Raw genomic sequence first — 54918 nt, 5'->3', positions numbered from 1 at the left:
GACGATCTCCATCGGCACCTGGATCGCCGGGACCGGCGCGGCCTTCGCCTTCCTGTCGCCGATCCTCGGCTGGCTCGGCACCGCGGTCACCGGCTCGGACACCTCGGCCAACGCCCTGTTCGCGACGCTGCAGCAGACTGCGGCCGAGCGGGCCGGGCTCGACCCGCACCTGATGGTCGCGGCGAACACCTCCGGCGGCGTCGTCGGGAAGATGATCAGCCCGCAGAACCTGACCATCGCGGCGACGGCCGTGGGCATCGCCGGCCGGGAGTCCGAGCTGTTCCGGCGGACCGTCCTGTGGAGCGTCGGGCTGCTCGCGGTGCTGTGCGTGCTGGTGTTCCTGCAGTCGACCCCGGTGCTCGGATGGATGCTCCCGACCTTCTGAGGCACGGAGTGGGGCCCTGCGGAAGGATCGGCCGGGTGCGCCTGACCGTCCTGCCCACCGCCGATCTCGGGCGCGACGGGCTCCGGGGCCTGCGCGCCCTGCTCGACGCCGCGTTCCCCGCCGACGCCGACGGGACCGGCGGGTTCGACGACGCCTCGTTCGACCACGCACTCGGCGGGGTGCACGTGCTCGCCGGGCCGGTGCACGACCCGGTCGGGCACGCGGCCGTCGTGGGGCGGCGGCTGCTGCACGACGGCGTCGCGCTGCGCACCGGCTACGTCGAGGCCGTCGCCGTGCGGCCCGGGCTCCAGGGCGGCGGGCTCGGCGGGCTGCTGATGGCCGAGGTGGACCGGATCGTGCGCGGCGGGTACCGGCTCGGGGCCCTCGGCGCCGCCGCCCGTGCCGCGCGGCTCTACCGCAGGCTCGGGTGGGAACCGTGGCGCGGCCCGCTCGCGGCGCTCACCCCGGACGGCATCGTCGACACCCCCGACGAGCGCGGCAGCGTGCACGTCCTGCCCGTCGACGCGTCGCTCGACCCGACCCACGCGCTGGTCTGCGACTGGCGCGACGGCGAGCTGTGGTGACCGCCGCGACGCCCCGGAGGCCGCCGGCCCCGGAGTGACGCGGCCGGTTCACCCGGAAGTCGACCGGGAGACGGGTGATCGTCATCCGGCGCCGGTGGAGTTCACCCGTGCAACTGGCGGTGCTCGACCTGGCGGGTACGACGATGGCCGACGACGGGCTCGTGCTCGCCGGTCTGCGTGCCGGCCTGCGCGCCGCCGGGGGTCCGTGTCGACGGCCCGTGCTACCCGGCGCTGGACCGCCAGGCCCGCGCGACGATGGACCGCCCGGTCATGACGGTGCTCGGCGAGCTGCTCGACGGCGACATGTACCGGGCCCGCCGCGCGCACTCCGCGTTCGCCGACCACCTGCACGCCGCGTTGGACGCGGGCCGCGTGCGCCCGGTCCCCGGCGCCGCGCAGACCCTCGACGCACTCCGCGACGCCGGCCTGAGCGTGGCTCTGACCTGCGGGTTCGACCCCGAGCTGCGGGACCGCCTGGTGTCGGCGCTCGGGTTCACCGAGCGGGCGGACATGGTCCTGTCGCCCGCCGACGTCGACGGTCGCGGCCTGCCAGAGCCCGACCTGCTCCACGCCGCCGCCCGTCGGGCCGGGACCGAGCCCGCGCAGGTCGCCGTGACCGGTGACGCGACCGCCGACATCGACGCCGCCGTCCGGGCGGGGGCGGGCCTCGCCGTCGGGGTGCGGGGCGGGGCACACGGCGAGCCGCGGCTGCGCGCCGCGGGTGCCGACGCCGTCATCGACTCGGTCGCGGACCTGCCCGCGCTGCTCGGCCTGCCCAGCTGAGCCCCGCGGCGTAGCGTCCGTCCTGATCATGACCGGTCAGCGGTGACGACGGGGGTGGCGGCGTGGCCCGACGCACGGTGGCGGTGGCGTCGCTGGGTACGACGTTGGCCCTGGTCAGCTACACCGCGCCGCTGGCGACCTTGGCCCCGATCGCGGCCGACCTGGGCTCCTCGCCGTCGGGGCGCTCCTGGATCCTGAGCTCGATGAGCCTGGGGCTCACCGCGGTGCTGCTGACCGCGGGGACCCTGGCCGATCGGCTGGGGCGGCGCGCGGTGTTCACGACCGGCGCGGTGGTGCTGGCCCTGGCCTCGGCGGGCGGGGCGTTCGCCACCGGCACCGCCGGGTTCGTCGCCGGCCGGATCGGGCAGGGCGTCGGGGCGGCCGCGGTCGTCGCGTGCAGCCTCGCCCTGATCGGGCACGCGCTGCCGCCGGGCCCGCGCCGCTCGGCCGCGACCGGGCTGTGGGGCGCGGCGCTGGCCGCCGGGATCGCCGCCGGGCCGTTGCTCGCCGGGGTGCTGCCGTGGCGGGTGCTCTACCTGGCCGTCGGCGTCGCCGGGCTGGTGCTGGCCGTGGCCGCGTGGGTGCTGTTGACCGAGTCCACCGCCGGCGCCCCGCGGCCGGTCGACGTCAGCGGGATGGTGCTGCTCGCGGCCGGGCTGACGGTGCTGCTCGCGGGCCTCACCGAGGCGCGACGGCTGCCGGTCACCACCGCGACGGTCGTGCTGCTCGCGGTCGGGGCGGCGCTGCTGGCCGGGTTCGTCGTGGTCCAGTTCGTCGTGCCGCACCCGATGGCCGGCCCCCGGCTGTTCCGCCACCCCGGGCTGGTCGGGGCGACGGTCGCGAGCCTGGCCACCGGGCTCGGCATCATCTCGCTGAGCTCGTACCTGCCCGCCGTGCTCGCCCCGGTGCACGGCACCGCCCCCGCGACGGCGGCGCTGCTGCTGCTCGGCTGGTCGGGCACCAGCATCGTCACCGCGCTGCTGACCCGCCGGATCAGCGAGCGGGTCACCGGCGGGGTCCGTCTCGGTGTCGGCCTGCTGGTCATGACGGCCGGTCAGCTCGGACTGCTCGCCACCGGCTCCGGCACCGGGGTGGTCCTGGCCGCGCTGGTCGTCGTCGGTGTCGGCACCGGGGTCGTCAACGCGACGCTCGGCCGCGAGGCCGTGGCCTCGGTGCCGCCGGACCGCGCGGGCACCGGCAGCGGCATCAACAACACCGCCCGCTACCTGGGCGCCGCCGTCGGGGTCACGGTGACCTCGGTGCTGACCTCGCCGGCCGGGAACGAGCCGGTGGCTCAGCTGCTGGCGGGCTGGCAGGTGGCGGTGCTGGTCGCGACCGGGTTCACCCTGCTCGGCGCGCTCGTGGCGCTCGGCTGCGCCCGCGCCGCCGCCCCGGCCGGGCGGTGACGCGGGCACTGACGCGGGTGGCGCTCAGACGACCGGGGTGATCGCCCGCAGCGCCCCGGAGCCGCGCACCGCGGTGGTCAGGTCGGCCAGTGCCCGCCCGTGCGCCGCCGCGAGCTCCGCGGACTGCTCGGTGAGGGTGTTGCGGTCCAGGTATCCGGAGTGGTCGAGGTAGAGCCCGGGGGAGAGGACCTGCACGGCGAAGAACCCGGCCAGCACCGAGCGCAGCCCGTCGACGGCGAGGAAGTGGTGCCCGCTCGCCCCGGTCAGCACGACCGCGGCCGCCTTGCCCTGGAGCGGGGCGGTCTTCTCGCCCCACTTGCCGCGCTCGGTGGCCTCCAGCAGTGCCCGCAGCGACGCCGTGTGCCCGGCCCGGTAGACCGGGCTGCCGAACACGACGGCGTCGGCGTCGGCGAAGGCCGCGGTGACCTCGGCGACGGGGGTCTGCGACAGCTCGATCAGCGCGGTGTCGGCCCCGGTGCCGGCGAGGATCCCGGCGTCGGCGGCCGCTGTGCGCCCGCCCGGCTCCGGCCCGGCGACGACCCCGATGATGCGGCCCGCACCACCGCTCACGACACCGCTCACGACGCGGCCCGCGGGGTCAGGGAGTAGGTGCCGCGGTGGAACAGCAGCGGCAGCCGCTCCGGGTCCGCGCCGAGCGCGTCGACCCGGGCGGCGACGATCGTGTGGTCGCCGCCGTCGTACTCGTTCCACAGGGTGCAGTCGACCCAGGCGCCGACGCCCTCCAGGACCGGCGAGCCGGACGGCGCCGCCGTCCAGGACACCCCGGCGAACTTGTCGACCCCGGAGCGGGCGAAGCCGGCGCTGTGGTGCTCGTGGTCGGCGGCCAGCACGTTCACGCAGAACCGGCCCACCTGGCGGATGCGCGGCCAGGTGGAGGACCCGCGCGAGGGCGCGAAGCTCACCAGCGGCGGGTCCAGCGACAGCGAGGCGAAAGACTGACAGGTGAACCCCATCGGCCCGTCCGGTCCGACCGCGGTGACGACGACGACGCCGGACGCGAACGCGCCCAGTGCGTCGCGCATGGTCTCCGGGGTCACCGAGGGGGTCACCGGGGCGGAGTGCGCGCCCACGGCCGGTCCGGTGGAGGAGCGGGACATGACTCGACTGTAGGCGCGCCGACCCGGCAGCGACAACGATCTCGGCCGGGGGTGGCACGCGCCACCCCCGGCCCGTCGTCGTGTCGCGCCACCCGCCGCGGAATCGATCCGGTAGAACTCCCCGTGCCGTGCATCCCGAACTCGTGGGGAGCCCCGGGGTGCCCGAGACGGCAACGGCCGGCGGAGCGATCGCTCCGCCGGCCGTCCTTCACCGGAGCCGGGTGGGGGGACGCCCGGCCGATCCGGCTCAGCTCGCGTAGGCGCGCAGCTTGTCGGCGCGCTCCCCGACCCGCAGCTTCGACATGACCTCGCGCTCGATCTGGCGCACCCGCTCGCGGGAGAGCTTGAAGGCGCGCCCGATCTGGTCGAGCGTGTGCGGCTGCCCGTCGTCGAGGCCGAACCGCATCCGGATGACCTTCTGCTCGCGGTCCTCCAGGGTGGCCAGCACCCGGCGGAGGTCGTCGTGCAGCAGGCTCGAGATCACGGTGTTCTCGGCGTCGGTCGCCTCGGCGTCCTCGATGAAGTCACCGAGCGGCGCCTCCTCCTCGGACCCGACCGGCATGTCCAGGCTCACCGGGTCGCGGGCGTGGTCGAGCAGGTCCTGGATCTTGTGCTCCGGGATGCCCGACTCGGCCGCCAGCTCGGCCTCGGTGGGCTCGCGGCCCTGGCGCTGGTGCATGTCGCGCTTGATCCGGGCCAGCTTGTTGACCTGCTCCACCAGGTGCACGGGCAACCGGATGGTGCGGGCCTGGTCGGCCATGCCACGGGTGATGGCCTGCCGGATCCACCACGTCGCGTAGGTCGAGAACTTGAAGCCCTTGGTGTAGTCGAACTTCTCCACCGCGCGGATCAGGCCGAGGTTGCCCTCCTGGATCAGGTCCAGCAGCGGCATCCCGCGCCCGGTGTAGCGCTTGGCCAGGCTCACCACGAGGCGCAGGTTCGCCTCCAGGAGGTGGTTCTTGGCCAGCAGCCCGTCGCGGACGACCGCGCGCAGGTCGCGGCGGTACTGCGGGTCCAGCTCGTCGAGCGTGCCGTCGGCGGCGGCGGTGTCCAGCCGGTGCTGGGCGAACACGCCGGCCTCGATGCGCCGGGCCAGCTCGACCTCCTGCTCCGCGGTCAGCAGCGCGGTCTTGCCGATCCCGTTCAGGTAGACGCGCACCAGGTCCGCGGCGGGGCTCTGGGCGTCGAGATCCTCCGCCACGGCGGCCGCGGCACCGGGTACGGTGGTCTCCAGCGCGGTGCCTCCGTCGCCGTCGGTGCGACGGCGGGAGCTGCGGGCGACCGGCGGGGCGGTCCGCTTCGTGTCGGACGACGACACGGTGGCGCGAGCGGGGGCCTCGGTCGTGAGGCGCGGGCCGGGTACGGCCGGAGCGGTCGTGGTCACCGTCATGTGCAATTCCTCCCCTGCGCGGGCTGCGGCGGGCGATTGATGGGCCTCGCCGCTTGCCCTGTACGGAGTCAACGCATCCGTTCCGGGGATCGTTCCCACGACAAGGCCCCGCAGGCCGGTAAAAGTGGCTGCGGGGCCGTGTCGTCGGTCACATGCAGTTGCGGTTCTCTCAGGGTCCTCTTAGTGAGCGACCCGTCGGGGCGGGGCGGTCACGGTGCGGGCACCCGCGGGGTGTCCCGCGGGTCGGCCACCGCCCGGACACTGCTGCGCCGCCGCGACGCCTTGCCGGCGCCGGTGTTCTTCCGGCTCGGCGCCGAGTGGCCGTACACGGTCTCCATCAGCACCGGCCAGTCGTGGCGCAGCGCGTCGCGGCCCATGAACAGGCCCAGGTGACCGGCGCTCGCCGTCCGGTAGGTGACGTCCGTGGCCGGGGTCCCGACCTTCTCCGCCGCGGCGAACAGCTGCGGCGCCGGGGTGATGTGGTCCGACGAACCCGCCAGGAGCAGCAGCGGGCAGTCGATCGCCCCCATGTCGACGGTCCGGCCGTCGACGGTGAGCGTGCCCTTGATCAGCCGGTTCTTCCAGAACAGGTTCTCCACCAGCCACAGGTAGAACGCGCCGGGGATGTCCTGGGTGTACTTGAACCAGTCCTCGAACACCCGGTAGCGCTCGACGTGGGTGGGGTCGTCGATGTTCTCCAGCAGCTGCAGCTGGCGGGAGATCTCCGACTGCGGCTGGATCGAGATGAAGTTCGACAGCACCGCCGAACCCGGCATGTTGCCGCCGCCCGCGGCGACCAGTGCCTTGTACGGCGCCATCCCCATCGTGCCCGCCATCAGCCGGGTCGAGGCGGCGATGACCGACTCGCCGGCGTGGAAGTCGATCGGCGCCCCGGCCAGGGTCAGGGTGTTGACCCGGTCCGGGTGCAGCGCGGCGTAGATCGTCGCCAGCCAGCCGCCCTGGCAGTCGCCCACCAGGTTGGCCTTGCCGCCCATCCGCCGGATGGACCGGTCGATCACCGCGAGGTAGTCGGTGATCGTGACGTTCTTCGTCGCGGTCGTCGCGGGCCGCCAGTCCAGTGCGTAGACCTTCGTCAGGCCCGAGGCGCGGATCATGGCGATCTGGCTCTGCTGCGGCGAGTAGTCCACGACGGTCGAGGAGTGCCCGGCCTGGGGCGGCAGCACCAGGGTGGGGACCACGTCGTCGTCGCGGTGCTCGGCGGCGGTGAAGTCGCGCAACGACGCGAACGGCGTCGACAGCACCACCTCGTTGGCCAGGTGCCAGGTCGGCTCGCGCCGGTCGGCCATCGCCGAGAGCCACAGCAGCCCGCGCCGGGCGGCGTCGCCGGGCCGGGCCATCCGCTGGACCGCGTCGATCCAGTAGGCGCCGGTGGCGCGACCGACCTCGGTCACGACCTTCGTCAGGTTCCGGGTGTTGTACGACACGAGGTACCGGAGGGGGTCCGGCCGGTCGTCGCTCCCGGTGGCCGCGGCCACGGGGGTCTCGGGAAGGGCACGTGGTCCGTGCTCCCCGGAGGGTGCGGACCGTCGGGTGATCGCCGTGCTCATGGGCCTCTCCCATCAACTCTGATGACCGGGGGCTAACCGGGTTACCGAACGGTAAAGCGCGTTCGGTATCTCAAGCAAGCGCTGGCTACTCCGGAGTAGTGCTTGCTTCCCTTAGCGCAGGTGAGAGGCCTTACAAGACTCAGGGGCTGCCTACCGGTGAGTACCCGGTCACCATGTGTCCATCCCGTTGCGCGTCCCGACACCCGTGGGAGCCCGGGAACCCAGGCACGGAGACCGAACCGGCCGTCAGGAGTGACGAACAGTGACCACGCAGCCCCTGTCCCAGCCCGAGTCCGAGAACGGCAGCGCCGCCGCGTCGAACCAGGCCGCGGAGGTGCTGCGGCGGCAGGCGGCCGGCCTCGTCCGGGACCTGCGCGAGCTCGCCAGCCCGGAGGGCGTCGCGGCGAAGGTGGACCCGGTGGGCTTCGCCGGGGCCCTCGGCGAGGCCGCCCGCTCGCTCGCCACCCGCCCCGGCGCGCTGCTGCGAACCGGGCTCGGCTTCGGCGTCGACTCGGCCAAGGCGGTGACCGCCGCCGCCGCGCGCGCCGTCGGCGGGACGACCACCGGCCCGGCGTCGCTGCCCGAGAAGGACAAGCGCTACGCCGACCCGGCCTGGGAGGGCAACGCCTGGTACTACCTGGCCCGTCAGGAGCACGCCCTGCTCGCCGACCGGCTGACCGAGCTGTCGCAGGCGGCCCGCGTCTCGCCGACGGCACGCCGCAAGCTGGACTGGCTGGTCGGTCAGATCATCGAGGCGCTGGCCCCGCCGAACGCGATCGTCACCAACCCGGCCTGGCCGAAGAAGATCGTCGAGACCGGCGGGCTGAACATCGTGCGGGGCGCGCGCAACATGCTGCGCGACGCCGTGCAGAACCAGGGGATGCCGCGTCAGGTCACCCCCGGCGCCTTCCAGGTGGGCAAGGACCTCGCGGTCACCCCGGGGCACGTCGTGTTCCGCAACCGGCTGATCGAGCTCATCCAGTACGAGCCGCAGACCGCCGAGGTCCACGAGATCCCGCTGCTCATGAGCCCGCCGTGGATCAACAAGTACTACATCATGGACCTCGCGCCGCAGAAGTCGCTGGTGGAGTGGGCGGTGCAGCACGGCCACACCGTCTTCATGATCAGCTACCGCAACCCGGACTCGTCGCTGGCCGACGTGACGATGAGCGACTACCTGCAGGAGGGTCCGGTCACGGCCATGGAGGTCGTCCGGGAGATCACCGGGCAGGACAAGGTCAACGTCGCCGGGCTCTGCCTGGGCGGCGCACTGTCCGCGGCGATGACGGCGTGGCTGGAGGCCAAGGGCGACCAGCGCGTCAACTCGCTGACCCTGATGAACACGCTGCTCGACTACTCCGGCCCCGGCCAGCTGGGCGTGTTCACCGACGAGAAGACAGTGAACCGGCTCGAGCGGAACATGCGCAAGGACGGGTACCTGCCCGCCACCAGCATGAAGACGACCTTCGACCTGCTGCGGTCCACCGACCTGGTCTGGAACTACGTCGTCAACGACTGGATGCTCGGCGAGGACCCGAAGCCCTTCGACATGCTGACCTGGAACTCCGACTCCACCCGCATGCCGGCCGCGATGCAGACCGAGTACCTGCGGACGCTGTACCTGGAGAACCGCTTCGCCGAGGGCAAGCTGGAGCTGGCGGGGGAGCGGCTCGACGTGGCCGACATCCGGCCCGACAGCTACGTCGTCACCGCGGAGTCCGACCACATCGCGCCCTGGAAGTCGGTCTACACCGGGGCGTCGAAGATCGGGGGCACCGTGCGCTTCGTGCTGTCGAACTCCGGGCACATCGCCGGCGTGGTGAACCCGCCGTCGCCGAAGTCGCGGCACTGGTTCGGCGAGAGCGACGACCTCCCGGCCCGCGCCGAGGACTGGCGCGACGACGCCACCGAGCGCAAGGCCTCCTGGTGGGAGGACTGGACGCCGTGGATCGCCGAGCGTGCGGGCGCGGAGGTCGCGGCGCCGAAGAGGATCGGGTCCGACGCGCACCCGCCGCTGGAGCCCGCTCCCGGCCGTTACGTGCTGCGGGGCTGATCCGCCACCCCGGCCCCGTCGCCGCCCCGATGATCACCGCTGGTCACCCGGGCGGCGCGGTGTCCACGATGGCCGGCGATCAACGCCGTCCATCATGGACACAGCATCGGATGCGTGCACAACCGCCGTCCGGCGGGGAGAATGCGTCGCCATGGACCGCGTACGTTCTGTGCCCGCGCGCCGGCGACCGCCGCGCGGGTCCCTCCGGGCGGGGACGCCGTGAGCCGCGCGGGGGAGACCCGCGCCCGCGGCGGCCGCCGGACACCGAGCGCCGGGGGGACCACTGCCGACGAGCTGCACGAGAACGGCCGCAGGGCCGCCGAGGACGCCTGGAGCGCGCAGGTGAACGCCCTGGGCGGGTTCATCCGGGCGCAGCGGCAGATGGCGAAGCTCTCGCTGCGGGAGATGGCGGCGATGACCCAGGTGTCCAACGCCTACCTCAGCCAGGTCGAGAGGGGGCTGCACCAGCCGTCGCTGAAGGTGCTGCGCTCGATCGCCGACGCGCTGCACCTCAACACCGACCAGATGCTCAGCCGGGCCGGCTGGGCGGTCGGCGACCCGGACACCGCGGGCGACGCCGCCCCGCCCGAGGAGGCCGCGGCCGCGGCCACGTCCCCGCCGGGTGTCGAGGCGGCGATCGAGGCCGACGCACGGCTGTCCGACGAGCAGAAGGCGGCGCTGCTCGGGGTGTACCGGAGCTTCGTGCAGCGGGACTGAGCAGGCGTGCTTGACATACTTAACGGGCGTGCGTAGTTTTCTTGGCATGCCGGGGTGCTCGTCGTGCTCCCCGTCCGCACCCCAGACACGTCTCCCGGGAGGGAAGCACCGATGACCGCCTCCACCGAGCAGTTCGTCGACATCGCCAAGCGTGGCCAGGACCTGGTCACCGAGTCCGTCCGCGGGTGGACCGAGGCCGCGAGCGGCCTGGCCCGCCAGTTCGGCGCCGGGGACCGCCCGCAGCTGCCCGACGCGGGCGCCGCCGTCGAGCGCGTCTTCGACTTCTACGAGCAGGTGCTGGGCCACCAGCGCGAGTTCGCGCGGACCGTCGTCAGCGCCGGTACCTCGGTGTTCGACCAGGTCACCGAGCAGGCGACCAAGGCGGCCGAGGCCGTGACCGAGCACGCCGGGCGCGGCGCCGAGGCCGTCGCGGAGAAGACCGCGCGCGCCACCCGCAGCACCACCAAGTGAGTCCCCGACCCGGGACTCCCTGAACGACCTCGACGGCCCCCGCCCGGTCACCCGGGCGGGGGCCGTCGTCGTGTGACGGGACCGGGTGTCCCTACCGGCGGGTGGGGGAGAGGCTGGGCCCGCCGTCACCCCGAGGACGGTCAGAACGGGATCAGCGGCACCACGAGGACCCGGGCGAGCAGCACGACCACGAACACGATCAGGACCGACAGGTCCAGCCCGACCGCTCCCATCCGCACCGGCTGCACCCGGCGGCGGATCGGGGCGACGACCGGTTCGGTGAGCCCGTGGGTGATCCGCCGGGCGGTGTCGAGCACGGCGCCACCCCGCCCGGACCCGAGCACCTCGATCCAGTCCACGACGACCCGCGCGATCAGGACGAGCTGGAACAACCCCAGCAACGACGACAGCAGATACGCGACCATGCCCACATCGTCCCCTTTCCGGCTGAGAGTCCGGTGAGAGGACGCTGTGACGCGGTGACGAGCTCGGCGTTCAGACCTCGACGAGCACCGTGAACGGCCCGTCGTTGACCGACTCCACGGCCATCCGCGCCCCGAACTCGCCCGTCCGCACCGTCGCGCCGCGCCCGCGCAGCGCGGCCACCACGGCGTCGACGACCGGCTCGGCGTCCTGTGGGCGCGCGGCCGCCGACCAGGACGGCCGGCGGCCCTTCCGGGTCTCGCCGTACAGGGTGAACTGGCTGACGACCAGCAGCGGGGCGCCGGTGTCGGCGCAGGACAGCTCACCGCCGTCCGCCCCGGTGAGGATCCGCAGCTCGTGCAGCTTGCGGGCCATCGTGTCGACCTTCCGTGCGGTCGCGGCGGGGTCGGTGCCGACGTCGTCGACGTGCACACCGAGCAGCACCAGCAGCCCGGGCCCGATCTCCCCGGACACCCGCAGCGGTGTGCCGTCGGGCGCCTCGATGGTCACCGACGCCCGTCGCACCCGCGCGACGACGGCCCTCACCCGACCGGCCCCGACGGCGACGCGGCCGCGGTCCGCGCGGGCACCGGGTGCGGCCAGCCGTCCACCGGCTGCAGGAGCCCGTGCCGCACGAACTCGCGCACCGCGGGCAGGGTCGCCGCGACCAGGGCGTCGGTCGGCAGGTCGTGGGCGTAGGACAGCAGCGCCAGCAGCTCCGACAGCGGCAGCTCGCCGCGGCAGCCGGCCAGCAGCGCCGCGGCCGGGCCGTCGACGGGGTGCTCCCAGCCGGGGCCGCCCCAGCGGCGCACGGTGGTGGACAGCTCGGCCCAGCCGCCGTCGGGGTCGACCGACGACGCCGACTCCAGCACGGTCTCCGGGGCGAGCAGCAGCCGCGCGCCCAGCAGGTCCTCGTCGCGGGTGTGGGCGCGCAGCCAGTCGACCCGGTCCAGCCAGCCGGTCATCTCCCGGCCCAGGCCCTCGCCCAGCTCGCCGGGCAGGTCCTCGACCACGACGGTCGGCTCGGCCTCGGGGTCGGAGGTGCGGCGCAGCATCAGGAAGCCGAACCCGACCCCCTCCACCCGCTCGGCGGCCATCCAGTCCAGCCAGGCCCCGGCCTGCTCGCGCGCCGCCCGCGAGCTCGGGACCAGCCCGGCGTCGCGCTGCCAGGTGCCCACGTGCAGGCCCGGGTCGACGACCTCGCGCTGCAGCACCCAGGCGTCGACGCCGTCGGGCAGCCAGGAACGCACCCGGTCCGGCCAGTCCTCGCCGCGCACGTGCAGCCACGACCCCAGCAGCTGCGCGACCCCGCCCGGGTTGAGCAGGCCGGGCAGCTCGCCCAGCAGCGCGGCCAGCGCGGAGTCCCCGGCGGTGCCGGAGTCGCGGTAGACGTAGTCCACCCGCGGCGGGCCCGGCACGAACGGCGGATTGGACACCACCTGGTCGAAGCGCTCCCCGGCCACCGGGGCGAACCACGGACCCTCCCGCAGGTCGACCTCCACCCCGGACAGCCCCAGCGACAGCCGGGCCAGCGCCAGCGCCCGGGGCAGCACGTCGGTGGCGGTGACCCGCATCGCGTGCCGGGAGCCGTGCAGCGCCTGCACCCCGCAGCCGGTGCCCAGGTCGAGCAGGGTGCCGACCGGGCGGCGGACGGTCGCCGCGGCCAGCGTCAGCGCCGCCCCGCCGACTCCGGTGACGTGCTCGCGGTCCTGCCGCGCGGCGGGGGTGTCGATGTCGGACACCACCCACCAGTCGGTGCCCGGCTCGCCCTCGGCGCCGGCGCCCTCGCCGTAGGGGCGCACGTCCAGCGCGGCCCGGATGCCGTCGGGGGTGCGACGCAGGATCCGGCCCTCCAGCAGCGGGTCCAGGTCGCCCAGTGCCGCGGTCACCGCCGGCTCGGGCTCGGTGTCCTCGAGCAGGAACAGCCGCACCAGGGTGCCGAGCTCACCGCCGTCGCGGCTGGCACGGGCGGCGGGCTCCGGTTCGCCGCGGGTCAGCGCGTCGTGCGCGGAGCGGCCCAGCAGGGCGCGCACGCCGTCCGGGGTGTAGGCCGCGTCCAGCAGGCAGCCGCGGACGCGTTCGATGGCACCGGCGTCGAGATGGGGGAGCACCCCGCCATTGTCGCGTGCCATCCTGTGCGGCATGAGCGGGATCTGCATCGCCCAGGAACCGGAGGCCGACGCGCTGCTGGAACGCGAGCCCCTCGCGTTGCTGATCGGCATGCTGCTCGACCAGCAGATCCAGATGGAGGTTGCGTTCCGTGGCCCGCTGAAGCTCTACGAGCGCCTCGGTGGGCTCGACGTGCGCGTCATCGCCGACCACGACCCCGAGGCCTTCGCGACGCTCGCCACCACCCCGCCCGCCATCCACCGCTACGGCGGCTCGATGGCCAAGCGGGTGCAGGAGATGTGCCGCGCGATCGTGGAGGACTGGGACGGGGACCCGGCCGCGATCTGGACCCGGCCCGGGGCCGACGGCGCCGCGCCCGACGGACGTGAGGTGCTGCGCAGGCTCAAGGCGCTGCCCGGCTACGGCGAGCAGAAGGCGAAGATCTTCCTCGCGATCCTCGGCAAGCAGTACGGGGTCACCCCGGACGGCTGGCGGGAGGCCGCCGGGGACTACGGCGCCGACGGCACCCGGCTCTCCGCGGCCGACGTCGTCGACGGGCAGACCCTCCTCGAGGTGCGCGACACGAAGAAGGCGATCAAGGCCGCGGCACGCGAGAAGAAGGCCGCTGCGGCGAAGTGATCCGCCGACAGGGCTAGCATCACAGGCGTGCACAAGGTTCCGGAGGCGCTCGCCGGCGCACGCGTGATCGACCCGGACCAGGTCTGCGACGCCGTCGCGGTGCTCGCCGACTCGGAGAAGGTGGCCGAGGCGGCGACCGTCCTGGACGTCCTGGGCGAGGCCAACCGTCTGTCGCTGCTGCTCGCGCTGCAGCACGCCGGGGACCTCTGCGTCTCCGACCTCGCCGTCGCCGTCGGGATGAGCGACTCGGCCGTGTCGCACGCGCTGCGCCTGCTGCGCGCACACGGCATGGTCACCGCCCACCGCGAGGGACGGCTGGTCCGCTACCGGTTGACCGACGGGCTCGCCCGCCGCCTGCTGGAGATCGTGTCGGCGGTCGCCGTCGCCCCGGGCGCGCTGCACGCGCACGGCGCCGACGACGGGGAGGCGTCGTGACCCCCGCCATGATCGAGCAGGTCCGCCCACCGGTGCCGGCCGAGAAGCTCGACCACGAGATCGCCCGGCTGCTCGACGCCCTCCAGTCGGTCTACGACGACGGCTGGTACCCCGAGCTCGAGGTCGTGCGCCCCTGGTCGACGCACAACCCGCGGATCTCCGGCGAGTTCGCCCGGCCGTGCGCGATCCGCCGCTACCTGCACCGGGAGCTGCGCGGCCTGCTCGCCGCCGGGGCCACCGTCACCGCCCGCGCCGCCCGACCGGCCCGGGCGTTCACCGACCCGGAGTTCTTCGCCGCGCTCGACGAGGACCGTTTCGACCTGCGCGTGAAGAAGCTGTTCCTGTTCGGCCCGGAACGCATGGCGCTCTCGCTCGACCGGCTCTCGCACTACACCGGCACCCCGGCCGAGTCCTTCCAGCGGCACGTGCTGTTCACCAACTACGCCATGCACGTCGAGTCGTTCCTGGAGCGCTTCCCCGACGCCGAGCGGCCCGACCGCGCCGGTGTCCAGATGCCCGCCTACCACCACCCGGGCGCCGACGGCGACGGCGTGACCCTGGTGAACATCGGCGTCGGCCCGGCCAACGCCAAGACCGTCACCGACCACCTCGCGGTGCTCCGTCCGGACACCATGATCATGATCGGGCACTGCGGCGGCCTGCGGAACCGCCAGGAGCTGGGCGACTTCGTGCTGGCCACGGCCTACCAGCGGGCCGATCACGTGCTCGACGAGGTGCTCCCGGCGGACGTCCCGGTCATCCCGAGCATCCGGCTCAACGGCTACCTGATGGACGCGCTCGGCGCGGCCGAGGCGACCTGGCGGCCAGGTGTCGTGCACACCACCGACAACCGCAACTGGGAGTTCAACCAGGCCGCGACGCTGCACCGGATGCGGCTGGCCCGGGCCGTCGCGGTGGACATGGAGTCCGCGACGATCGCCGCCAACGGCTTCCGTTACCGGATCCCGAACGCGACCCTGCTGTGCGTGTCGGACAAGCCGCTGCACGCCGAGCCCAAGCTGGCCGGCGGCGCGCGGGCGTTCTACGAGACGAGCAAGCGCAAGCACCTCGGGATCGCGCTGGACGCGCTGGACCGGGTCCGCGCCGAGCACCCCGACGGGCTGCCCGGCTCCGAGGTCCGCTCCGCCGACGAGCCGCTGCTCGGCAACGGGCCCGACGGGGCCTGAGCCGCCCCGCCGGCCGGCAGGGTCAGAGCGGCAGCGCCAGAGGGGCAGGGGTCAGAGCGGCCGGGTGTACCCGGCCCGGTCGGGCTGGTAGCCGAACCGCGCCAGGAACGGGTGCGGCCCGTCCCCGGCGGTGTCCCCGGCCCGGGCCAGGACGGCGCCGCGGGCGCGCCCGTGCTCGTGCGCCCACTCCAGCAGCGCCGACCCGACCCCGCGCCGCCGCCACCCGACGGCGACCCGCAGCCCCTCGACCTGCAACCGGGTCGTGCCACGCAGGACGGGCCCGGGCAGGATCGTGAGCTGCACGGTCGCGACCACCCGGCCGTCGCCGGCGCGGGCGACCGCGAGGAACCGGCCGGGGTCGCGGTCCAGGGCGTCGAAGGCCTCCTCGTAGGGTGCGAGGTCCGGGTCGTCCGGGTCGGCGGCGTCCCCGGCGCCCGACAGCAGTGCGACGACCGCGGCGACGTCGGCTCGGCTGGCCCGGTCGACGACGAGCCGCCCCCCGGCCAGCACGACGTCCGCACCCGCCGGGTGGGCCGAGGCCCGGACGCCGTCGACGACCCGGTCGAGCCAGGCGCCGACGTTCTCCCTGGCCTCGTCGGTGTCGGGGTAGCGGCAGCGCAGGTGCAGGCCGGCCTCGTCGAGGATGAACCAGACCATCACGCCGTCGGCGTCGCCCGCGGAGCTGACGTACTGCGCCTCCAGCCCGGCGTGGTCGATGCGCACCGGCAGCCGCCGCAGGTCCAGCCAGGAGATCGCGAACATGCCGGGGGCCTCGGGCATCCCGCCCCAGGGGGCCAGCACGTCGTCGAGCGGCCAGGACCCGAGCCGCACGGCCTCACGGACGGCGTCGGCGCAGGCCCGCGGGTCCGGGTCGCCCGCGTCGATCACCGCGTTGGTGATGAACCAGCCGACCGAGCCGTGCCAGCGGTCGTCGTAGCGGCTGTGCACCGGGAACACCGCGCGCAGCGGGGCGTGCGCCAGCTCCCGGGTGGTGCGGGTCATGACCGAGGTGACCAACGCCAGCGTCGACACCCCGGATGCGCGTGCCCGGCGTTCGAACAGCGCGCAGTCGTCGACGCCGAGCACGTCGCGCACCTCCACGCGCTCCGGGGGAGCGGGGGCGAGCTCCCCGAGCGGCAGCGGGAAGCGGGGCATCACGTCGCCGCCCGCGGCCAGGATCTCCGCCCAGCGCTGCCGGACCTGGTCGGGTGCGGGCTCGCGGTCGGCCAGGGCGGCGGTGTGCTCGGCGAAGGGGCGCACGGTGCCGGCCGGCAGCGTCCCGCCCAGGCCCTGCACGAGGTCGCGCAGGATCACCAGCAGCGACCACATGTCCACGTGGGCGTGGTCGGCGGCCACGACGAGCGTCGGCCGGTCCGCGGTGAGGATCACACAGAGCCGGTGCGAGGGCGCCGCGTAGGGGGTGCAGCGCTCGTCGAGCATCCGCCGGACGGCGTCGTCGACGGCCTGGCCGGGCGCGATGGGGTGGGTGACCCAGCGGCCGGGACGCAGGTCCACCTCGTGCAGCCGGGGACCGGCCGGGCCGGGGGAGAACACCGTGCGCAGCGTCCCGTGCCGGCGCAGCACCGCCAGCCAGGCCTCGGCCAGCGCGTCGAGGTCGACCGCGGGCAGCCGGCAGGTGATCGCCATCCACGAGCCGGGCCGGTCACCGCGGTCGACGTGGCGGCGCTGGTCGAACGAGACCGGGACCGGGTCGCCCCGGCGGCCGACGGTGACGTCGTAGCCGAGCAGCGTCCCGTAGGGAAGGCGCAGGTGCGTCACGCTCGTCAGCCGCATGGCCATAACCTAGGCCGACGATGATCAGGAGGCGTAGCGCATGGCCACGTTCGGGATCGCCGGGGCGACGCTGGACTTCGACGTACGCGACGAACCCGGCGCTCCGGCGGTGGTGGCGCTGCACGGCCTCACCTCCAGCCGTCGCCGCGAGACCCTGATGCGGCTCGACATCGCCTCCCGGGTCGAGGGCATCCGGCTGCTGCGCTACGACGCGCGCGGCCACGGCCGCTCCGGCGGCACCACCGACCCCGCCGACTACCGGTGGCCCGCGCTGGCCCGGGACCTGCTGGGGCTGCTCGACCACGTCCTGCCCGGTGAGCGGGTGCACGGGGTCGGACCGTCGATGGGAGCCGGGACGCTGCTGCACGCCGCACTGGCCGACCCGGGCCGGTTCGCCAGCCTCACCCTGATGCTGCCGCCGACCGCCTGGGAGACCCGGCGCGCCCGGGCCCGCGACTACGAGCGCTCCGCGCTGGCCGTGGAGGCCGCGGGCATCGCGGCGCTCGACGCCGGCGCCGACGACGCGGATCTCCCCCCGGCCGCCCGGGGCCGCCCGCGGACCGAGCCCGACGTGCGCGCCGACCTGCTCCCGGCCATCCTGCGCGGCGCGGCCGCCACCGACCTCCCCGCACCGGAGGAGCTGGAGCGGATCACGGTGCCGGTGCAGATCCTGGCCTGGACCGGGGACCCGGGGCATCCGGAGTCCACCGCGCAGACCCTGCGGGAGCGGCTGCCCGCGGCCGGGCTGTCGATCGCGGCGACCCCGGACGACGTCGTGTGGTGGTCGCGGCTGCTCGCCGCGCGGCTGCGCCGCTGGGAGTCGCTGGATCCCACCGTCGACGGACCCGCGGATGTGCGCGAGGCGCCCCGCGGGCGCCCGCGCAGAGAACGCACAGGGGTGTCACCATGGAGAGGGAGGTGGTTCGACAGTGGCTGACCAGCGACGCGAGGACCCCGTTCTCATCACGGACGCGCAGATGTCCTACGAAGAGGAACTGGAGATCCGCAAGCGGCGCTACAAGTGGACGATGGGCATGCGGATCCCGTGCATGGTCCTCGCCGGCGTCTTCTACACCTACCCGTGGGTCGCGGTGACCCTGCTCGTGATCTCCGTGCCGCTGCCGTGGATGGCGGTGCTGATCGCGAACGACCGGCTGCCGCGCAAGGCCGAGAAGCCCAACCGGCACCGCCAGGGGCACCGGGCCATCGAGGCCCGCCCGCACCCGGTGATCGACCAGGCGGACGAGCCACCGCCCGCTGACGGGCCCACGACCGACGACGAGCAGCCCACGGGCACGGCCGGCGGCGGCACCACCTCCACGCGTTGAGGCCGTGTTCGGGCATCATGGGCGCCATGTCCACGACGACGCTGCCCGAGGTCGACACCCGGCCGGAGACCACCGACAAGACCGGTGACGACCGGCCGGACATGTTCCACTACGTCAAGAAGGACCGGATCGCCGAGAGTGCCGTCCTGGGGAACATGGTCGTGGCACTGTGCGGCGAGACCTTCCCGGTGACCAAGTCGCCCAAGCCGGGGTCGCCGGTGTGCCCGCAGTGCAAGGAGATCTTCGACGGGCTCCCCCCTGGTGGCGGCGACGGCGAGTGAGACCCGCCCGAGGCGGCGCCGAGAGGGCGCCGCGCCTGCGCTGAGGGCACGCCGGGGCCGGCTCAGCCCCGCGCGAGCAGCAGCCGCAGCGGGGTGGAGCACGGGTCACCGGGCACGGCGCGCAGCACGGTCTCGGTGACCATCCCGGCCGACCGGTAGAGCGCCAGCGCCGCGGCGTTGTCCGCGGCCACCTCGAGCCACAGCCGCCCCGTCCCCGCCCACGGCGGCCGCTCGGGGGTCTCCCCGGTCGCACCGGGCACCCCGGCGACGGCGAGGGCGGCACCGAGCAGTGCCCGCCCGGCGCCGGTGCCGCGCCGGTCGGGATGGACCACGAGCCGGTGCAGCTCGACGCCCGGTTCCGGGCCGCGCGGCGCGGCCAGCACGACGTAGCCCGCCGGGCCGGGCTCGCCGTGACGTTCCAGGACCAGGTGCATCCGGGCCGGGTCGGCCGCGGCGTCGTCGTGCCACTCCGGTCCGGTGGTGTCGCCGATGCCGGGGGCGCCGTCGTCGAGCGCGGCCAGTGCCGCCGAGTCCGCCGGGCCGCGCCACGGCCGCAGGACCGTGTCGCGGGCCTGGTGGGCGGGCGTCGTGCGTACACCGGTCGTGCGTGCACCGGTCGTTCGTGCGGGGGACACCACCCGGCCATCCTGCGTCCACCCGCGCGGACCCGCTCGGCCGGGGGCCGGGTGGGACCGGGATCAGGACCGCAGGAAGGCGTCGATCTCCGTGGCGAACGGCTCCGGATCGAGCAGCAGCTCCAGGTGTCCACCGGGGTAGCGGCTGATCCGGGAGCGGCGGATCCCGCGGTGCAGCATCGTGGCGTTGCCGCGCGGGACGATCGGGTCGTCGTCGCCGGCGATGATCAGGGTGTCCGCGGTGATCGCCGGCAGCAGCGGCAGGCTGGTCCAGCCCGAGAGCGCCATCAGCTGGTAGTAGTAGCCGCGCATCGGGCCGCGCCGGGCGCCCGCGCCGAGTGCCTCCGCGGCCCGTTCCGGGTGGTCGCGCAGCGAGCCGCCGTAGATGCGGGCGGCGACGGCGTCGATGTAGGACGGGTCCTGGTGGCGCTTCGGCGAGGTCATGACGGCCATCACCCGCGGCGAGGCGGGGATCATCAGCGCCCCCGGCCCGGTCGCGACGAGCACGAGCTTGCGGACCCGTCGCCGACGGCTGATCGCCAGCTGCTGGGCCAGCATCCCGCCCCAGGAGAACCCGAGGACGTCGGCCTCGCGCACGCCCAGCTTCGTGAGCACCTGGCCGAGCCGGTGCGCCATCCACGTCAGGTGGTACGGCATCCGCGGCACCGCCGACCCGCCGATGCCCGGCGGGTCGAACCGGATGACGTCGAGGTCCGCGGGCAGCGCCGCGACCAGCGGGTCGAGCACGTCGGTGGCGGCGCCGATGCCGTTGCACAGCAGCAGCGGGGTACGGCGGGGGCCCGGGCCGGAGGCGGGGCGACGCACGACGCGCAGGGCCCGGCCGCCGACGAGCACGTCGTGCTCCTCGAGGCCTGCCCCGCTCACGGGACGGGAGCTGGAAGTGGTCATCACCGCCGAGCCTAGGCGCCGTGGCCGGGCGGTGGGGTGCCGGAAAGGCCGGGGTGTGATGATCCCGGGCCCGCCCTCAGACGGGGGCGGGTTCGCCCAGGTAGGTGCCCGGCGCGGGGAACAGCGGTCGCAGGCGGCGTCCGCCCAGCTCGGGGGGTGCGTCGCGCACCGTGCCGGACCGCTCGACCAGCCAGCGGGCCAGGTCGTCCCACCAGGAGCCCTCGACGGCCTCGGCCCCGGCCCGCCAGCGCTGCGCCACGCCGTCGCCGGTGGAGCAGGGGGCGGCCCGGAACCCGGTCGCCATCGACGGCGGTGCGATCAGCGCCCCCGCCTGGTCACCGGGGGCCAGCACGAGCCGGCAGCCGCCGCCGAGGCGCTGCGCGGTGCGGTACCCGCCCGTCCAGGGCTGTACCGGGTCGTCGTCGGCGGCCACGAGGTAGCTGTCGCGCCGCAGCTCGGCGAACCGGACGGGGGTGCCGAGGACCCGCACGTCGGGCCGGTCGGGGTCCGCGCCGTCGCCGGTGGCCGCGGCGAGCGCGGCGAGGTCGATGTGCAGCCCGGCGGGCAGCGGCAGCAGGTCGGCCACCCAGGCCCGCATCGCCCGCGCGGCGCGGCCGTCCAGGTCGGCGGTCCCGCCACCGTGCGGCACCGCCCACGGCAGCACCCGGTCCGGGCCGCGCCGCCACGCCCAGGCCCGCACCGCCGTCGCGCCGTCGAGAACGCCGTCGCGGGCGGCCAGGTCGGCGGTCTCCGCGACGGTCGCCGGGTCGGGCGCGAAGCCGGGCAGCGCGTCGGACTGGTCGAGGACGGTGGCGAGGTAGGCGACCGCGGCGACCCGGTCGTCGAGCCCGATCGTGGCCTGGTGGGCCTGCACCGCCGCGGTCAGCAGCCCGCCGGTGCGCACCCCGAGCAGCGACACCCGCGGGGCGCGGGTGATCCGCCCGCAGGCGTCGACGGCGTCGAGGACGGCGGCGGCGTGCGCGTCGAGGTCTCGGTCGGCGTCGGCCGGGCCGGCCGGGCGCCAGGACAGCGCGAACACCTGCAGCCCCTTCTCGAGCAGGTGCTCGACCAGCGAGTACCCCGGCGCGAGGTCGGCCAGCCAGTAGCGGTGCACCAGCGGCGGGACGACCAGCACCGGGGTGTCGCGCACCTTCTCGGTCCGCGGCAGGTACTGGAGCAGCTCGAACATCGGGGTGCGCAGGACGACCGCGCCGGGGGTGGCGGCGACGTCGCGGCCGGGGACGGGGCCGCCCCGGGCGTCGCGGGCGCCGGTGTCGAACGGGACCGAGGGGGTGTCGGCGCCGGGGGGTGTGAAGACCCGCTCGGCGGCCTCGGCCGGGGCCGGGCAGGGCTCGTCGGCGGTCGCGGTGTCGGTGGCCACGCTCTCGGTGGTCACGCCGTCGGTGGCGACCACGCTGTCGGCGGTGTGGGCGGTCACGGTGTCGGTGGCCACGGTGTCGGCGGTGTCGGTGGCCGCGGTGGCGTCGGTCACGGCGGTGGTGGCGGCCCGACCGCGGTCGTCCTGCCGGCCGGGACCGGTCCTTGCCGTGGCAGCGGTGCCGTCCGGGGCACCGGCTCCTGCTGATCCGGTGATCACGAGCGGGCCGCCGCCCGGCAGCAGCAGGGACGTGAGGCCCGCGAGGGTCGCGCGCAGCCGCTCGGCGTCCGCGGCGGGCAGGGGCATGTCGGGGCTCGCGACGGCGTCGTCGAGCAGCCCGGCCACCGCCCCGGTCGTCGCGAGCAGCACCTGGGCCGCGCACCGCGCCACCGGTGCGACCGGGCCGGCCGGCACGTCCGGAGCGAGGTCGGAGCGGCCCAGGCCGACCCGGCCCAGCTCGGCGACCCAGCCGCCGCCGCGGCGCAGGAGCAGCAGCGGCCGTGCGGACACGGCGGCCGCCAGCCGCAGCCCCGCCGCGGGCAGGGCGAGGGGGCCAGCGTCGGCTGGGGTGCGGTCGCGCTCGCTCATCGCCTCCATCATCCCCACCGCGACCGGTCGCGGCGCGTTCACCCCGTCGTCGGGCGGCGTTCGGACCTGACCGGCACGGTGGCCCGGTCGCGTCGCACGAGACCCCGGAGCCCGATGAGCACCGTCGCACCGTCCACCCTGTCCCCGGCAGCGCAGCCGTCACCGCAGACGGCAACGCAGACGGCAACGCAGACGGCAACGCCGACCTCCACGGCCGGGGCGGGTGCGTTCCTGCGGGAGTTCCTGCGCGACCCGCTGCGCACGGCGTCGGCGCTGCCGAGCTCCCGGGCGCTGGCCCTCGCCGCGACGGCGCCGGTCCCCGCGACCGGGGACCCGGTCGTCGTCGAGCTGGGGCCGGGCACCGGGGCGTTCACCGACGTCATCGCCGAGCGGCTCGGCGGCCGCGGCCACCATCTGGCCGTCGAGCTGAACCCGCGCCTGGCCGCGCTGCTGCGGGCCCGCCACCCCGGCCTCGACGTCGCCGTCGCCGACGCGGCCGAGCTGCCCGCGCTGCTGGCCGCCCGCGGGCTCGCCCGTGCCGACGTCGTCGTGTCCGGGCTGCCGTGGGCGGCCTACCCGCGCGAGGAGCCGTGGCTGACCGACGTCGTCGCCGGCTGTCTGCACCCCCACGGCGCCCTGACCCAGTTCGGTTACTCGGTGACCCGGGCCCTGCCGCCCGCCCGCCGGCTCCGGCTCCGGCTCGCCGCGGCCTTCGAGGAGGTCGTGCACGGCCGCGCGGTGCTCGCCAACCTCCCGCCCGCGTTCGTCCTCACCGCCCGCCGCCCGCGGCCGCCCCGGGGCTGACCTGGCCCGTCGCCGTCGGGGAGGCTCCCGGCCCGCCCACCGGGCGGCGCCGTCACGACGCCCGGCTACCCTGATCCGCGCCCCGCAGCCGTGTCGGCGTCGACGCGCGGACGTGGCGGGGAATCGCCGGTTCCCACCCGGGAACGACCCACGGACCAGGGGAGACGTGTGTCGCAGACCCAGCTCGTGTCGCCCGACACCCGCCCGCTGCGCGCGTGGCAGCGCAGCGCACTCGCCCGCTACCTCGCGACCTCGCCGCGGGACTTCCTCGCGGTCGCGACCCCGGGCGCGGGCAAGACGACCTTCGCCCTGCGCGTCGCGTCGGAGCTGCTGCGCGACCGGGTGGTCGACGCGATCACCGTCGTCACCCCGACCGAGCACCTGAAGTACCAGTGGGCCGAGTCGGCCGCGGCCGCCGGGATCGCGCTCGACCCCGAGTTCCGCAACTCCGCGGGCGGCACCTCGCGGGACTACCAGGGCATCGCGATCACCTATGCCGGCGTCGCCGCGCACCCGATGCTGCACCGCAACCGCACCGAGAACCGCCGGATGCTGGTGATCCTCGACGAGATCCACCACGCCGGCGACGCCAAGAGCTGGGGCGAGGGCGTCTACGAGGCGTTCGAGCCCGCCACCCGCCGCCTGGCCCTGACCGGTACGCCGTTCCGCTCCGACGACAACCCGATCCCGTTCGTCGAGTACGTCCCCGACGCCGAGGGCGCCCCACGCAGCCGCGCCGACCACCAGTACGGCTACGCCGAGGCGCTCGCCGACAACGTGGTCCGGCCGGTCGTCTTCCTGGCCTACTCCGGCACCTCCAACTGGCGCACCAGCGCCGGCGAGGAGATGTCGGCCCGGCTGGGGGAGCCGCTGACCCGCGAGCAGACCGCGATGGCCTGGCGGACCGCGCTCGACCCCTCGGGGGACTGGATGCCCGCGGTGCTCGCCGCGGCCGACCGCCGCCTGCAGAGCCACCGCGACGGGGGCATGCCCGACGCGGGCGGCCTGGTCATCGCCACCGACCAGACCGCGGCACGGGCCTACGCCGCGTTGCTGACCGGCATCACCGGGGTACGGCCCGCGGTCGTGCTGTCCGACGAGGCGGGCGGCTCGGAGCGGATCGCGGAGTTCTCCCGCTCCACCGAGCGGTGGATGGTCGCGGTCCGGATGGTGTCCGAGGGCGTCGACGTGCCGCGCCTCGCCGTCGGCGTCTACGCCACCAGCGCCTCGACCCCGCTCTACTTCGCCCAGGCCATCGGCCGCTTCGTGCGGTCGCGGCGGCAGGGCGAGACCGCGTCGGTGTTCGTCCCCAGCGTCCCGGTGCTGCTCGGCCTGGCCAGCGAGCTGGAGGCGCAGCGCGACCACGTCCTCGGCAAGCCGCAGCGGCCCGAGGAGGTCTGGAACGACGCCGAGCTGAACGAGGCCAACAAGGTCAAGGACGAGCCCGGTGAGCAGGAGCAGGCGTTCACCTCCCTCGGCGCCGACGCCGAGCTGGACCAGCTGATCTACGAGGGCGCCACCTACTCCGCCGACGAGGAGGACTACCTCGGGCTGCCCGGTCTGCTGGAGCCCGACCAGGTGCGCACCCTGCTGTCCCAGCGGCAGGCGGAGTGGATCGCGAAGGGCTCACCGCGCACCGGTGCCCAGGCCCGCGCGACGCCGGCGACCGAACCGACCCCGCCGCTGGCCGCCGAACGCGGGCAGAGCGTCCGGGAGCGGCTGCAGACCCTGCGCAAGGAGCTCAACACCCTGGTCGCGCTGCACAACCACAAGACCCGCAAGCCGCACGGGAAGATCCACAACGAGCTGCGGGCGCACTGCGGCGGCCCGCCGGTGGCGATGGCGACCATCGAGCAGCTCGAGGAACGCATCGCGACCCTGCGTTCCTGGCGCTGAGAGCCGCCCTCGCGGGCCGCGACCGCGCGCGAGCCCGTGCCTGCGCGGGCGGGGCCCGCAGGCAGCACCGTCGTGCCGGGACCACCGCGCAGGCCGGGACGGGAGGGCACGGCGGCCCGTGCCCGGGCGATGGGGCGGCCTGTCGCCGTCGCGGGGCTGCAGCGCCACCGCAGCGCCACCGCCGCACCACCGGGACGCCGGTGCGGCCGAGCACACGGTGATCCGTTCCGCGCGCGCTGATCCGCTCGGCGCGCGCGTCCGGACACGCGCGGACCGCGTATCACCGCGCAGACTGCGGATCACCGCGCAGACTGCGGATCACCGCGCGGACTGCGGATCTGCGCGCGCACCGCGGATCACCGTGGGGATGGCGGATCAGCGCGCGGACTCCGGATCAGCGCGGACTGGGGATCAGCGAGCGCCGCGGATCAGTGTGCGGACTCCGGAGGACCGTGCGCGGACGGATCAGCGTGCGGACTCCGGATCAGCGCGCGGACGGCGGATCACCGTGCGGCCTGCGGATCACCGCGCGCGGAACGGATCACCGTGGGCGTCGTGTCGCCGTGCCGGTCAGGGCGGATCGGTCAGGACGGGGCGGCCCGGTCCCGGGCGGACGTGGCGGGCAGGGGGACCGGTTCGTCGCCGTCACGGGACCGCAGGGCCACGGCGAGGACCACCAGGCCGATCCCGACCGCCTCCAGCGTCCCGGGCAGCTGACCGAGCACCACGAGCCCGACCAGGGTCGCGGTGGCGGGCAGCAGCGCCAGCAGCACCGCGAACCGGGCCTGCCCGACCCGGCGCAGCACGACCTGGTCCAGCACGTAGGGGATCAGCGAGCTGAGCACACCCAGCCCGATGGACAGGGCGAGCACCGCCGGATCGGCGAGCGGTGCGAGGTTCGCGACGCCGAACCCGGTCACGGCTCCCGGACCCCCGACGAACAGCAGCGGGACCAGGACGACGGCGGCCACGGTGAACCCCGTCGCCAGGTCGTCGATGCCGGAACCGGCGCGTGCGACCCGTTTGCCCAGCACGATGTAGACGGCCCACATCGCCGCCGCGCCCAAGGCCCACAGCACCCCGGCCGGGCTGCCGGACCAGCGGACGTCGGCGATCAGGAGCACGCCGGCGGCGGCCAGGCCGACCGCGCCGATGTCGCGGAACCGGCGGGAGGCGAGCGCCGCGACCAGGACCGGTCCGGTGAACTCGACTGCCACCGCAGTGCCGAGCGGCAGCCGGGCGATCGCCTCGTAGTAGGCGACGTTCATCAGGGCCGTGGCCAGCCCGAACACCCCCGCGCGGACGAGGCGGACGCCGCGCCAGGCGTCGCGGCCGGGGCGGCGCCAGGCCAGCAGCAGCAGCGCGGCACCGATCAGCCGCAGCTCGGCGACCGCCGACGGCGCCAGCCGGTCGAACAGCCCGACGGCCAGTGCGGCCCCCACGTACATCGAGATCCCACCGGCCAGGAACAGCAGCGGAGCGGGAACACGATCGGGCGACGGGCGGGGACTCACTCGCCCACCGTAGTCCGCGACACACCGTATTTACCGTGGCGCGCTTGCACGTCGGCCGAGTTCCCCGCATGATTCACACGCAGTCAACTTCATACGCAATCGGTCACCGCGGGTACATCGCGGCGCCACCAGACCGTGCGGCCCGCGCCACACGTGACGGACGTCGCGACGCATCCCGGGAACACGTACAGGGGCCTCGAGCGTCTGTACAGGTGTGGGCGAGCCGCTCGTGCGGTCGTCACAGTGATACGGCGGCGAGCGCCCGAAGCCCGCCGCCGCGACGGAGGGAGACCGCTATGCAGCCCGAAACGCTGACCCGGCCCGAACTGACCCTTGCCGACCGTTGCGACCGCTGCGGTGCGGCTGCCAAGGTGCGCGCGATCCTGCCCTCCGGTGGGGAACTCCTGTTCTGCAACCACCACGGTCGTGCCCACGCCGAGAAGCTGCGTGAGTCCGGGGTGCAGGTGCAGACCGGGGAGTGACGCCCGGGGCCGCCGCGGCCCCCACACACAGACCCGCGAACGGGGCGGGGATCCGATCGGATCCCCGCCCCGTTCGGCATGTCGGGGGTGTCAGGAGGTCGGGCGCCTCAGGATGCCGGTGCGAACGGCTCCTGCCCTGAGCCCGTGCCCTCGTGCGTCCCGGCCCGCCGCGACGGCGCCGGGTCGGCGGGCAGCGGGGTCGCGCCGGTGACGATGTCGGCGGCCCGCTCGGCCACCGCCACCACGGGGCCGTAGGTGTTGGCGTTGGGCACGTCCGGGAAGATCGACGCGTCGACGATCCGCAGGCCCTCGGTGCCGTGCACCTGCAGCGTCGACGGGTCCACGACGGCGTCGGCGTCGGTGCCCATCCGCGCGGTGCTGGTCGGGTGCAGCCCGTTCTGGGCGCGCCGGGACACCCAGTCGAGGATCTCGGCGTCGGAGCGGACGGCCTCCCCGGGGAAGGTCTCCCCGGCGTCGAGGTCGGCGAACGCAGGCTGGTTCAGGATCTCCCTGGCCAGGCCGACGGCCTCCACCCAGCGACGCCGGTCGCCGTCGGTGACCAGGTAGTTCTGCACCAGGCGCGGCGGGACCGCGGTGTCGCGGGACACCGCGCGCACCGTCCCCCGGACGTCGCCCGCCATCACCGAGACGTGCATCTCGTAGCCGTGCCCGACCGGCGGGACGTCCGGCGCGAAGCGCATCGCGACCGGCGCGAACAGCATCATCACGTCCGGGATGTCCCCGGCCATCGAGGTGGAGGCGAACCCGCCGATCTCGAAGTGGTTGCTCGCCCCGACCCCGGTGCCCGAGACCAGCCAGCGGGCCGCCGCGGCGGGCAGCCGGTGCGGTGCCCGCTGCGGCGCCAGCGAGATCGGCTGGGAGCAGGCGTGCTGCAGGTGCACCGCGAGGTGGTCCTGCAGGTTCGCGCCGACCCCCGGCAGCGCCACCCGGGTCTCGACGCCGATGCCCGCGAGGTGCTCCGGGTCGCCGAAACCGGACACCTGGAGCAGCTGCGGGGTCGCGATGGAACCGGCGGCCAGGATCGTCTCGCCGGCGTCGACGTCGCGGATGGTGCCGTCGGAGGCGCGGTAGCGGACCCCGATGACCCGGGTGCCGCGGGCGTCGGTGCGTAGCGCGCGGACCAGGGCGCCGGTGCGCACGGTCAGGTTGGGCCGGGAGCCGGCGACCGGGTGCAGCCACGCATCGGTGGCCGAGAAGCGGCGCCCGCGCGAGATCGTGCGTTCGGTGCGGGAGAAGCCCTCCTGGACCGGACCGTTCGTCGAGTCGACCAGCGCGTGCCCGGCCTGCTGGGCCGCGGCCAGGAACGCCGCGTTCAGCGGGCCGGCCGCCGGGGCCCGCTCGAGGACCTGCGGGCCGTGGCCGCCGTCGGGCAGCGGGGTGCCGTGCTCGGAGGTCCGACGCTCCAGGCGGCGGAAGTAGGGCAGCAGGTGGGCCGAGCTCCACTGCTCGCAGCCGGGCAGGCGGGACCAGCGGTCGTAGTCGCCCGGGTGGGCCCGCTGGTAGACCATCCCGTTGATGCTGCTGCTGCCGCCCAGGACCTTCCCGCGCGGGACGGCGATCCGCCGCCCGGCCAGACCCGACTCGGGCTCGGTGACGTAGCACCAGTCGTAGCGCGGGTTGCCCCACGCCTTGGACAGCGCGGCGGGCATCCGGATGATCGGGTCCCAGCGGTGGTCGGGGCGGCCCGCCTCGAGCATCAGCACCCGGCGTGTGGGATCCTCCGTGAGCCGCGAGGCCAGCACCGCCCCCGCGGATCCTCCGCCGACGATGACGACGTCGTACCGGCCCATTCGCGTCCTCCACACGTACTGTCGGGATTGCCCTGTTCGAGGGAGCAACCCCCCTTGCGTGGATCACGGTACGCCGCGGCCACCGCCCGTCGTCGCCGCCCCCGTACGCTCGACGGCGTGACGACGACCGAGCGTGGTGCGGACGACGGAGCGGACCTCCGCGACCGGCCCGCGGACGACGCCGACACCGCGCTGGCCGCCCTCGCGGCCCAGCTGGACGCGTCGGTCGCCGCGCTGTCCTCGGCCCGCCGACGGGTGGCCGAGCTGCAGGAACTGCGGGCACAGGGGCTGAGCTGGCGGGAGATCGTCCCGCGCGAGGCACGGCCGCTGATCGTCGAGACCCTCACCCGCACCCTCGACGGCCTGGGCGCCGTGGGTGGCCGGTTCCGCCGTGAGGAGGCCGTCGCGCTGCACGGCGAGGGCGAGTCGATCGCCGGGATCGGCAGGCTGTTCGGGGTCAGCCGCCAGCGCGCGTCGGCCTACCTGCAGGAGCACCAGCAGCTCCTCGAACGGGGCGCGTCCCGCGAGGACCGGCCGGAGACCTGACCCCGGGGATCAGGTCTGGTCGCGCCGGCGGTGCCGGGCCTGCCGCTGGGCGGGCACCCGCGGCGCCACCGGTGCCGCGGGGGAGCGGCGGGCCGCCGGGATCAGCGCGGTGCGGTCGACCGCGTCGGACTGCTCGGGCACCGCGGAGGCCGCGGTGCGCAGCTGCAGCCGGGCCAGCTCGCGGACGTCGGTGAGCCGGGCCGCGAGTGCGGTGACCACCGGCGCCAGCGCGACGACCAGCCGCTCGCCCAGCGGGTCGTCGGGCCCGCCCCGGGCGAACAGCTGCAGGGCGCCCGCGGTGCGCCCGGCGACCGGGACCGGCACGGACAGCGAGCGGACCAGGCCGCAGTCGGCCGCGGCCGCGGCCAGCTCGGGCGGCCCGGTCCGGGTCAGGTCCGGGGTGGTCAGCGTGCGGTCGCCGCGCTCGGCGGCGGGGCCCGGCCCGGCGTCGGCCCGGCGCTGCAGCTCCCCGAGGCGCAGGGCGGCGGTGTCGGACCCGAAGACCCGCCGAGCCTCGGGGTCGCGGGGGTCGGCGGGCTCGCGCAGCAGCAGCGCCGCACCTCCGACCCGGGCGGCGGGCACCAGTGCGACGCAGATCCCGGACAGCATCGCGGCGACGTCCGCGTGCGCGACGGAGACGGAACCGGCCTGCAACGCGACCCGCACCAGGGCGGGTGCCGGGTCGGGCGTCGGCCGCCCGGTCGTGCCGGAGGTCCAGAGCGAGGCCGCCATCTCGTCCCTTCCGCGTCAGCTCCCGCGAGCGAGGTCCGTGACACAGCGTCGCGGGTGTGGTGGGTGAGGATAACGATCGTGGTCACCGCCGCGGACGGCGGCTCGCCCGGCGCGTCCGACCGATCACCGCAGGTGACCGAAGTCGCGGCTCCGGTGACGGGGGGGTGTCCGAACGGTGCGGTGCGACCGACGTCGCCCCGGCGGGACCGGGTGGGCCGCGTAAGGTCTCCGGACGTACCGCGGGAGCCCGCGCACCGAGGCTGAGAGGGCGGCAGGACCGGCCGCCGACCGTTCGAACCTGATCCGGGTCACACCGGCGTAGGGAGGCCGCCCCGTGCTGTCACGTGCTCTCCGTCCACTGGCCGTCGTGCTGGCGCTCGCGCTCGCCCTGTCCGGCTGCGCCGCGGGCGACGGCTCCGGGGCCGCGGCCGGGGGTGGGCCGATCCGCGTCGCGCTGGACTGGACGCCGAACACCAACCACATCGGGTTGTTCGCAGCCCAGCAGGCGGGCTACTTCCGCGACGCCGGTCTCGACGTCGAGTTCCTGCCCTACAACCAGACCTCGCCGGACACCCTGGTCGGCTCCGGCGCCGCGGACTTCGGCGTCGGCTTCCAGGACTCGTTCACCTTCTCCAAGGCCGCGGGTGCCGACATCACCTCGGTCATGGCGATCCTGCAGCACTGGGCCACCGAGATCGCCGTGCGCGCCGACCGGTCCGACCTCACGCGGCCGCGCGACCTCGACGGGAAGGTCTACGCCGGGTTCGGCGGGCCCGGCGAGAACCAGAAGATGCAGGCCGTGATCCGGGCCGACGGCGGGCGCGGCGACTTCCGCACCGAGGTGCTGTCCACCGCCGCCTACGAGGCGCTCTACTCGGGGCAGGCCGACTTCACCGAGCCGTTCGTCAACGTCGAGGGGATCGAGGCACAGCTGCGGGGCGAGCCGATCCGTACCTTCCGCTACACCGACTACGGCTTCCCGGACTCCTACAACGTGCTGCTGCTGGGCAACTCGACCTGGCTGCGGGACAACCCGGACACCGCCCGGAGGTTCGTGCAGGCCGTCCAGAAGGGCTACGCGCTGGCCGCGCAGGACCCGGCGACGGCGGCGCGGATGCTGAAGGAGGCCAACCCCGGCGCGTTCACCTCCGACGAGCTGGTCGACCGGGGCGCGCAGATGCTCAGTGAGCGCTTCCTGCGCGACGCGCAGGGCCGTGTGGGGTTCCAGACCCCGCAGCAGTGGGCCGGCTTCTCCGGGTTCCTCTACGACACCGGCACCGTCGCGGGGCCGGACGGGGCCCCGGTGCGGCAGAAGCCGGACTTCTCGACCTGGTTCACCAACGACTACCTGGCACCGTGACCCGTCGGCTGTGGCCGGCCGCCGCGCTGGTCACCGCGCTGCTGCTCACCTGGCAGGTCGCGGTCACCGTCGCCGGCACCCGGCCCCAGGTGCTGCCCTCGCCGCTGCGGGTGGTCGAGCAGGGCTGGGCGTTCCGGGCCGAGCTCTGGGCGAACACCCTCCCGACGGTCCAGGTGACGCTGATCGGGTTCACCGTCTCGATGGCGCTGGCCTGGGCCGCGGCGGTCGCGGTGGACTTCTCGCCCTGGCTGCGGCGGGCGCTGACCCCCCTCCTGGTGGCCTCGCAGACACTGCCGGTGGTCGCGATCGCGCCGCTGCTCATCATCTGGTTCGGTTTCGGCCTGCTGCCGAATGTGCTGGTCATCGCCCTGGTGACGTTCTTCCCGGTGGCGGTCGGGCTGATCGAGGGCTTCGCCGCGACCGACCGCGCCGCGACCGCCCTGCTGCGGTCGATGGGTGCCTCGCGCTGGCAGCGGTTCCGCTACGTGCGGCTGCCGGGGGCGCTGCCGTCGTTCTTCACGGCGCTGCGGATCGCGATCACCTACGCGGTGACCGGGGCGATCTTCGCCGAGTACGTCGGCGCCCGGGCCGGCCTGGGGATCTTCATGCAGCTCCAGAAGAACCAGTTCCGCACCGACCTGGTGCTCGCCGCGGTCGGCGTCACCGCCGTGCTGTCGGTGACGTTGTTCGCACTGACCTTCCTGCTCCAGCGCCTGGTCACGCCCTGGTACGTGGCCGACCACGACGGAGGAGGTGCGCGGTGAAGGTCGTGGTGCGCGACCTGTCGGTGTCCTACGGCGACCTGCCGGTGCTGTCCGGGGTGCACCTGGACGTCGCGCCGGGGGAGTTCGTGTCGCTCGTCGGGCCGTCGGGATGCGGCAAGTCGACGCTGTTCGGGGCGCTGGCGGGCATCCTCGACGGGGCGACGGTGACCGGCGACATCGAGGTCGACGGCGGCCCGGTGCGCGGTGCCCCGTTCGGTCTGATGCCCCAGCAGGACCTGCTGTTCCCGTGGCGCACGGTCCTCGACAACACCGCCCTCGGGCTGGAGGTCGCCCGCGTGCCGCGCCGCGAGGCCCGCGAGCGCGCCCGCGCGCTGTTCGAGCCGTTCGGGCTGGCCGGCTTCGAGGACGCCCGCCCGGGCGAGCTCTCGGGCGGCATGCGCCAGCGCGCGGCGCTGCTGCGCACCGTCGTCGCGGGCCGGCAGGTGCTGCTGCTCGACGAGCCGTTCGGCGCGCTGGACGCGCTCACCCGGACCGCGATGCAGGACTGGCTGGAGTCGGTGCGCGCCCGCTACGGCTGGACGACGGTCCTGATCACCCACGACGTGCGGGAGGCGGCCCTGCTCTCGGACCGGGTGCTGGTGTTCTCGCTGCGCCCGGCGACGGTGGTGCGGGAGCTCGTCGTCGACTCCGGGCGCCCGCGCAGCCGTACCGACCCGGCGCTGGCCGCGGTCGAGGCGGACCTGCTGGACACCCTGCGCGGCTGAGGCAGGGCCGGCGTTCCGGCGCTCCGGATCGTGCCCGAGGGCAACAAAGTCGGCGTTCGTGACCGGATCGTGATGACGAAACGGGAACTGTCTCGATTCAGAAGGCTGTTGCGGAGCCGGTTCCGCCCAATACGTTGGCGCTCGCAACATTCACCCGTTCGTGATCATGCGAGCGGTCCACAACGTCGTGGAGGGAGACCCCGATGGGGGCACGGAACACGGGGCGCGGTCCCCGGCTGCGTCGGGCGGTCGCGGCGGCGGGCCTCGGCCTGCTGCTGGCCGTCGCGGGCTGCGGACAGAACAGCGCGGGCGGCGGCGGGGACACCGCCGGCGGTGGCTCCGGCGGGTCCGGCGGTGGGGTGAAGGTCGGGGTGATCCTCCCCGAGACCGACTCCTCGGCCCGCTGGGAGGGCTTCGACAAGCCCATGCTGGACGCGGCGCTGCGCGCCGAGGGCATGGACCCCGACATCCAGAACGCCCAGGGCGACGAGCAGAAGTTCTCCACCCTGGCCGACGGCATGATCTCCAGCGGCGTCAAGGTCATGATCATCGCCTCGATCAGCAGCGACGGCGGCACGGCCGTCGCCCAGAAGGCGAAGGCCCAGGGCATCCCGGTCATCGACTACGACCGGCTCAACCTCGGCGGCGTCAGCGACTACTACGTCTCCTTCGACAACGAGAAGGTCGGCGCCCTGCAGGGCGAGGGCCTGGTCCAGGGCATCGGCAACAAGCCGGGCGCCCAGGTCATCGAGATCGAGGGCGCGCCGACCGACAACAACGCGACCCTGTTCTACAACGGCCAGCAGAGCGTGCTGAAGCCCAAGTACGAGTCCGGGGCCCTGAAGCTGGTGCAGAGCCAGAAGATCGACAAGTGGGACAACCAGGTCGGCGGCACCACCTTCGAGCAGATCCTCACCGGCAACGGCGGCAAGGTCGACGGCGTCGTCGCCGCCAACGACGGCCTCGCCGGCGCCATCGTCACGGTGCTGGCCAAGTACGGCCTGAACGGCAAGGTCGTGGTCACCGGCCAGGACGCCACCGCCGACGGCCTCGCCGCGATCCTGCGCGGGGACCAGTACATGACGGTGTTCAAGCCGATCGAGCAGGAGGCGCAGGCCGCCGCGAAGCTCGCCGGCGCCCTGGCCAAGGGCGACACCGCGGCCGCCGACGGCGTCGCCACCCAGACGGTCAAGGACCCGAAGGGCAACCGTGATGTCAAGTCGCTGCTGCTCGAGCCGCAGCTGATCACCAAGGACTCGGTCAAGAAGGTCACCGACGCCGGCTACGTCAAGGCCTCGGAGATCTGCAACGCCGAGACCCAGGCCGCCTGCGGCCAGCTCGGCATCAAGTAGGACCCGCAGCCGGTCCGGGCCGCGGCGGTGATCCCGCCGCGGCCCGGCCGGCGCCCACGTGGAAGGTGCCCGAAGTGGCCGACCCCATCCTCTCCCTGCGCGGTGTCTCCAAGAGCTTCGGCGCCGTGCAGGTCCTGCACGACGTCGACCTGACCGTGCGCGCCGGCGAGGTCACCGCGCTCGTCGGCGACAACGGCGCGGGAAAGTCCACCCTGGTCAAGTGCGTCGCGGGGATCCACCCGATCGACTCCGGCGAGGTCCTGTTCGAGGGGGCTCCGGTGACCGTCGCCGGCCCGTCGGACGCCGCCAAGCTCGGCATCGAGGTCGTCTACCAGGACCTCGCGCTCGCCGACAACCTCGACATCGTCCAGAACATGTTCCTCGGCCGCGAGCGCGGGCGCTCCTGGATGCTCGACGAGGGCTCGATGGAGCAGGCCGCCCGCGACACCCTCGCGTCGCTCTCGGTCCGCACCGTCACCTCGGTCCGGACCCCGGTCGCGTCGCTGTCCGGCGGGCAGCGCCAGACCGTCGCGATCGCCAAGGCGGTGCTCTGGGACTCGCGTGTCGTGCTGCTCGACGAGCCGACCGCGGCGCTCGGCGTCGCCCAGACCCGCCAGGTGCTCGACCTCGTGCGACGGCTGGCCGAGCAGGGCCTCGGCGTCGTGCTCATCAGCCACAACATGGCCGACGTCTTCGAGGTGTCCGACCGGATCGCCTGCCTCTACCTCGGCCGGATGGTCGCGCAGGTCCCGACCCGCGAGGTCACCCACTCCGACGTCGTCGCGCTCATCACCGCGGGCCGCTCCGGCGAGCTCGGGCTGCCGCGGCCCGAGCAGGCGGTGTCCTGATGGCCCCCCACCCCGACCCGTCCGGCCCGGCCGGCCCGGGAGGAGACACCGTGACCGAACGGACGCCCGCGCCCGAGCAGGAGCAGAGCGCGGCCCGCCGGGCGAACCCCGCCAACCGGGCCGCCGACTTCGGCATCGACACCACCGCCCGCACCACCCGCGAGGCGATCACGGCCTACCTGCGCGGGCTGCGCGGCGGCGACCTGGGCTCGCTGCCCGCGCTGCTCGGCCTGGCCGCGCTGTTCGTGCTGTTCAGCGTGCTCGACTCGGGCGGCACGTTCCCGAGTCTGCTCAACCTCGCCAACCTGCTCCAACAGGGCGCCGGTCCGACCATCATCGCGATGGGCCTGGTGTTCGTGCTGCTCACCGGGGAGATCGACCTGGCCGCCGGCACGGCGTCCGGGCTGGCCGCGGCGCTGATGGCGCTGCACCTGATGAGCGACGGCAACGTGCTCGGCGCCACCGGCACCACCGTGTTCGTCCTGCTGGTGGCGGTCATGCTGGCCGGTGCCGTGCTCGCGGCGCTGGTCCGGGTGTGGGCCGGGTCGGTGATCAGCCTGCTCACCGCGGTCGTGCTCGTGATCGGGGTCCCGGCGAACGCGTTCACCGTGATGGGGCTCGCCGTCGGCGTCGGGGTGGTGATCGGCTGCCTCACCGGGTTCCTCGTGGCCCGGATCGGGATGCCGTCGTTCGTCGTGACGCTGGCGTTGTTCATCACGTGGCAGGGGGTGATCCTGCAGCTCATCGGCGACGGCGGCACCATCGCGCTGCGGGACCCCTTGATCAACGCGGTGGCGAACGGCAATCTCTCGGTCACGGCGTCGTGGGTGCTGTTCGTGGTCGTCGCCGGTGGCTACGCGCTGGTCCAGACGGTCCGGCTGCGGACCCGGCTGCGCAGCGGGCTGGTCGCGCCGCCGACGGGCCTGGTCGCGTTGAAGATCGGAGCGGTGGTGGTGCTCGGCGGCCTGGTGACGTTCGCGCTGGTCCAGGACCGTTCACCGGGCGTCATCGCGATCGCCGGGGTGCCCTACGTCGTCCCGATCGTGCTCGTCCTGCTGGTGCTCGGCACCTGGGTGCTCGACCGGACCCGGTTCGGCCGCCACGTCTACGCCGTCGGCGGCAACCGGGAGGCCGCGCGCCGGGCCGGCATCGACGTCGCCCGCATCCGGGCGTCGGTGTTCGTCATCTCCACCGCCTTCGCCGCGATCGGCGCGATCGTCTACTCGTCGAAGATCGGGTCGGTGAACCCGGCGGCCGGTGGCGGCAACACCCTCCTGTTCGCGGTCGGCGCCGCGGTCATCGGCGGCACCTCGCTGTTCGGCGGACGCGGCCGGATCAGCAACGCCGTCATCGGCGGCACGGTGCTGGCCACGGTGCAGAACGGCCTCGGCCTGCTCAAGCAGCCCGCCGCCGTCGTGTTCGTGGTGACCGGCCTGGTGCTGCTGCTCGCGGCCGGTGTCGACGTGGCGTCACGGCGCCGGGCGGCGGCCACCGGCCGGTGACATGACCCAGCCCGGATCGGGGACCCGACCCGACGACGCGCGCCGGCACAACCGGGCCGTCCTCTTGCGTCGGCTGCACGTCGAGGGACCCTGCACCCGCGCGACGCTGGCCGGCGAGCTCGGCCTCAACCGCAGCACGATCAAGGCGGTGGTGGACGGGCTCGCCGAGGCGGGCGTCGTCACCGAGGCCGTCCCGGCCCGGCGCTCGGGGGCCGGACGGCCGTCGCTGCTGGTGCTGCCCGACCCGCAGGCGGCGGTGGTGCTCGCCGTCGACATCCGGGTCGAGCAGGTGGCGCTGGCGATGGTCGGCATCGGCGGCCAGATCCTCGGGCGGCACAGCTGGAACCTGCACCGCACCACCCGGCTGCCCGGCGAGGTGATCACCCACCTCGCCGAGTCCGCCGCCCTGCTCCGCGACGAGCTGGGCGTCGCCGAGCAGGCGGTCGGGGTGTCGGTGCCCGGCGTCGTCCGGCGCTCCGACGGCTTCGTGCACGAGGCACCCAACCTCGGCTGGCGCGACGTCGACCTGGGCACCCGGCTCGCCGCCGTCCTGGCCCGGCCGGTGCAGGTCGCCAACGACGCCGAGGCCGGAGCACTCGCCGAGCACCTGCGCGGGATCGGCCGCGACGTCGCCGACATGGTCTACCTGTCCGCCGACGTCGGCGTGGGCGGCGGTGTCGTGTCCGGCGGGACGCCGCTGCGCGGCACCGGCGGCTACGTCGGCGAGCTCGGGCACCTCATGGTCCGACCGGACGGGCGGGAGTGCTTCTGCGGCTCGCACGGCTGCTGGGAGACCGAGGTCGGCGAGCCCGCGCTGTGCCGCGCGCTGGGGCTGCCCGAGGACACCCCGCGCGGGGTGCTCGTCGCCGAGCTGCGCGACCTGGCCGCGGTACCGGGGAGGGCCGACCGGCTGCTGGCGGACTACGCCGGATGGATGACCGCCGGGCTCGTCACGGTGGTGAACATGCTGGCCCCGGAGCTCGTCGTACTGGGGGACCTGTTCGGGGCGCTGCCGCCGTCGGTCGTCGAACGGGTCGGCTCCGAGCTGCGCCGACGCAGCCTGGTCAGCCGGGCCACGGGCGGGACCCGGCTCGCGGTGTCCCCGCTCGGCCGCGACGGCGCGCTCGTCGGCGCGGCCGAGATCGCGTTCGAGCCGGTGCTGGCGGCGGTCTGACGCCGTGCCGGGGCCGGCCCGGCACCACGGCCGGCCCGCGGGCTCAGGCCAGGTGGCCGGCCAGCGCCGCCAGCGCGCCGACGGTGAAGGTCGGCGGGGTGAGGTACCCGGGCCAGGTGTCGCCGTGGCGGTCCAGCCAGGCCGTCGCCATCCCGACCCGCGCGGCGCCGTGCAGGTCCCACGGGTGCACCGCGACCATCACCGCCTCGCCCGCGTCGACCCCGCAGGCCCGCAGCGCGTACCGGTAGGACTCCGGCGCCGGCTTCCAGATCCCGGCGTCCTCGACCGACAGCACGGCGTCGAACTGCTCGCGCAGGCCGTGGTCGCCGAGCAACCGCTCGGCCACCGACGCGGCGCCGTTCGACAGCGTCACCAGCCGCAGCCCCGCGGCCCGCAGCGCCGCGACCCCGCCGTGCACGTCGTCGTGCACCGGCAGCTCCAGAAATCCGTCGACGACGTGCCGGGCGCCCCGGTCGGGGTCGGTGACCCCGTGCCGGCGCAGCAGCCCGGCCGCGGTCGCCGTCGCCAGCTCGGCGAAGGTCGTCAGCTCCCCGCCCGCGGCCTGCGCCATGCCCTCGCGCAGGGTCGCGGCGAACCACAGGGGCCCGAGCGACTCCGGTGCGCCCAGCGCGGCGAACCGGGCCCCCATGGGTGTCAGGCCCGACAGGGTCTCGTTGACGTCGAACACCACGGTCGTGATCGCCATCCCCCTACCCTGACGGGTGTGAGTGCTCCCCGCACGGTGCTGGTCCTCGGCGGTACGACCGAGGGCCGTGCCGCGGCCGCCGCGCTGGCCGTCCGCGACGACGTCCGGGTCGTGTCGTCGCTGGCCGGGGCCGTGCGCAGCCCGGCCCTGCCCGACGGCGAGGTCCGGATCGGCGGGTTCGGCGGTGCCGACGGGCTGGCCGCGCACCTGCGTACCGAGCGGGTGGCGGTGGTGCTCGACGCCACCCATCCGTTCGCGTCGACGATGACCGCGAACGCGGCCGCCGCCTGCGCGGGCACCGGGGTGCCGCTGGTCGTGCTGCGCCGGCCGGGCTGGACGCCCGGGCCGGGGGACCGGTGGCACCGGGTCCCCTCGGTCGCCGCCGCGGCGGCCGCGCTGCCCGACCTGCTCCCCGGCCCCGCCGGGCGGGTCCTGCTCACGACCGGCCGCGGGGGACTGGCGCACTTCGCCGATGTCGACGCGGCGTTCTGGATCCGGGCGGTCGACCCGCCCGACGGCCCGCTGCCCGCCCGGCACGAGCTGCTGCTCGACCGGGGCCCGTTCGCCCTCGACGACGAGCGCGCCCTGTTCGACGCCGTCGTCCCGCACGTGCTGGTCACCAAGGACTCCGGCGGCGCGGCGACCGCGCCGAAGCTCGCCGCGGCCCGGGAGCGCGGGGTGGCGGTCCTGCTCGTCGACCGGCCGCCGCTGCCCGGTGGGGTCGCGGTGGAGTCCACGGTGGAGGCGGCTCTGGCCCGGCTGCTCGGGGACTGATCACCAGGGGACCGGCTCGCCCGTCCAGTCGACGAAGGTGCCGGTCGGGCCGCCGTCGGGGGCCAGCAGGAGCCGCACCGCGCCGGCGGCGGCCTCGGCCGGGTCCCCGGCGGACGTGGCCGCGCGGGCGTTGAGGTTGGTCGCCCGCAGCCCCGGGGCCAGCGCGTTCACCGCGATCCCGGCGTCGGCGAGCGACTGGGCGTAGGACACGGTGAGCGCGTTCAGGGCCGTCTTCGACGACCGGTAGGCCGCCGCGCCCCCGCCCGAGCGGTGGTCGAACTGCCGGTTCGGGCCGGTGCTCCAGGTCAGCGACCCGGTCCCGCTGGAGACGTTGAGGATCCGTGGATGAGCCGAGCGCCGCAGCGCGGGCAGGAACGCGTTGGTCACCGTGACGACGCCGAACACGTTCACCTCGTAGACCCGGCGCAGGTCCTCTGCGGTCGACTCCGGGGCCGTCGCGAACGAGTCGCCCACCCCGGCGTTGTTCACCAGCAGGTCCACCCGTTCGACGGCGGCAGCCGCCGCCGCGACCGAGGCCGCATCGGTCACCTCCAGCGCGAGCGGCCGGGCGCCCGCACCGAGTGCGGCGACCGCGTCGGCACCGCGGGCGGCGTCGCGCGCCCCGACGTACACGGTGAGTCCCGCGGCCAGCAGCCCGCGGGCGATCTCGAACCCGATCCCGCTGTTCGCGCCGGTGACGACGGCGACGTCGCCCGCACCCGGTCCGGTCGGCTCGGTCATGACGGCCTCCATCTCGATCTCCAACTCCAACTCCAACGATGGCGTTGGAGATGAGCGTACGCCCCTCCGCTACCGTGCGGCCATGGCCTGGGACACCGAGGGGACGCGACGCAGGCTGAAGGACGCGGCCACCGCCGAGTTCGCCGAGCGCGGCCGCGAGGGCACGACGATGAGCCGCATCGCCGCCCGGGCCGGGATCAACAAGGAGCGCCTCTACAGCTACTTCGGCGACAAGCAGGCACTCTGGGACCTCGTGCTGGCCGAGCAGCTCGAGCTGCTCGCCGCCGGCGTCCGCGCGACCGGGACCGGCCTCGACGACGTCGGCGAGTTCGCCGGGGCCACGTTCGACCACCACGCCGACCACCCGGTGCTCGCCCGGCTGCTGCAGTGGGAGGGGCTGGACGCCACCGGACACGTCGCCGGGCGCCCGGGGCGCAGCCGGCACTACCGGGAGAAGGTCGAGCGGTTCGCGGCCGCGCAGCGCGCCGGGACGATCGACGACGGCCTCGACCCGGCCCATCTGGTGTTCGCGCTGATCGCGCTGGCCGCCTGGTGGCACACGGTGCCCCAGCTCGCCTCGATGGTGACCGGTGCCGAGCCCGGTGACCCGGCCGAGCGGGCCGCGCGCCGTGCCTTCGTCGTGGAGGCCGCCCGGCGCCTCGCCGCGCCGCGGCGGTCCCCGGACGAGGTGCCCGGCCCGGATCGGGGGTAGCGGCCGGCCCACCGGTCGCGCGTCGTCCGTCGGGGCATCCGGAACCCGGGGGCTGCCGGAACCCGGGGGAGGCCGGAACGTGGGCACGCCGCACCCCGGGGCGGACCGGGTCCCGGGGCAGGCCGGGGCTCAGGGCAGGCCGACGAGGATCCCGCCCGGTTCCGGGGCCGCGGCCAGCGCCCCGGCGAGCGCGTCCAGCCCGGTCCGCCGGGTGACCAGCCGGCCCGGGTCGAGGCGGCCCTCGGCGACGAGTGCCATCAGCTCCGGGTAGTCCGCGGCGGCCATGCCGTGGCTCCCGGTGACCGTCAGCTCGTGCGCGATCATCAGCGGCACCGGCATCACCGGCTCCCGGGCGAGCAGGCCGATCTGCACCAGCGTCCCCTGCCTGCGCAGCGACCGGACGCCGAGGTCCAGGGCGTCCGCCCGGCCCGCGGCCTCCACCGCGAGGCGGGCGCCGCCGTCGCCGACGGCCTCGCGGACCGCGTCCGGGCCGTGGGCGGTGTCCACCGCCGCCGCCGCGCCCAGCTCGACCGCCCGGGCCCGGGCCGCGGGCGAGGGGTCCGCGACGACCGACTCGGCGCCCAGCGCCGCCGCGATCAGCACCGCGGCCAGGCCGACCCCGCCCGCGCCGAGCACGAGGACCCGCTCCCCGGCGACCAGCCCGCCGCGCCCGACCAGCGCCCGGTGCGCGGTGGCGACCCGGCAGCCGAGCAGCGCGGCCCCGGCGGCGTCGGCGTCGTCGGGGACCGGCACCAGGTTGTGGTCGGCATGGTGCAGCGCGACGAGCTCGGCGAAGGAGCCGTCGTGGGTGAAGCCGGGCTGCTGCTGGTGCGGGCAGACCTGTGCGCGGCCCGCCCGGCAGTCCGGGCACACACCGCAGCCGCAGACGAACGGCGCCGTGACCCGGTCACCGGCCCGGAACCGGGTGACCCCGGTGCCGGTCGCGGCCACGCGCCCGACCAGCTCGTGGCCGGGGACGTGGGGGAGCGTCACGTCGCCGTCGTGCCCGGCCCAGGCGAAGCGGTCGCTGGCACACAACCCGGTCGCCTCCACCTGCACGACCACCCCGCCCGCGGGCGGCGTGGGGTCCGGCAGGTCGACGACCTCGGGTGGCGCACCGAACGCGGTGATCCGTACTGCTCGCATGGAGGGGATCCTTCCAGGCTCGATATGCTCGCCGTCCGAGGGAAAGGGGTGGTGCGGTGTACGCCGCGATCCTGTTCGACATGGACGGCACCCTGGTGGAGTCCGACGAGGCGGTCGCCCGGTCCTGGGCCGCCTGGGCCCGCGAGTACGGCGTCGCCGAGGCCGACCTGGTCCGCGTCGCGCACGGGGTGCCGAGCGACGGCACGATCCGGCTGCTGCGCCCGGACCTCACCGGTGCCGTGCTCGACGCGGCCGCGGCCCGCCAGCTCGAGCTGCAGTACGACGACCTCGACGACGTCGTCGCGCTGCCCGGCGCGCACGCGCTGCTCGCCGCCCTCGACGCGGCGCGGATCCCGTGGGCCGTCGTGACCAGCGCCGACCGGCGGCTCGCCGAGGCCCGCCTCGGCGCCGCCGGGATCGTCGCACCGGTGCTCGTCGCCCGCGACGACGTGCGGCACGGCAAGCCGGACCCGGAGGGCTACCGCGCCGCGGCGGCCGCACTCGGGGTGGACCCGGCCACCTGCCTCGTCGTCGAGGACGCACGGGCCGGGCTCGACGCGGGCCGGGCCGCCGGCGCGGCGACCGCGGCGCTGCGGGGACTCGACGGGGACCTGCGACTCTCCGGGCTGCCCGAGCTCACGGCCCTGCTGGGGCTCGCGGACGCGGTCAGACCGGGCGGCTCATGACGGTCAGCCCCGGACCGGGCACGCCGTCGGCGACGAACCCGGTCCGGAGGTAGAAGGCGATCGCGCGGGCGTTGTCCGGCTCCACCTTCAGCGACAGCGTGCGCGACCCGTTCTCGCGAGCGACGGCGGTGACCGCGTCGACCAGCGCGTCGGCCACCCCGGTACCGCGAAGGTCGGGGTGCACCCACATGCCGTACAGCAGGCCGTCGCCGTCGTCACCGGCCCGCCAGCACGCGGTGCCGACCGGGCGGTCGCCGTCGAAGGCGGCGAAGCGGACGTGCTCGGTCAGGACCACCCGCCAGGCGGCCGGTTCGAGGGCGGCCTGCTCGCGGTAGAAGTCGCTGTCCTCACCGAACCCGTCCCGCACCGACGCGAGGCGGGCCACGCGGGCCTGCTCCCAGTCGTCGGGCCCGAATCGCCACACCCGCAGTTGCACGGCGTGACGCTAGCGCGGAACCGGCATCCGTCAGGATGTCGTCAACGAGCCGATGTGATCAGTCGGTCGTCGTGCCGCCGGGGCCGTAGTGCCGGGGGGTGAACACGACGGTCGTGCCGCCGCGCTCGACCGCCCGGGTCGTCGACGAGCCGACGACCACCAGGGTCCGCATGTCCACCTGCTCCGGGTCCAGCTCGCCCAGCGTGGTGACGACGACCCGCTGCCCGGCGCCGCCGACGTCGCGGCCCAGCACCACCGGCGTGTCCGGGGCGCGGTGCTCCAGCAGCACGTCGCGGGCCGCCCCGACCTGCCACGGCCGGGCCTTCGAGCGCGGGTTGTAGATCGCGATCGCCAGGTCGGCCGCGGCCACGGCACGCAGCCGGTCCGCGACGACGTCCCACGGCTTGAGCCGGTCCGACAGCGAGATCAGGGCGTGGTCGTGCCCCAGCGGGGCGCCGACGGCGGCCGCCACGGCCTGCGCCGCGGACATGCCGGGCAGCACCCGGACCGGGACGTCGTGGTACTTCGGCTCCGCGGCCACCTCCAGCACCGCGGTCGCCATCGCGAACACCCCCGGGTCCCCGGCGGAGACGACGGCGACCCGCCGACCCGAGGCGGCGAGGTCCAGCGCGTGCGCGGCCCGCTCGGACTCGACCTTGTTGTCCGAGGCGTGCCGCGTCTGACGCGGGTTCGGCGGCACCCGGTCCAGGTAGGGGCCGTAGCCGACGAGGTCGTCCGCCTCGGACAGCGCGCGGGCGACCTGCGGGGTCAGCCAGTCCCGCCCGGCGGGCCCGGTCCCGACGACGACGACCTCACCCGGCCCGCGCACCGACCGCTCCTCGGCCGCCGCGCCCCCGCGCTCCGCGACGGACGCCACGGCCTCCTCGGGCACCGATGCGGCGACCTCGCCGGGCACCAGGGTGATCGCGAAGTAGGGCACGTCCGAGGGGTCCACGTCGGACAGTGCCCCGGTCCGCTGCCCCTCCATCGTCGCCCGCTCGACGTAGCGGGCCCGGTCGAGCACGCCGGCGTCGGCCATCGCCCCGCGGACCGCGGTGAAGGTGCGCCCGAGCTTCATCACCGCCGCCGAGTCGGTCCCCGCGAGCCGCCGGGCCAGCTCCTCACGGGGCAGCGTGCCCGGGATCACGGTGAGTACCTCGTCGCGCTCCACCAGCGGCTGCCCGATCGCCGCGGCCGCACCGCTGATCGAGGTCACGCCCGGCACGACCTCGGTGCGATAGCGCCCCGCCAGGCGCTTGTGCATGTGCATGTAGGAGCCGTAGAACAGCGGGTCGCCCTCGGCGAGCAGCACGACGTCGCGGCCCGCGTCCAGGTGCGCGGCGAGCCGGGCGGCGGCCTCGGCGTAGAACGCGTCGATCGCGCCCTGGTAGCCGCCGGGGTGGTCGGTGGCCTCGGTGGTGACCGGGTAGACCAGGGCCTCCTCGATCGCGGTGCCCGACAGGTGCGGCTCGGCGATCCGGCGCGCGATGGAGCGGCCGTGCCGCGCGGAGTGGTAGGCGATGACGTCGGCGTCGCGGACGAGCCGGGCGGCCTTAATGGTCGTCAGCTCGGGGTCGCCCGGACCGAGGCCGACGCCGTAGAGGGTGCCCGTCACGCTGTGCTGCTGCGCGTCACTCGCAGGCTCGTTCTCGCTGTGCTGCTGCGCGTTCACGCGATGATCTCCTGTTCGTGGGCCAGCGCGTTCAGCGCCGCCGCGGTGATCGCCGACCCGCCACGACGGCCGTGGACGACGAGGTGCTCCAGGTCGGTCCGCTCGGACAGGGCCACCTTGGACTCGGCGGCACCGATGAACCCGACCGGGATGCCGATGATCGCGGCCGGGCGGGGTGCGTCGCCCCGGTCGATGAGGTCCAGCACGTGGAACAACGCGGTCGGGGCGTTCCCGATCGCGACCACCGCGCCCTCGAAGCGGTCGGCGAGCAGCTCCAGCGCGGCCGCGGACCGGGTGTTGCCGATCCGGCGCGCGTGGTCGGGGACCCGGGCGTCGCGCAGCAGGCAGAGCACCTCGTTGTCCGCGGGGAGCCGGGCGGCGGTCACCCCGGAGGCGACCATCATCGCGTCGCACAGGATCGGGGCACCGGCCCGCAGCGCGGAGCGGGCGGCCGCGACGACGCCGTCGGAGGCGGCGATGTCGTCGACGAGGTCGACCTGGCCGCAGGCGTGGATCATGCGGACGGCGATGTCGTCGACACCGGGCGGGAGCCCGGAGAGATCGGTCTCCGCGCGGATCGTCGCGAACGAGCGGCGGTAGATCTCGTTGCCGTCGGTGATGTAGTCGTACCCGCTCAGCGGAGCTCCTCGGTCGTGATCGTGCGTCCGTCGATGACGTAGGTGTCGCGCCCGGTGGCGACCGCGTCGCGGTGCGCCGTGTGCGGGGCGCCGCAGCGCCGGCCACAGCCGACGACGTGCACCGCGTCGGGCCCCGCGCCCGCTCGCGGCCCGCCCCGCGCGATCAGCACGAGCGCGTGCGCGCGGACGTCGGCCCGGGACTTCGCGCAGCCCGGAGCGCCCGCGCAGGCACTGACCCGCACCGCCGGGTGCCCGGGGTCGACGACGAGCCCCGCCGCCGCCAGCCGGGCCGCGGCACCGGGTGCGGGGGTGGGCAGCACCAGGGTGCGCCACGGGGTGACCAGCAGCTGCGCAGCCGACTCGGCCAGCAGGTCCAGCTGCCCGGCCGACAGCTCCCCGAGCACCGGCGCGACCCCCAGCGCGCCGCCACCCAGCGCTCCGACGAGCACCGGGCCGGGACCCCCGGGCGTGCTGTCGTCGAGCCCCGGACCGGGGGAGGACACCGACCGGTGTCCGCGCAGCCGGGCCGCCACCCCGGTCGCGGCGCCGGGCAGCTCCGCGGCGCGCCAGGCCCGCGCGGCCGGGTCGGCGGCGTGCGCGGCCCGCAGGTCGAGGAACGCCGCGGCCGCGTCGAGCAGCAGCGCGGGCGCCTCGGCGGGGGAGCAGCACAGGCCGGTCGGGACGCCCGCCACGAGGAGCTCGCCCTCCTCGGGGCCCCGTGCCCGCCAGCACAGGTCGGCACGCTCGGCGGCGACGTCGCCGCGGCCGTCGTCGAGGGCGAACAGGAACCGGCCGGGCAGCGCCGACAGCGCGGGGCGTGCGCACAGGCCGCGGTCGAGCGCGGTGGCCAGACCGCGGACGTCGGCAAGACCCCCGGCGATCCCCGAGAGCGGGGAGGCCAGCACGTTGCGGACCCGCTCGTGGGTGGTCGACGGCAGCAGCCCGGCCACGGTCAGCCGCTCCACCGGGCGCGGGTCGGCCGGGTCGAGGCCGCGCAGCTGCAGGTTCCCGCGCGAGGTCAGGTGGACGGCGCCGTCCCCGGCCTCGCGGGCCAGGGCCGCGACCGCCCGCAGCGCCGCCGCGGTGACCATCCCGCCCGGCAGCCGGATCCGCGCGAGCGCCCCGTCCGCGGCCGCGTGCGGCGAGACGACGCCGGGACAGGCGTCGGTGCGGGTGCGGGTGGTCGGCGACGGCACGCCGGACACTGTAGGCATCCGAGACCGCCGAAGGGACCTGCCGGGGCGGCGGTCACACCTCGTCAGGTGTTCAGATCACGGCAGGTACCGGCGGGCCCCGGAGTACGTCGCGTCGAACCGCACCGGGGTCACCCGGACCGGGGTGGCCGCGTCGAACGCCTCGATCATCCTGCCGCCGCCGGCGTACATCGCGACGTGCGTCGCGGGGGAGTTCCAGAACAGCAGGTCACCGGGCCGCAGGTCGGCGGGGTCGCCGACCGGCCGTCCACCGCGGGACTGGTCGGAGGCGTCGCGCCCGACGGTGATCCCGTGCAGCGCGTAGGCCAGCCCGGTCAGGCCCGAGCAGTCCGGGCCGAACCCGGAGCGCCCGCCCCAGAGGTACGGACGGTCCAGGAACAGCCGCGCGGTCGCGACCAGCCCCTCCCCGGTCGGAGAGGGTGGCGCCCCCGGCCGGAGGGTCTCCGCCGCCGTCCATGCCTGGTCGCCGCCGGGCAGCGCGACCCGGACCGCGTCGCCCGCCTCGCCGACGACCGGCAGCCGGGTACCGACGCTGATCTCGCGCAGCCGCTCGGTGCGGGCCGGGTCGCGGTACAGCCAGGTCGTCGCGACGTCGTCGACGGTGCCGGCGGGCGCCCCCGCGGCGAGCGCGCCGAACGCGGGGTCGTCGACGAGCTGGGCCTCGGGGACCCAGCCGGGGTAGCCACGGTGGTCCTTGGCCGACGGCTGGCCGGGCACGACGATCTGCGCCCAGCCGTCGCGACGCGCCGTCACGGTCACGGGGGCGCCGAGCAGCACCTGGGTCTGGGTGCGCGAGGCGGTGGTGAGCTCGCGGCGGTCCTCGCTGCTCATCGACCCCAGCCACCCGGCCGGGTCGGCCGGGGTGGCGACGGCGGCCCGGTCCCGCGGGCGCGGACTGTCCGGTGAGGTCCACACCGTCGCGACCGACACGGCGACGAACGTCCGCCCCTGTCCCTCGGCGGCCGCGGGGACGGCGGCCGCGGGTAGGACGGCGCAACCGAGCACCGCGGCGAACAGGACGGGCAGGACACGGGGCACGGCCGGGACTCTCGACGGCGGGAGGCGTCGGGGCAAGCACCCACACCGCCGGGTCATCACGACGAGTGGGGTGGCCCCGCTCACCGTTCACGACCCGCCTCGCAGGTCGTCGCCGGGTACCGGGAGGTGAAACGCGCGGCCCGAACGCCGTCAGCCTCTTGTCAGGTCCCCCCGCTGCTCTTAGTGTATGCGTATGCATCTTACTGAAGCGGACCTGCGGCGCATCGGGTCGCCCGTCACCGTGGCGAAGGCGCCTGCCGTCGTCGACAGCGCGGACCTGCGCGACCCGGCCGTGGTCGCCACCGTCTCGGAGATGCTGCGCACCATCTCCGCCGGCGGGATGGACGCGGTGCTGCGCTACGCCCGGGAGCTCGACGGGTTCACCGGCACCGACCTGCTCGTCGGCCCCGCCGAGCTGGCTCGTGCCGGGGACGAGCTGCCCGCGGACCTGCGCGAGGCGCTGGAGGCGGGCGCGGACCGGACCCGTCGGTTCGCGCGGATGCAGCGGGACCGGCTGCAGGACTTCGAGGCCGAGGTCCTGCCCGGGGTGGTGTGCGGTCAGCGTCTGATCCCGGTCGGGAACGTCGGCGCCTACCTCCCGGCGGGCCGGTTCCCGCTGCTGGCCGGCGCGTTCATGACGGTCGGGGTGGCCGGGGTGGCGGGCGTGCCGAACATCGTCGCGGCGACCCCGCCCTCGCGCGACGGGCGCCCGCACCCGGCCGTGCTCTACGCGGCGCACATCAGCGGTGCCGACGCGGTGTACGCCGTCGGCGGTGTGCAGGCACTCGCCGCCATGGCGTTCGGGCTGCTCGACGGGACGCCCTCGGACATGATCGTCGGCGCCGGCAACGCCTACGTGGCCGAGGCCAAGCGCCAGCTCTACGGGCAGGTGGGCATCGACGTGCTGGCCGGGCCGTCGGAGATCGCGGTGATCGCCGACGACACCGCCGACGCCGCGACCGTTGCCGCGGACCTGCTGGCCCAGGCCGAGCACGGGCCGACCTCGCCCGCGTCGCTGGCCACCACCTCCGAGCGGCTGGCCGAGGAGGTCCCGCGGGAGATCGAGAAGCAGCTCGCGGGCCTGGCCACCGCGGAGATCGCCGGCGCGGCCTGGCGCGACCACGGCACGGTCTACCTGGCGCCCGACCGCGAGACCGTCGCCCGGGTCATGGACACCCTCGCTCCCGAGCACCTCGAGGTGATCGCCGAGGACCTCGACTGGTGGCTGGGGCGGCTGCGCAACTACGGCTCGCTGTTCCTCGGCCCGCACTCGACGGTGGCCTACGCCGACAAGGGCATGTCCGGCACCAACCACGTGCTGCCGACGACCCGGGGGGCGCGCTACACCGGCGGGCTGTCGGTGGCCGGCTTCCTCAAGCAGCTGACCTACCAGCGGGCCACGCGCGAGGCGACCCGGGCCCAGGCCGAGCCGACCGTGACCGTGTCCGACTTCGAGCAGCTCGTCGGACACCGGGACAGCGCCCGCATCCGACTCGACGCGCTCAGGAGCTGAACGCGCATGCGTATGTATACACGGGGCGTGGTCGCCGGCCGCGGCGCCCGCCTTCCGGTGGTCGCGGTGGGGCTCGCCGTCGTCCTGCTGCTCGCGGGGTGCGGCGCCGGGTCGCGGACCCCCGCCGCCACCGCCACGCTCGTCCCGTGTGACTTCCCGCCGCCGCCGTCGTCGGTGGACGTCAACGTCCTGGCCTACAACTCCTCGGCCATCGACCCGTTCACCAACTCCATGGTGCGCAGCTGCTCCAAGGACGGGGTGACCCTGCACCACGAGCCGGTCGACTACGCGGGCCAGTCGCAGAAGACGACGGCCACCCTGGCCGGGCGCTACGGCACGTACGACATCCTCGAGACCTACGGATTCGTCGTCCCGCAGCAGGCCTCGACCGGCAAGCTGCACCCGCTCGACGATCTGATGGTCCGCTACGGCGCGGAGCTCGGTCTCGACCGGCTCAACCCCGAGATGCGCGAGGCGCTGTCCTACGACGGGAAGCTCTACGGCATCCCGATGCAGGCCCAGACCTTCGTCATGGCCTACCGCCGCGACGTGTTCGACCGCCTCGGCATCGCCCCGCCGCGGACCTTCGCCGAGCTGCGCCAGGCCGCCGACCGCATCCAGCGCGAGGGCGGGATCCGCTACCCGCTGGCCCTGCCGCTGCTGGCGAGCTCGGACGTCGCGACCGCCTACGACGCGGCGCTGGGCTCGCTGGGCACCGACTACGTCGACCGTGACACCGGCCGCCCGAACTTCGACACCCCACAGGCCGCGCGGGCCTTCACCGAGCTGCGGTCGCTGCTGCCGTTCATGGACCCGCAGGTGACGACCTTCGCCCAGCCCGCGGTGCAGCAGCAGATGTACAACGGCTCGGCCGCGATCGCGATCATGTTCAGCGGCCGCATGCTGGATCTCACCGACCCCGCCAACAGCCGGTTCGCGACCGACTTCGCGTTCGCCGCGCCGCCGTCGGTCGCCGGTGGGGACGTCCTCTACAACGCCCTGTCGGTGGACGGCTGGGCCATCCCGGAGAACACCGAGGTGGACAAGGACCTGCTGTTCCGGCTGGTCGCCGCCTCGGTGGGCGAGGAGGCGTCGCGGGCCGCGGTGCCGGCGGCCTTCCCGGCCCGCGAGGGCAGCGTGACGCCGGCGAGCAGCCCGTTCGCGCCGGCGCAGCTGACCGCGCTCGGGAAGGCCCCGCCGCCGGAGCCGTTCCCGTGGACCTCCCGGATCAGCAACGAGACCCGCCCGGTCGTCGCCGACGTGCTGGCCGGCCGGACGACGATCCCCGACGGTCAGCGGCAGATGCAGGAGATCGCGACCGCGATCGTCGCCGAGTACCGGCGCTGACGTACTGGCGCTGAGGTACTGGCACTGACCCCTTCCCACTACCCACGAGAGCGAGGTGAGGCGATCATGCGCAGGCGCGAGTTCCTGGGGCTGGTCTCCCCGAGCCTGCTGGTGATGCTCGGCCTGCTGCTGTTCCCGCTCTACAAGACGGTGGAGTGGAGCCTGCAGCGGGTCAACTACGGCGAACCCGGCACCTTCCTCGGCCTGGACAACTACGCCCAGGCCCTGTCCGACCCCCGGCTCGGGCGGGCCGTGCTGTTCACCGTCGGCCTGACCGTCGCGGTCGTCGCCGTCCTACTGGTCGGGGGCTACGTGCTCGCCGTCCTGGTCAACGGGCTCGGCCGGTCCCGCCCGTGGGTCCTCGGCGTGCTGCTGGTGTCCTACGTCGTGCCCAACGTCGTCGGCGCCACGATGTTCTCCTGGCTGTTCGACTCCAACTTCGGCGGCGTCGTCGACTACCTGATCACCGAACTCACCGGGGCCGAGATCCTCTGGTTCACCGAGCCGTGGGCGAACCGGGTCATGATCGGGCTCGACACGGTCTGGTTCATGCTGCCGTTCGCCATGCTGGTGATCCTCGCCGGGCTGCAGGGCGTGCCGGGGGAGATCGTCGAGGCCGCCCGGATCGACGGCGCGACCGGCTGGCGGGTGCACTGGCACGTGATCGTGCCGAGCATCCGGGGCGTCCTCACCTTCGTCTCGATCATCTCGATCATGGACGTGCTGCGGACGTTCGACCAGCTCGTCCCGCTCTCGCCGCAGGCACCGCAGATCGGCAACGAGTCGATCATGCTCTACATCTACAACATCGCCTTCCAGGACGGCGGCCAGCAGCTGGGGCTCGGCAGCGCGATCAACGTGCTGCTCATCGTCCTGATCGTGCTGCTGCTCTCCCCGTTCATCCGGGACATGGCCAAGGAGGCCCGCCAGTGACCAGCGTGCAGACCACCCCGCCGGCCACCACCGCCCCCGGCCCGTCCGACGATGCCGGCCCCGCCCGGGCCCGCCGCCGCCCGCGGGGGAGGACCGTGCTGGTCGGCGGCCTGCTGCTGGTGGTCTGCTGGGTGATGCTGAGCCCGGTGCTGTGGACGGCCATGTCGGTCACCAAGCCGACCGACGTCGCCTTCCTCGACCCGCCGGTGTTCACCTGGACCCCGACGTTCACCGCGTTCGTCGACCTGTGGCAGACCACCGAGTTCTACCGGTACCTGCTCAACACCCTGGTCGTCGCGCTGATCAGCACGGTGATCGCGCTGCTCATCGGCATCCCCGCCGCCTACGCGCTGTCGCGCTACCCGGGCTGGGTGTCGGTGGCCCTGCTCATCACGGCGCTGATCTTCCGTGCGCTGCCCCGCTTCGCGGTCGTACTGCCGATGTACGAGCTGTCGCGCTCGCTGGGGATCTACGACACGACCGTCGCCGTCGCCGCCGCGCTCGTGGCGATCAACCAGCCGTTCTCGATCTGGCTGCTGCGCAACTTCTTCGCCGAGATCCCCAAGGAGCTCGACGAGGCCGCCATGCTCGACGGCTGCAGCCGCTTCCAGATCCTCTGGCGGGTCATGGTGCCGCTGATGGGCCCCGGGATCCTGACCGCGGGGATCTTCATGTTCCTGTTCGCGTTCCAGGAGTACCTGACGGCGAACGTGCTCACCGACGTCGTCGCCCGCACCGTCCCGGTCTTCATCGCCACCCAGCTCGGGCAGACCCTGCCGATGCTCCAGCAGGCCGGCGCCGCCGCGATCCTGCTGACGCTGCCGGTGATCGGGTTCGCCTTCGTCGCCCAGCGCTACCTCGTCGCCGGTCTGGGCGCGGGCTCGGTCAAGGGCTGAGCGGTGCCCGCCGTCCCGTCGTCCCCGCCGCTGGTCCTGCTGCCGGGCATGAACTGCTCGGCCCGGCTGTGGGGCCCGGCGGGGGCCGGGGCGCTGCACCCGGTCCTCGACCGGCCGACCCTCGACGAGCAGGTCCAGGCGCTGCTCGACGCCCTGCCCGACCGGTTCGCCCTCGGCGGGCTCAGCCTGGGCGGGATCGTCGCGATGGCGTTGACCCGGCGGGCCCCGGAGCGGGTCGCCGGGCTGTGCCTGATGGCGACCAACGCCCGCGCGCCCACCCCCGAACAGCGCGCCGGCTGGGACGCGGCGCTCACCCGGCTCGACGACGGCGCCCCCGCCCGGGCCCTGCAGCCGCTGGACCTGCTGCTGCACGACCGGTCGCTCGACGCCACCGCCCTCCAGATGGCCGACGAGACGGGGGAGCGGCGCCTCGCGGCCCAGCTGCGACTGCAGGGCACCCGCGTCGACGAGCGCCCGGCCCTGCCCGCCGTCGCGGTGCCGACCCTGGTGCTGGCCGGCGAGCAGGACCGGCTGTGCCCGGTCGAGCGGCACACCGAGATCGCCGAGCTGGTGCCGGACGCCCGGCTGCACGTGCTGCCGGGCGTCGGTCACCTGCTCCCGGTCGAGGACCAGGACACAGTGGCGGCATTGCTGGGGGAGTGGCTGTCCGAGGTGCACGGGCGCTCCGCCCGCTGATCGCTCGCGTGTGTGATCCGGAGCCCGCGCGGTGATCCCGCGTTCGCGTGCTGATCCGACGCCCGCGCGGTGATCCGACGCTCGCGCGGTGATCGGCTGTTCGCGCGCGTCGGGACGCGCGCGACGACCGGTTCTGCGCGCGTACCGCGGATCACCGCGCGGCCGTCGGGCACGTGGGGGAGCCGACGCGCCCGGGGGCAGGGGGACGCGCCGAGCCCCGGCTCGGGGGTGTTGTGCGCCGGGCCGACCGCAAGATTGCCGCGAGCGAGGGTTCCGGTGCCACGGACGGCACCGGAACCCTCACTCGCGGCGATCATGGTCGGAGCCTGCCCTGCCGGCGGCGGCGCTCAGCCCGTCGCCGTGGCCAGCTCCCGGAACGACGCCATCATCACCGCGGTCAGGTTGTAGACCACCAGCTGCGCCCCGCCGTCGAACGACGCCGCGGCCGCGTCCGCCGATCCCGCCAGGTCGGCCCGCACGGCGCCGCGGACCGCCGGGTCGGCGCGCACCGCCGCCAGCAGCTCCGCGACGGGCGGGTCGGTGTCGGTGCGGGACGCGCCCAGGTCCGCGACGCCGACGAGCCAGCCGTCGATCCCGTCCACCCCGACGATCTCCCCGGCCCGGGCGAGGGCGCCGGGTGACTCGAGCATCGCCACGACCAGGACGTCCTGCGCCGCCGCCCGGTGCTGCGCCGCGGTGACCTCGCCGAACCGGCCCGCCCGCGGGTACGTCGCGAACCCCCGGGTCCCGTGCGGTGGGTACCGCAGCGCCCGCACCAGCGCGGCGGCCTGCTCCGCGTCCTCCACGTGCGGGGCGACGATCCCGCGGGCGCCCTGGTCGAGCGCGCGCTGGGCCAGGTGGTGCTCGCCCTCCCCGGGCCGGACCAGCACCGGGAGCCCGTGCGCGTCGGCGAACGCGATGTGGGTGCGCAGCGACGACACGTCGGCCGGGCCGTGCTCGCAGTCGATCAGGACGAAGTCCAGACCGGCGACGGCGAGCATCTCCACGATCTCCTCGCACGGCATCCGCACCAGGGCCCCGGCGAGCCGCTCCCCGGCGGCGACCCGCGCCCTCACGCGATCATCCCGGCCGACAGGTCGACGTCGGCGCCCGACAGCCCCGGCATGGCGAGCATCGCGACGACGGCCGCACCCACCTCGTCGGCGGTGATCATGCGGCCGAGCGCGGCCCGCCCGACGAACGCCGCGCGCGCCGCGGCGACGTCGGTGCCGGTCCGCCGCGCCTCGAGGGCGAAGTTCCGGTCCATCCGGTCACCCTCGACCGGGCCGGGCGACAGGGCGTTGACCCGCACCCCGGCCGGGCCGGCCTCGAACGCGAGCGTCGAGGTCAGCCCGAGCACCGCGGTCTTCGACGCGCAGTACGGCGTGTGTCGGGCGAGCGGCCGCTTCCCCGACACCGAGGCCACGTTGACCACGTCGCCGTCGCCGCGCTCCAGCATCGGCGGCAGGAACGCCCGGCACACCAGGTAGGTGCCGCGCACGTTGACCGCGAACACCTCGTCCCACTCCTGCGGGCTCACCTCGACCAGCGGGGCGACCGGACCGGCGATCCCGGCGTTGTTGACGACGATCGAGACCTCCTCGTCGCCGAGCCGGTCCGCCAGGTCCGCGACGGAGTCCGGGTCGGCGACGTCGCACGTCTCGGCCCGGGCGGCGGGCCCGATCCGGGCCGCGGTCGCGGCGAGGGCGTCGGCGCGCCGTCCGGCGAGTACGACCCGGGCGCCGGCGCGGGCCAGGTGCGACGCGATCGCCGCACCCAGCCCGCTGCCGCCGCCGGTCACCAGCGCGGTGCGCCCCGTGACCGATCCGCTCACGACCCGGCCACCGGGACGGCCGGGGTGGCGGCCGTGACCTCATCGAGCCAGCCGAACCGGTCGCCGCCGTGCCGCCAGGCTCGCAGGTCGCCTGAGCGGGCGTGCCCCTCGAACAGCTCCACCCGCGACGCCCGCCCGCAGACCCGGCCGAGCTCGGCGCTCGCCCCGGGGTCGCGCACCTCCTGGTAGGTGCAGGTCTTGAGGTACTTCCCGACCCACAGCCCGCCGGTGTAGCGGGCCGCGCC

57 protein-coding genes and 1 riboswitch (2 of these 58 running past the window's edge) are annotated in these 54918 nt (G+C 75.1%); of the genes, 32 read left to right on the top strand and 25 right to left on the bottom strand.

Annotated elements, in window-relative coordinates:
- The 4 genes from Ae331Ps2_RS26970 to Ae331Ps2_RS26955 form a co-directional block, all read left to right on the top strand.
- A protein-coding gene (locus Ae331Ps2_RS26970) for an L-lactate permease (protein WP_075305730.1) crosses the window boundary here: on the top strand, nt 1-385 show its 3' end. Its footprint begins 1316 nt before the window's first position; the window shows 385 of its 1701 coding nt (coding positions 1317-1701); its start codon lies beyond the left edge, outside the window; the stop codon is at nt 383-385.
- A gap of 35 nt (nt 386-420) precedes the next feature.
- Complete coding sequence (locus Ae331Ps2_RS26965) at nt 421-969, top strand: GNAT family N-acetyltransferase (RefSeq protein ID WP_083696058.1); 549 nt, start codon at nt 421-423, stop codon at nt 967-969.
- Nucleotides 970-1146: 177 nt separating this feature from the next.
- Nucleotides 1147-1752 (top strand): HAD family hydrolase, encoded by a 606-nt coding sequence (locus Ae331Ps2_RS26960; RefSeq protein WP_083696056.1) that lies wholly within the window; start codon nt 1147-1149, stop codon nt 1750-1752.
- Between the two features lie 62 nt (nt 1753-1814).
- On the top strand, nt 1815-3158 hold the full coding sequence (locus Ae331Ps2_RS26955) for an MFS transporter (protein ID WP_075305732.1): 1344 nt from the start codon (nt 1815-1817) through the stop codon (nt 3156-3158).
- 24 nt (nt 3159-3182) lie between these two features.
- Here the strand turns inward: Ae331Ps2_RS26955 and Ae331Ps2_RS26950 are convergent, their stop codons facing one another.
- From Ae331Ps2_RS26950 to Ae331Ps2_RS26935, 4 genes are all read right to left on the bottom strand, one after another.
- Nucleotides 3183-3740: an NAD(P)H-dependent oxidoreductase gene (locus tag Ae331Ps2_RS26950; protein WP_249265552.1), complete on the bottom strand. Its 558-nt coding sequence runs from the start codon at nt 3738-3740 to the stop codon at nt 3183-3185.
- Complete coding sequence (locus Ae331Ps2_RS26945; protein ID WP_075305733.1) at nt 3737-4276, bottom strand: flavin reductase family protein; 540 nt, start codon at nt 4274-4276, stop codon at nt 3737-3739. Before Ae331Ps2_RS26945 ends, Ae331Ps2_RS26950 begins: the two co-directional genes overlap by 4 nt.
- Nucleotides 4277-4523: 247 nt before the next feature.
- A complete protein-coding gene (locus Ae331Ps2_RS26940; RefSeq protein ID WP_233147507.1) occupies nt 4524-5672 on the bottom strand; it encodes a sigma-70 family RNA polymerase sigma factor in 1149 nt (382 codons plus the stop codon).
- Nucleotides 5673-5875: 203 nt separating this feature from the next.
- Nucleotides 5876-7234 (bottom strand): alpha/beta fold hydrolase, encoded by a 1359-nt coding sequence (locus Ae331Ps2_RS26935; RefSeq protein ID WP_083696054.1) that lies wholly within the window; start codon nt 7232-7234, stop codon nt 5876-5878.
- A gap of 262 nt (nt 7235-7496) precedes the next feature.
- Here Ae331Ps2_RS26935 and Ae331Ps2_RS26930 point away from each other — a divergent pair, with 262 nt between their 5' ends.
- The 3 genes from Ae331Ps2_RS26930 to Ae331Ps2_RS26920 all read left to right on the top strand — a co-directional run bounded on the left by Ae331Ps2_RS26930 (nt 7497) and on the right by Ae331Ps2_RS26920 (nt 10475).
- Entirely contained in the window at nt 7497-9287 is a 1791-nt protein-coding gene (locus Ae331Ps2_RS26930) for an alpha/beta hydrolase (protein WP_075305736.1), read from the top strand.
- 219 nt (nt 9288-9506) lie between these two features.
- Nucleotides 9507-10004 (top strand): helix-turn-helix domain-containing protein, encoded by a 498-nt coding sequence (locus Ae331Ps2_RS26925; protein ID WP_233147508.1) that lies wholly within the window; start codon nt 9507-9509, stop codon nt 10002-10004.
- A gap of 111 nt (nt 10005-10115) precedes the next feature.
- Entirely contained in the window at nt 10116-10475 is a 360-nt protein-coding gene (locus Ae331Ps2_RS26920) for a hypothetical protein (RefSeq protein ID WP_075305737.1), read from the top strand.
- Nucleotides 10476-10615: 140 nt separating this feature from the next.
- Here the strand turns inward: Ae331Ps2_RS26920 and Ae331Ps2_RS26915 are convergent, their stop codons facing one another.
- From Ae331Ps2_RS26915 to Ae331Ps2_RS26905, 3 genes are all read right to left on the bottom strand, one after another.
- A complete protein-coding gene (locus tag Ae331Ps2_RS26915; RefSeq protein WP_020622897.1) occupies nt 10616-10900 on the bottom strand; it encodes a YggT family protein in 285 nt (94 codons plus the stop codon).
- A gap of 70 nt (nt 10901-10970) precedes the next feature.
- Complete coding sequence (gene dtd, locus Ae331Ps2_RS26910; RefSeq protein WP_075305738.1) at nt 10971-11444, bottom strand: D-aminoacyl-tRNA deacylase; 474 nt, start codon at nt 11442-11444, stop codon at nt 10971-10973.
- Nucleotides 11441-13030, bottom strand: a complete 1590-nt coding sequence (locus Ae331Ps2_RS26905; protein ID WP_139318688.1) for a methyltransferase — start codon at nt 13028-13030, stop codon at nt 11441-11443. The genes dtd and Ae331Ps2_RS26905 overlap by 4 nt, the downstream gene beginning before the upstream one ends.
- Nucleotides 13031-13040: 10 nt before the next feature.
- Between Ae331Ps2_RS26905 and Ae331Ps2_RS26900 the strand changes: the two genes are divergently transcribed.
- Genes Ae331Ps2_RS26900 through Ae331Ps2_RS26890 form a run of 3 tightly spaced genes read left to right on the top strand, consistent with a single transcriptional unit; the run spans nt 13041 to nt 15268 of the window.
- Nucleotides 13041-13646: an HhH-GPD-type base excision DNA repair protein gene (locus Ae331Ps2_RS26900; RefSeq protein WP_020622894.1), complete on the top strand. Its 606-nt coding sequence runs from the start codon at nt 13041-13043 to the stop codon at nt 13644-13646.
- Between the two features lie 27 nt (nt 13647-13673).
- Complete coding sequence (locus tag Ae331Ps2_RS26895) at nt 13674-14081, top strand: helix-turn-helix transcriptional regulator (protein WP_075305740.1); 408 nt, start codon at nt 13674-13676, stop codon at nt 14079-14081.
- Nucleotides 14078-15268, top strand: a complete 1191-nt coding sequence (locus tag Ae331Ps2_RS26890) for an AMP nucleosidase (protein ID WP_020622892.1) — start codon at nt 14078-14080, stop codon at nt 15266-15268. The genes Ae331Ps2_RS26895 and Ae331Ps2_RS26890 overlap by 4 nt, the downstream gene beginning before the upstream one ends.
- A gap of 51 nt (nt 15269-15319) precedes the next feature.
- On the opposite strand, the gene Ae331Ps2_RS26885 is transcribed toward Ae331Ps2_RS26890, so the two are convergent.
- Nucleotides 15320-17062 carry a GNAT family N-acetyltransferase gene (locus Ae331Ps2_RS26885; protein ID WP_075311630.1) on the bottom strand — a complete coding sequence of 581 codons (1743 nt, stop codon included), beginning with the start codon at nt 17060-17062 and terminating at the stop codon, nt 15320-15322.
- A gap of 40 nt (nt 17063-17102) precedes the next feature.
- Between Ae331Ps2_RS26885 and Ae331Ps2_RS26880 the strand changes: the two genes are divergently transcribed.
- From Ae331Ps2_RS26880 to Ae331Ps2_RS26870, 3 genes are read left to right on the top strand one after another with little or no spacing between them, the layout of a single operon-like run.
- Nucleotides 17103-17999 (top strand): alpha/beta fold hydrolase, encoded by an 897-nt coding sequence (locus Ae331Ps2_RS26880; protein ID WP_075305741.1) that lies wholly within the window; start codon nt 17103-17105, stop codon nt 17997-17999.
- Nucleotides 17992-18390: a DUF3099 domain-containing protein gene (locus Ae331Ps2_RS26875; RefSeq protein WP_075305742.1), complete on the top strand. Its 399-nt coding sequence runs from the start codon at nt 17992-17994 to the stop codon at nt 18388-18390. The genes Ae331Ps2_RS26880 and Ae331Ps2_RS26875 overlap by 8 nt, the downstream gene beginning before the upstream one ends.
- Nucleotides 18391-18416: 26 nt before the next feature.
- On the top strand, nt 18417-18671 hold the full coding sequence (locus Ae331Ps2_RS26870; protein ID WP_043279309.1) for a DUF3039 domain-containing protein: 255 nt from the start codon (nt 18417-18419) through the stop codon (nt 18669-18671).
- 62 nt (nt 18672-18733) lie between these two features.
- Here Ae331Ps2_RS26870 and Ae331Ps2_RS26865 read toward each other — a convergent pair whose 3' ends face one another.
- The 3 genes from Ae331Ps2_RS26865 to Ae331Ps2_RS26855 all read right to left on the bottom strand — a co-directional run bounded on the left by Ae331Ps2_RS26865 (nt 18734) and on the right by Ae331Ps2_RS26855 (nt 22181).
- Nucleotides 18734-19306 (bottom strand): GNAT family N-acetyltransferase, encoded by a 573-nt coding sequence (locus Ae331Ps2_RS26865; protein WP_139318689.1) that lies wholly within the window; start codon nt 19304-19306, stop codon nt 18734-18736.
- Nucleotides 19307-19369: 63 nt separating this feature from the next.
- Complete coding sequence (locus Ae331Ps2_RS26860; protein WP_051050219.1) at nt 19370-20215, bottom strand: alpha/beta fold hydrolase; 846 nt, start codon at nt 20213-20215, stop codon at nt 19370-19372.
- Between the two features lie 76 nt (nt 20216-20291).
- A complete protein-coding gene (locus Ae331Ps2_RS26855) occupies nt 20292-22181 on the bottom strand; it encodes an alpha/beta hydrolase (protein WP_139318690.1) in 1890 nt (629 codons plus the stop codon).
- Nucleotides 22182-22295: 114 nt separating this feature from the next.
- Between Ae331Ps2_RS26855 and Ae331Ps2_RS26850 the strand changes: the two genes are divergently transcribed.
- On the top strand, nt 22296-22985 hold the full coding sequence (locus tag Ae331Ps2_RS26850) for a class I SAM-dependent methyltransferase (RefSeq protein ID WP_233147509.1): 690 nt from the start codon (nt 22296-22298) through the stop codon (nt 22983-22985).
- 168 nt (nt 22986-23153) lie between these two features.
- Nucleotides 23154-24881: a DEAD/DEAH box helicase gene (locus Ae331Ps2_RS26845; protein WP_075305745.1), complete on the top strand. Its 1728-nt coding sequence runs from the start codon at nt 23154-23156 to the stop codon at nt 24879-24881.
- Between the two features lie 584 nt (nt 24882-25465).
- Here the strand turns inward: Ae331Ps2_RS26845 and Ae331Ps2_RS26840 are convergent.
- A complete protein-coding gene (locus tag Ae331Ps2_RS26840) occupies nt 25466-26329 on the bottom strand; it encodes a DMT family transporter (RefSeq protein WP_170917141.1) in 864 nt (287 codons plus the stop codon).
- 362 nt (nt 26330-26691) lie between these two features.
- Here Ae331Ps2_RS26840 and Ae331Ps2_RS26835 point away from each other — a divergent pair, with 362 nt between their 5' ends.
- A complete protein-coding gene (locus Ae331Ps2_RS26835; protein WP_020623547.1) occupies nt 26692-26877 on the top strand; it encodes a hypothetical protein in 186 nt (61 codons plus the stop codon).
- A gap of 107 nt (nt 26878-26984) precedes the next feature.
- On the opposite strand, the gene Ae331Ps2_RS26830 is transcribed toward Ae331Ps2_RS26835, so the two are convergent.
- Nucleotides 26985-28688: a choline dehydrogenase gene (locus tag Ae331Ps2_RS26830; RefSeq protein WP_075305747.1), complete on the bottom strand. Its 1704-nt coding sequence runs from the start codon at nt 28686-28688 to the stop codon at nt 26985-26987.
- A gap of 117 nt (nt 28689-28805) precedes the next feature.
- Between Ae331Ps2_RS26830 and Ae331Ps2_RS26825 the strand changes: the two genes are divergently transcribed.
- Nucleotides 28806-29234, top strand: a complete 429-nt coding sequence (locus tag Ae331Ps2_RS26825) for a hypothetical protein (protein WP_075305748.1) — start codon at nt 28806-28808, stop codon at nt 29232-29234.
- 9 nt (nt 29235-29243) lie between these two features.
- Here Ae331Ps2_RS26825 and Ae331Ps2_RS26820 read toward each other — a convergent pair whose 3' ends face one another.
- A complete protein-coding gene (locus Ae331Ps2_RS26820; RefSeq protein WP_075305749.1) occupies nt 29244-29966 on the bottom strand; it encodes a hypothetical protein in 723 nt (240 codons plus the stop codon).
- Between the two features lie 237 nt (nt 29967-30203).
- Nucleotides 30204-30293: riboswitch (TPP riboswitch) on the top strand.
- 7 nt (nt 30294-30300) lie between these two features.
- Between Ae331Ps2_RS26820 and Ae331Ps2_RS26815 the strand changes: the two genes are divergently transcribed.
- From Ae331Ps2_RS26815 to Ae331Ps2_RS26785, 7 genes are all read left to right on the top strand, one after another.
- Nucleotides 30301-31326, top strand: a complete 1026-nt coding sequence (locus tag Ae331Ps2_RS26815; protein ID WP_075305750.1) for an ABC transporter substrate-binding protein — start codon at nt 30301-30303, stop codon at nt 31324-31326.
- On the top strand, nt 31323-32090 hold the full coding sequence (locus Ae331Ps2_RS26810; protein WP_139318691.1) for an ABC transporter permease: 768 nt from the start codon (nt 31323-31325) through the stop codon (nt 32088-32090). The genes Ae331Ps2_RS26815 and Ae331Ps2_RS26810 overlap by 4 nt, the downstream gene beginning before the upstream one ends.
- Entirely contained in the window at nt 32087-32815 is a 729-nt protein-coding gene (locus Ae331Ps2_RS26805) for an ABC transporter ATP-binding protein (RefSeq protein ID WP_075305751.1), read from the top strand. The genes Ae331Ps2_RS26810 and Ae331Ps2_RS26805 overlap by 4 nt, the downstream gene beginning before the upstream one ends.
- Nucleotides 32816-33018: 203 nt before the next feature.
- Entirely contained in the window at nt 33019-34167 is a 1149-nt protein-coding gene (locus Ae331Ps2_RS26800; RefSeq protein ID WP_075305752.1) for a sugar ABC transporter substrate-binding protein, read from the top strand.
- Nucleotides 34168-34241: 74 nt separating this feature from the next.
- Complete coding sequence (locus Ae331Ps2_RS26795; protein WP_075305753.1) at nt 34242-35015, top strand: ATP-binding cassette domain-containing protein; 774 nt, start codon at nt 34242-34244, stop codon at nt 35013-35015.
- Nucleotides 35015-36517, top strand: coding sequence for a sugar ABC transporter permease (locus Ae331Ps2_RS26790; RefSeq protein ID WP_020626775.1), 1503 nt, complete (start codon nt 35015-35017; stop codon nt 36515-36517). The genes Ae331Ps2_RS26795 and Ae331Ps2_RS26790 overlap by 1 nt, the downstream gene beginning before the upstream one ends.
- A gap of 1 nt (nt 36518) precedes the next feature.
- Complete coding sequence (locus Ae331Ps2_RS26785; RefSeq protein WP_043281129.1) at nt 36519-37691, top strand: ROK family protein; 1173 nt, start codon at nt 36519-36521, stop codon at nt 37689-37691.
- Between the two features lie 43 nt (nt 37692-37734).
- Here Ae331Ps2_RS26785 and Ae331Ps2_RS26780 read toward each other — a convergent pair whose 3' ends face one another.
- On the bottom strand, nt 37735-38397 hold the full coding sequence (locus Ae331Ps2_RS26780) for a haloacid dehalogenase type II (RefSeq protein WP_075305754.1): 663 nt from the start codon (nt 38395-38397) through the stop codon (nt 37735-37737).
- A gap of 18 nt (nt 38398-38415) precedes the next feature.
- Here Ae331Ps2_RS26780 and Ae331Ps2_RS26775 point away from each other — a divergent pair, with 18 nt between their 5' ends.
- Nucleotides 38416-39171 carry a cobalt-precorrin-6A reductase gene (locus Ae331Ps2_RS26775; protein ID WP_075305755.1) on the top strand — a complete coding sequence of 252 codons (756 nt, stop codon included), beginning with the start codon at nt 38416-38418 and terminating at the stop codon, nt 39169-39171.
- Here Ae331Ps2_RS26775 and Ae331Ps2_RS26770 read toward each other — a convergent pair whose 3' ends face one another.
- Nucleotides 39172-39912 (bottom strand): SDR family NAD(P)-dependent oxidoreductase, encoded by a 741-nt coding sequence (locus Ae331Ps2_RS26770; protein ID WP_075311636.1) that lies wholly within the window; start codon nt 39910-39912, stop codon nt 39172-39174.
- An 82-nt stretch (nt 39913-39994) separates the two neighbouring features.
- Here Ae331Ps2_RS26770 and Ae331Ps2_RS26765 point away from each other — a divergent pair, with 82 nt between their 5' ends.
- Nucleotides 39995-40624, top strand: a complete 630-nt coding sequence (locus Ae331Ps2_RS26765; RefSeq protein WP_075305756.1) for a TetR family transcriptional regulator — start codon at nt 39995-39997, stop codon at nt 40622-40624.
- Between the two features lie 129 nt (nt 40625-40753).
- On the opposite strand, the gene Ae331Ps2_RS26760 is transcribed toward Ae331Ps2_RS26765, so the two are convergent.
- On the bottom strand, nt 40754-41770 hold the full coding sequence (locus Ae331Ps2_RS26760) for an alcohol dehydrogenase catalytic domain-containing protein (RefSeq protein ID WP_075305757.1): 1017 nt from the start codon (nt 41768-41770) through the stop codon (nt 40754-40756).
- Between the two features lie 56 nt (nt 41771-41826).
- Between Ae331Ps2_RS26760 and Ae331Ps2_RS26755 the strand changes: the two genes are divergently transcribed.
- Entirely contained in the window at nt 41827-42456 is a 630-nt protein-coding gene (locus Ae331Ps2_RS26755; RefSeq protein WP_233147510.1) for an HAD-IA family hydrolase, read from the top strand.
- Here Ae331Ps2_RS26755 and Ae331Ps2_RS26750 read toward each other — a convergent pair.
- The 5 genes from Ae331Ps2_RS26750 to Ae331Ps2_RS26730 form a co-directional block, all read right to left on the bottom strand.
- The gene (locus tag Ae331Ps2_RS26750) at nt 42437-42892 is read right to left on the bottom strand and encodes a GNAT family N-acetyltransferase (protein ID WP_075305758.1); all 456 of its coding nucleotides are present in this window, start codon (nt 42890-42892) and stop codon (nt 42437-42439) included. The two genes, Ae331Ps2_RS26755 and Ae331Ps2_RS26750, sit on opposite strands and share 20 nt — an antisense overlap.
- A gap of 58 nt (nt 42893-42950) precedes the next feature.
- Nucleotides 42951-44507, bottom strand: a complete 1557-nt coding sequence (locus tag Ae331Ps2_RS26745; RefSeq protein WP_075311640.1) for a precorrin-2 C(20)-methyltransferase — start codon at nt 44505-44507, stop codon at nt 42951-42953.
- Between the two features lie 53 nt (nt 44508-44560).
- Nucleotides 44561-45202, bottom strand: coding sequence for a precorrin-8X methylmutase (locus Ae331Ps2_RS26740; RefSeq protein WP_060714708.1), 642 nt, complete (start codon nt 45200-45202; stop codon nt 44561-44563).
- Nucleotides 45199-46398: a precorrin-3B synthase gene (locus Ae331Ps2_RS26735; protein WP_139318692.1), complete on the bottom strand. Its 1200-nt coding sequence runs from the start codon at nt 46396-46398 to the stop codon at nt 45199-45201. The genes Ae331Ps2_RS26740 and Ae331Ps2_RS26735 overlap by 4 nt, the downstream gene beginning before the upstream one ends.
- 75 nt (nt 46399-46473) lie before the next feature.
- Nucleotides 46474-47454: a C40 family peptidase gene (locus Ae331Ps2_RS26730; RefSeq protein WP_075305760.1), complete on the bottom strand. Its 981-nt coding sequence runs from the start codon at nt 47452-47454 to the stop codon at nt 46474-46476.
- A 193-nt stretch (nt 47455-47647) separates the two neighbouring features.
- Here Ae331Ps2_RS26730 and hisD (Ae331Ps2_RS26725) point away from each other — a divergent pair, with 193 nt between their 5' ends.
- The 5 genes from hisD (Ae331Ps2_RS26725) (at nt 47648) to Ae331Ps2_RS26705 (ending at nt 52839) form a co-directional block, all read left to right on the top strand.
- Nucleotides 47648-48967 carry a histidinol dehydrogenase gene (gene hisD, locus Ae331Ps2_RS26725; RefSeq protein ID WP_075305761.1) on the top strand — a complete coding sequence of 440 codons (1320 nt, stop codon included), beginning with the start codon at nt 47648-47650 and terminating at the stop codon, nt 48965-48967.
- A 6-nt stretch (nt 48968-48973) separates the two neighbouring features.
- Complete coding sequence (locus tag Ae331Ps2_RS26720) at nt 48974-50314, top strand: ABC transporter substrate-binding protein (RefSeq protein WP_083696049.1); 1341 nt, start codon at nt 48974-48976, stop codon at nt 50312-50314.
- A 66-nt stretch (nt 50315-50380) separates the two neighbouring features.
- A complete protein-coding gene (locus tag Ae331Ps2_RS26715) occupies nt 50381-51247 on the top strand; it encodes a carbohydrate ABC transporter permease (protein WP_075305763.1) in 867 nt (288 codons plus the stop codon).
- The gene (locus tag Ae331Ps2_RS26710; RefSeq protein WP_075305764.1) at nt 51244-52143 is read left to right on the top strand and encodes a carbohydrate ABC transporter permease; all 900 of its coding nucleotides are present in this window, start codon (nt 51244-51246) and stop codon (nt 52141-52143) included. The genes Ae331Ps2_RS26715 and Ae331Ps2_RS26710 overlap by 4 nt, the downstream gene beginning before the upstream one ends.
- A gap of 3 nt (nt 52144-52146) precedes the next feature.
- Entirely contained in the window at nt 52147-52839 is a 693-nt protein-coding gene (locus tag Ae331Ps2_RS26705; protein ID WP_083696048.1) for an alpha/beta fold hydrolase, read from the top strand.
- A 347-nt stretch (nt 52840-53186) separates the two neighbouring features.
- Here Ae331Ps2_RS26705 and Ae331Ps2_RS26700 read toward each other — a convergent pair whose 3' ends face one another.
- The 3 genes in view from Ae331Ps2_RS26700 to hisD (Ae331Ps2_RS26690) are tightly spaced (each overlapping or abutting the next) and all read right to left on the bottom strand, a layout consistent with a single transcriptional unit that may run on beyond the window.
- Nucleotides 53187-53915, bottom strand: a complete 729-nt coding sequence (locus Ae331Ps2_RS26700; RefSeq protein WP_075305765.1) for an HpcH/HpaI aldolase/citrate lyase family protein — start codon at nt 53913-53915, stop codon at nt 53187-53189.
- Nucleotides 53912-54673, bottom strand: a complete 762-nt coding sequence (locus Ae331Ps2_RS26695; protein WP_075305766.1) for an SDR family NAD(P)-dependent oxidoreductase — start codon at nt 54671-54673, stop codon at nt 53912-53914. Before Ae331Ps2_RS26695 ends, Ae331Ps2_RS26700 begins: the two co-directional genes overlap by 4 nt.
- On the bottom strand, nt 54670-54918 hold the 3' portion of the coding sequence (hisD, locus tag Ae331Ps2_RS26690; protein WP_075305767.1) for a histidinol dehydrogenase. It continues 1083 nt past the right edge of the window; 249 of the gene's 1332 nt are visible here — the last part of the coding sequence; its start codon lies beyond the right edge, outside the window; it ends in the stop codon at nt 54670-54672. Before hisD (Ae331Ps2_RS26690) ends, Ae331Ps2_RS26695 begins: the two co-directional genes overlap by 4 nt.

Origin of the sequence: Pseudonocardia sp. Ae331_Ps2 (genome assembly GCF_001932405.1) — a bacterium.
Lineage (GTDB): Bacteria > Actinomycetota > Actinomycetes > Mycobacteriales > Pseudonocardiaceae > Pseudonocardia.
This window is presented reverse-complemented; position numbering and strand designations above follow the sequence as displayed.

Bases quoted from the DNA above. Each gene is read 5' to 3' on its own strand.
- Ae331Ps2_RS26915 (WP_020622897.1), bottom strand. From the start codon at position 10,900: ATGGTCGCGTATCTGCTGTCGTCGTTGCTGGGGTTGTTCCAGCTCGTC.
- Ae331Ps2_RS26715 (WP_075305763.1), top strand. From the start codon at position 50,381: ATGCGCAGGCGCGAGTTCCTGGGGCTGGTCTCCCCGAGCCTGCTGGTG.
- Ae331Ps2_RS26840 (WP_170917141.1), bottom strand. From the start codon at position 26,329: ATGTACGTGGGGGCCGCACTGGCCGTCGGGCTGTTCGACCGGCTGGCG.
- hisD (WP_075305761.1), top strand. From the start codon at position 47,648: ATGCATCTTACTGAAGCGGACCTGCGGCGCATCGGGTCGCCCGTCACC.
- Ae331Ps2_RS26920 (WP_075305737.1), top strand. From the start codon at position 10,116: ATGACCGCCTCCACCGAGCAGTTCGTCGACATCGCCAAGCGTGGCCAG.
- Ae331Ps2_RS26905 (WP_139318688.1), bottom strand. From the start codon at position 13,030: ATGGCACGCGACAATGGCGGGGTGCTCCCCCATCTCGACGCCGGTGCC.
- Ae331Ps2_RS26860 (WP_051050219.1), bottom strand. From the start codon at position 20,215: ATGACCACTTCCAGCTCCCGTCCCGTGAGCGGGGCAGGCCTCGAGGAG.
- Ae331Ps2_RS26720 (WP_083696049.1), top strand. From the start codon at position 48,974: ATGCGTATGTATACACGGGGCGTGGTCGCCGGCCGCGGCGCCCGCCTT.
- Ae331Ps2_RS26820 (WP_075305749.1), bottom strand. From the start codon at position 29,966: ATGGCGGCCTCGCTCTGGACCTCCGGCACGACCGGGCGGCCGACGCCC.
- Ae331Ps2_RS26765 (WP_075305756.1), top strand. From the start codon at position 39,995: ATGGCCTGGGACACCGAGGGGACGCGACGCAGGCTGAAGGACGCGGCC.
- Ae331Ps2_RS26900 (WP_020622894.1), top strand. From the start codon at position 13,041: ATGAGCGGGATCTGCATCGCCCAGGAACCGGAGGCCGACGCGCTGCTG.
- Ae331Ps2_RS26880 (WP_075305741.1), top strand. From the start codon at position 17,103: ATGGCCACGTTCGGGATCGCCGGGGCGACGCTGGACTTCGACGTACGC.
- Ae331Ps2_RS26850 (WP_233147509.1), top strand. From the start codon at position 22,296: ATGAGCACCGTCGCACCGTCCACCCTGTCCCCGGCAGCGCAGCCGTCA.
- Ae331Ps2_RS26935 (WP_083696054.1), bottom strand. From the start codon at position 7,234: ATGAGCACGGCGATCACCCGACGGTCCGCACCCTCCGGGGAGCACGGA.
- Ae331Ps2_RS26945 (WP_075305733.1), bottom strand. From the start codon at position 4,276: ATGTCCCGCTCCTCCACCGGACCGGCCGTGGGCGCGCACTCCGCCCCG.
- Ae331Ps2_RS26770 (WP_075311636.1), bottom strand. From the start codon at position 39,912: ATGACCGAGCCGACCGGACCGGGTGCGGGCGACGTCGCCGTCGTCACC.
- Ae331Ps2_RS26780 (WP_075305754.1), bottom strand. From the start codon at position 38,397: ATGGCGATCACGACCGTGGTGTTCGACGTCAACGAGACCCTGTCGGGC.
- Ae331Ps2_RS26800 (WP_075305752.1), top strand. From the start codon at position 33,019: ATGGGGGCACGGAACACGGGGCGCGGTCCCCGGCTGCGTCGGGCGGTC.
- Ae331Ps2_RS26760 (WP_075305757.1), bottom strand. From the start codon at position 41,770: ATGCGAGCAGTACGGATCACCGCGTTCGGTGCGCCACCCGAGGTCGTC.
- Ae331Ps2_RS26855 (WP_139318690.1), bottom strand. From the start codon at position 22,181: ATGAGCGAGCGCGACCGCACCCCAGCCGACGCTGGCCCCCTCGCCCTG.
- Ae331Ps2_RS26885 (WP_075311630.1), bottom strand. From the start codon at position 17,062: ATGCGGCTGACGAGCGTGACGCACCTGCGCCTTCCCTACGGGACGCTG.
- Ae331Ps2_RS26870 (WP_043279309.1), top strand. From the start codon at position 18,417: ATGTCCACGACGACGCTGCCCGAGGTCGACACCCGGCCGGAGACCACC.
- Ae331Ps2_RS26830 (WP_075305747.1), bottom strand. From the start codon at position 28,688: ATGGGCCGGTACGACGTCGTCATCGTCGGCGGAGGATCCGCGGGGGCG.
- Ae331Ps2_RS26785 (WP_043281129.1), top strand. From the start codon at position 36,519: ATGACCCAGCCCGGATCGGGGACCCGACCCGACGACGCGCGCCGGCAC.
- Ae331Ps2_RS26835 (WP_020623547.1), top strand. From the start codon at position 26,692: ATGCAGCCCGAAACGCTGACCCGGCCCGAACTGACCCTTGCCGACCGT.
- Ae331Ps2_RS26790 (WP_020626775.1), top strand. From the start codon at position 35,015: ATGGCCCCCCACCCCGACCCGTCCGGCCCGGCCGGCCCGGGAGGAGAC.